Genomic DNA, 42,422 nt, shown 5'->3' with positions numbered 1-42,422 from the left:
TCGCTTCATAGCGGCTACCAGCCTCCGCCGCACGCCTGTTCGCCTCGGCGGCCCTGGCCGTCCATTCGTCGATGTCCTTCTGCCCATACTGATAGCCATCCGGCTTGGGTGGCAAGCCGCGCGGAATATCCGGGCCGACGTCAGGACCCGCACCGGATGCCGGCTCGCCGGGTGCCTTTGCCTCCTGCCCCTTTCCGTCGTTTGCAGCCGGGTTGATGCCGGTTTGTGCCTTGGGGCTGATCCCATTGGAGGGCGTTGGCATTTGCGGCGGATAGCCATCGCTGCCGGAGCGTGACCAAGCATTCAGTCGCTCCTGCATGGCGGCATCATAGTTGCGCATTGCATCTTCATATGCCTGTCTGTTTTCGGGCGACGGGTTTGCGTCCATTCGAGCCTTCGCGTCATAGGCCCGCTTCTGCGCGTCGACAGCCCTTTCATGTGCAGCTTGAGCCTCGGCTTCGGAGACGCGTCCGCTGCCCGGCGCAGGCTCTTCGGGAGGACCAGAACCTGGAGGCGGCCCACCGGGCGGTTCTTTCCCACCGTTGCCCGGCGGAGGACCACCCTGAGGGCCCGCTGGAGGTCCACCTGCACCACCAGCAGGAGGCGGCGGACCAACACCGCCGAGGCCTTGGCCGCCACCTTTGCGTGCCTCCCAATAGGGATCGGTGCCGTACCGGCTGCGCAAGCCGCCTTCGATGGCCCTATTGAGACTGGAGGCACCATTCATCAGGAAGGTCGTGGAAATGCCGGTCAACTGCGCCAGCATGGCTTGGGAGACACAGGTCTTCGCATATTTCTTGGCCCCCTCCTTCACCTCGTTCCAGTTCTTCGGTAGGTTCGGATTGCCCGTCTCGAAGGCATTCATGCCGGCATCGATGGCGGCTGTCGAAGCCATGCAGGCGATTTGCGACAAAAGCGTCTTGATCACCAGCACGAAGGCATATTCCACCAGCGATGTGCCCCATCCCTTGGGACCATAACCCAGTGTTTCGCCGGTGCGCGGATCGATCTTCCACCACACCTCCCTGCCCTTTTCGGCCTTGGGCGGCACGAGCACCAAGGCACCGGAAGAGAGATCGGCCTCAAGGCGTGCTGCAAAATCCGGATCAAGGCTCGCAAGCTGCGGATCGGCCTTGTCGCGGATCAGCGTCCACCCGTATTGGTCCTGTTCGAAGGCAATCGCCGCATTGATCACATCCGGACCGCCACCGCCCAAAGCCAGCGCCTCGGTCAGCGTGTCGTGGACACCCTGAACCAGTCGCGCCTTGAAGGGCTCGACGCCGGAGAGAGCATCGACGGCGACGCCGCTCGAGACGATATCGAGCGCAGCCTGTGTCGTGAAATCGCCTGTGTTGCGATCGCGGGCCAACTCATTGTGCAGGGCAACGATCATCGGCTTGTCGAGATAGACTGCATCACCCACCGGGCTTTGCGAAAAACGGGCACCGACGAAACCGTCGAGCACCACCGGCACCGGCTTCATCTTGCCCAGCAGTTCCACGATGTTTCCGGGGATTTCGCCGAAGGGATCCTTGGCGATTTCGTCGAGGATCGGCTTGTTTTCCACGATTTGCTCGGCCTGACGGGCGAGAATCTGCTCGGCAGGCGGCGCGGCGGGCAGGATCATCGCCTGCACCTGGCCCAGCATCGCCATCGAGCGATCGAAGCGATCCTTGTCGTCGAGCTTCAGCCCCGAATAATCTCCCCTGGCGCGAAAAGCCGGACCGGCAATGTCGAACAGGGTGCGGCGGATTTCTTCCGGCGGAAGGCCGGGTCGTTCGATGGTGAAATCCAGCCATTCGGCCGTCAGTTCGCCCGCGTCGCCAACAGTCGTTGCCTCACCGGGAACAACCTGCCCGGCCTCTCCCGGCATGGACAAGGCATCCACCACCTTGCTGATGTCGCCAGCAACAGGCACGCCGATCACGGCAAAAGGATTGATCGGTGTTGGCTCAAGGTTGATCTCGCCACTGTCCTTGATCGAGCCTTGATTGAACTCCTCCTCGCCGATGGCAAGCGTCGGCAGCCATTCCTTCTGGGTTGCCAAAGCGGCCCGCAGCTTGGTCTGCAGGTCGCTCGGCGTGGTCGACGGCCATGTGGACGGCCATTGGGTCGGATAGTGATCAAGGCGGACCACCTTGCCGATCATGTCTGCGGCCCGCACCTTCTGCTCAAGCACGGTGCCGGTCAGAGCCTTGCCACCCTTGGCCTGTTCGATAACCAGCCGAATGGTAACGTGATGCCACAGATCGTCCGGCAGATCCTCCGGTGCAAGGGTTTCGTTCACCTTTGTCAACGCCTTGCCGAAGGTTGCGGTCGGTTCCAGCGGATCAGCGGCCTGCCAGCCATTGTCATTCACTTCGACCCACCAGTGATCGGCAAGGGACTGGCGCAGCAGGCTCTCATCGACGGCCTTTTCTCGCTCGGACGGCAGAGTGCCAAGGGCTGCGGCAACCGCCGAAACCTGGCCTGAGACCAATTCGTTTAATCGGGTGCCGACATTGCCTGCCTTGTCAGCACTGACCTGAAGTGCCGCCTCGATCACATCGGGTTGCAGATCGTAGGTGGTGGCAAGCTCGGTGGGGCTTTCGGCTGGAACCGGGCCTGCTGGCAAAGACGCAGCGACGGCCCCGCCGGCAGGTTCGCGCCAGGCGGCAAGCAGACCATCCAAAGTCGCATCATCCAGTATGCCATGGGCAAGTCGCACCTCGAAACCGGCCAATTCATAGAGCCGCGCCAGCAACAGCGATTGGTCGAGGCTATTGCCGCGTTGGTCCATCAGCACCCCGACCGGCCCCCTCAAGGCGCCCGGATACGGCACCCAGCGCGTCCGGCTGCGCAGAAAGCTGTAGAGGAGCGGCGCATCGATACCAATCGTATCCACCACGTCCTGCGGGTCCCACCGATCCCGCGGCACGTCTGCGAGACCATCTTCCAGCGCCTGAAGGCTGCGCTGCATGGCAATCGCATTGCGTGCCGCAATTTCCATCTTCGCCCCGGTGTCGAGGTCCTGTGCCGCCAGAGGCTGGAGGGCAAGCAGGAGGGCAAGTCCGGTGGCCAGGGTCTTGCGACCCGCCCGCACCATCGACATCAAGTCTCGCATCCCGTGTCTCCTCATGTCGCTTTGTCCATCATGGCCGTGCCAATTCCACACGCGATGTCTTGCCTTCCCGGACCGTGATCTGTTCGAAGGCACGGTCGCCAGCCCCACCGACAACAACCCGATACGTTCCGGCAGGCACCGGGACCGCAGGACCGCCAACCGTTCCGGACGCCACCTCCCTGCCATTGGCGTCCAGAACCCTGAAGGGCTCGATCACGGCTTGCTCCATGGCCGCAGCAAGGCCTTTGGCATCGGCTGCATCGAGGAACGTGCCGCCACCCTTTTCTGCCCAGTCCCGGAAGGTCTTCTTCAGGTCCTCGTTGTCGATCGCGAAGCCCACGATATTGACCCGCACATCCACGCCAGATGCCCTGAGGGCTGCAATCGCCTGTTCCGGATCGCCTCCGCAGGTCTCTTCGCCATCGGTCACCAGAACGACGAGCTTCGGCCCCGTATTGGTCGCGAGATCGCCCGCGACGGCAGAAAGGGACGCCGCGATCGGTGTCTTCGACAGATTGATGGAACGGATCATGCCGATATTGGCGGCCATGAGGGCGGGATCGAGCGGTGAGAGCGGCGATCTCAGATTGGTCTCGCAGGAATCGGGTGCCGTATCCCCGAAGACGCGAAGCGCGGTCGGCGTGCCCGGCGGAATGATCCTGGAGGTCAGTTGCGTCAGGATGGATTGCGCAATTTCGATCTTCTGCTTGCCGTCCAGCCGCTGCAACATGCTGCCGGATGCATCGAGGATCAGTTCGAGCGCGGCCTGCCGAGGTCGCTTGTCGTCGACGGAGGGTGGGGCGGGCGCAGGTGAACCGGCCGCAAGCTGCGGCGCCGCCGCCACTTCGATGGCACCGGGGAGAGGCGGCGGTGCCTCCGATTTCGCGATGGACAGCGTGTAGTAGGCAGGGCGGCGGAGATAGGCGGACACCCGCTCGTAGACCACGTCCATTTCCGGCTGCGTGCGCGCCGAAGCATAGACGCCGCCATTGGCCGCAACCAGATCCTGCAACAGCTGCTTTTCGCGCAAGGGGTGATCGAAGGCGCCAATATGGGCGGCAAAGATCCGGGTTCTCGTCTCGCCCAGCCGCTTCCACAATTGTGGCTGGAGATCGTAGCCTGAACTCGCCGCATCCGTGATGACGAGGATGGCTTTCGCCCCGGGCCTGTCTGCCATTCCATCCATCGCATTGAGCAGCGTCCTTTCGAGCCCGCTGGTGGTGCCGCCAGGTGGCGAGCGTGACAAGGCGGCCGCGACCTCGAAGCCACGCTCGCTCCATTTGTCCATCAGGAAAGGCAGCTCGAAGGGCATGATGTTGACGGCCTCGCGCCCCGGCCGGATTCCCTCCGAGAAATTGTTGAGCCCGGCGAGAATGATGGGCAGGAAACCGGCAATGCTGCCGCTAGCATCATAGGCGATCGCAACGGAGCGCGGCGGTTCAAAGACCTTGAGCCGATAGCGGCCACCGGCCGTGACCGGGGCCTCGACCTGTTGCCGGCGAGGACCGCTCGAGATCGTCCGAAGCGCTACGCTCTTTCCGTCGGGATCCGTCATCTCGACCACAGCGGCCAGCAGCGGCTCGCCCGTGAGATCAATCATCACACGCTCCACGCCTTCAGGCGCGGCAAAGACGAACCAATCCGTATCGGTATCGACCTGAACGGCATCGGAGATCGTCTCTGTGAAAGCGAGATCACGCGGCGCGACTTCGCTATCCCCGTCGGTCAGGTTTGCGACCGCAGGCCTCTCCTGCGCAGGGCGCCTGAAAAAATCGGCCTGCGAGACAGGCTGGTCCATGCCCCATTCACCATTGATCGGCAGCGCATCCGCCGCAATCGGCACCTCGGCGATCGAAAGACGCGCAGGAAGTTTCAACGTCCCACTGACACTCGCCGCCTGCCTCGCCGAAAATTTGAGAAACCGCACAGGCGTCGCAGGCGAGAACGCAAGCTTTCGCGTCGTGGCTCCGTGTTCGGCTGGAAGCACGCCAATCACGGTGAATGGGCCGAGCGCACTTTCGGTGCTTGCGCTGATTTCCATCTCTCCAAGGCGCTCGGCTTCCGCTGTCGCCGGGTCATCGGTCCATTCGATGCCGCCCAGGACAGCCTGCCGGTCATCGGCAAAGCCAATGACGAATTCTGGCGTTTCACCTGCCGAAACCGCGATGGTTTGCGATGGTGCCCCGTCTGTCAGCATGGTCGAGCCGTCGTCATAATCAGCACCGATCTGGCTGGAGGACCAGACGAGATGTCCGCCATGGCTACGCTTGCCGACATCGATCGAGACGCCCCCTGGCACGCCAGGGTTGGCCACCACCTTGAACTCGCCGAGCCCGACGCGACCCATGCCTGCGTGGCTCGACAACAGCCTCAGCCGCGCGACCTTGGCGACGATGGGCTGTGGCAAGGGAAAGGCCTGTTCGACATTGACCGGTTGCAATCGGCCCTTCAGCGCCGGCTCGAACCGGATGCCGTCCGGTGAGAGCTCCAGTTCGAAATCGGCAAGCAGTTCATCCGGCGCCTGCGCCGAGGGAAAATAGGGGTGCAGCAGGATGCCGTTCACCGGTTGCGGCTCTCGCCCACCCAGGGCAACAGTGACCTCGCGCTGGCCGGTGCCAAGGTCGCTCACATAGCCGTCTGACGACATCAGCCCGTCAAACAGCGTGGCTGCTGCGGAACTGCTGGCGGGATCGCCGGCATCCGGCACAATGCTGCCACCGAAGGCTGGCAATGCAAGATCCAGCCCGCCCAGCATGGGTGGAGGAACCTGCGATAGATCGGCGGCCGTGGCGGGGTCGACATCGTCGGAGATCGCAACCATGGCCGAGGCGGTCGCCTGCCCGCCACCATCGTCCCTGGCCCTGACGGTCAGCATGGCTGCCGCTGCTTTCCATGCATCGGCCCGTGCAAGGAGAGAAACCGGCAGTTCGACAGCCTCGCCCGGCGCGATGGGCGTGGTCTCATTGGGCAGGTCAAGCGTCAGCTGATGGACCGAGGCCTGTGCATCGAGGCGCACGGCAAGCGCCTCGCCTCCCCGGTTTTCGATCCGCAAGGTTCCGGCCACCCTCTGGCCGCGTGGCCAATAGGCGGCAAGCGTCTGCCGCGTTAGCTGAAGCTTCATGTCAACCGGCAGAATGGGGGGCTGGGCCGCACCGCCTGCAGGCGGCAGAAAGGGATCGAGCAGATCGAGCTTCACCTGATATCCCGAGGCATCGGTTGCCAGGGCGTTCAGCGAGATCTGGTACGTGCCCGGCTCCCAGACGGCATCGATGACCGAAGGGGAACCGTCGGCAAGCCCTGACGGTTGGTCCGGCTTGGCCAAGCCACGCGCCACATTCCAGGCGATCTGCCGGCCTTCAGCAGGCGTGATCGTCAGCGCGGCATGAACCGGTGTGGAGATCGAAAACCGGTAGCGATCGGTGTCGCTCAGATCGGCAATCTCGCCTGACCGGAGAATGCCGAATTCGAGCCGTTCCGCCCCGGTCTCGCTGTCATTCGGCTCGCGTTCCATTCCCGGCTCGGGCTTGCCACCGCTTTCAACCGTAAGCTTGTAGCGAGCATCCGTCCCCGAAACGACAATCTGATTGGCTTCAGGGGAAAGAAGCATCCGATCCAGCAGGATCGGCGTCCCATCTGCAGCACCTTGCCGGATTGCCCGCTGGTGGCCTTGCGCATCCTCGACAGCGATGCTGACGGGAGAACCCGCGCTGTCGCCGCTGCCAGCAGCGACAAGCACAATCTTCCACAGCTGTGGCTCGCCTTCGGGCCGGAGCAGGAAACGGTCCGTATCTGCCCCGGTCAACAGCCCCTCGATTTCGGTCTTTTGCGCATCCGGTGCCGCACCGTCAGCACCGGCGGACAGAATGTCGGTCAATCCGGGTGTTGTGGCCGTATCGTTCGGTTCCACTTCTTGGCCGGGAACCCGCCTGCCCGCCTGGCGCAACAGGAGACGGTAGACGTCACCAACCGGTGCACTACCGGACACAAGAGCAGCATAATCCCCAGGGGGCAGCACGAGATTGCCGAGCGACAGAGTGGAGCCCGACTTGCATTGCAGCGGCGCGCCATCGGACGAACTGAGGCAGAGCTGCCGAGGCTCTCCTCGGGGGGACTCCAATTGAAGCTCGAGCCGGCGTTCGGCCAATTGCGGCGTCACCGTGAACCGGTAGGAGTCGACATCTGCCATACGGCTGGTACGGCCGGAAACTGCTTTTCCAAGGGGCAGAAGAAAACCGTCCGCAGGAGTTTCATTGGGCTCGTCTTCGCTGAGTGGCCGACGCGGCCCTTCGGGGATGCGGGTCACGCGAAAATCAAAGGGGGAGGCTCCAACGGCATTGACGTCAATCGATACAGGTCCCGCCGAAAAGCCGAGATCATCGAAGGAAAGCGGCGCGGTCACTTCGCCATAGGCCGAGGTTTGCCGCTTGCCGTCCTGGGAAATGGCGACGGAGGCGATGGAACCGAGCGGAATATCCAAGTCAAACCGAAATTGCCGGCGGGCATCCGCCGCACTGAAAGGCCAGTCCAGATGCACGGGTTTTCCTGGTTCTGCGCGACCCGATTGCTGATCCATGCCCGTCGCCGGGGTCTCGGTCGCCGTCAGCGACCATGTCGTATCAGGCCCAGCATGGGAGAGGCCGATGAGATAGGTTCCGGCCGGCAGGAAGACCCGCTGTGCCTCGGCCGCGCCAGTTTGAGGCTCGGCCACAAGCGTCACCAAGGCCGGGCCGAGCGCCCCTTCGCCGGAGGGGAGATAGGCGTGAATCTCCGCGCGGACCTGAGTTCCGTACCCGCCGGCCAACTTGACCGTCCAGATCTTGCCCGCATCTGCGCCCTCGATAGACCAGTTGACGAAATCCTGATCATCCCCGTCAAACTGACCGTTGACGCAAAATGGCCCCCGGAGCTCAGCACCGGGGTCGGTCTGCCCATCCTCGGCATCGGCCTCAATGCAGGCGGCAGTCTGGCCGGCGGCAACCAACTCCTGCGCAGACGCTGCCAGCCGGTTGCCCGATGCCAAGAGGATGGCCAGCAGCAGCACCCTGAAGATCGGGCCGAGGGGCGATTTCCTCATGGAAATTGAACCGCCGCAGGATACGACGCTCCTCCTCCACCGGGTGCCGCTTCGCGTCGGTCACATGCGGCTGCGGCGTCCGCAAAGCCGAGATCATGCTCCATGAAACCAAAGAACCCCGGCAAATCCGCCACAGCCAAGATACGCGACATCCGGGCTTTGCAGCGGCGCGGGCTCACGGGACCGGTGCCGTGACATTGTCGAAGGAGAGGGTGACATCGGTCTTGGCTTGCTCCGAGGTCATGCGCAGCGGCAGTCCGTCGGCCGTGCCGATCCACACGCGTTGCGGACCGAGATCGAGCCCACCTTCCATCGGTGGCGGGGTATAGGCATAAATCACTGCATCTTTACCAGCGACCTTGTCATCACCTATGCGGGCACAACCCTTGAGACTGGCAGCATCGGGGATGACCTTTTTCTGCGTTGCTGCGCGTCCGCCTGCGCCTAGGTCGACCGCGGTCCAGCCGGATTCCCGCTTGGTGTAGAGCCGATCACCCACCACGATGAACTCGGCCAACGGCTTGCCATTAAGCACCACGGTCTGCTTGTATGCCGGCACCTTTCCCAGCGCATTATAGGCATCAGCGACCGGCTGACAGTCGTTAGCTGCTGCCGTGACAGGAACAAGAAGAGTTGAGCAAATGGCAAGGCCGAGAACGCAACGCCACATTCCAATTCCTCCGGTCCGTCGGTCCATTGGCTGAAACGCTATGGCAGGGCAGATTTCCCCACAACACCTCTTTTAGATACCGAAATCGCAAGCCACCAACTGGCCGCAGGCGCCTGACCGCGGAGCATCGCCGATCAGGCTGTGAAGACCATGTCGGCTTCCGGCAAGATCGCGAGATCATGCCAGCGCAACTGAGACGCAAGCCAGCAGCGGCTAGGTGAGGAGCTGTGAGAGATGTTCGTGAACGGCCAGCCATTGACCGTCCGGTTGACGGGCAAAGACAATGGTTTCACGCTCGTGGTTGACCACATCCTGGCCGCCAATCACGAGATCGGTTTCCACGGCATGGGTAAATATTGCGACATCCCCGACGAGCTGCAGAGCGCGGTTCGTCGAGCGGCAAGCCTTGACGCGAAACCCGTCCCGGCTTTCCCAGAGCGCCCATTCCGCTTCATAGGCGGCGCGGGTGGAAAGAATGCGGTCGAGATTGTGAAAGATGAAGGTTGCCGACGGCGCAAAGGCGTCGAAATAGGCCTTGGTATCATGGCGACCGAAGGCGGCGAGGAGCGCGTCTGCTGCGGAAAGCACCTCTATCGTATGATCTGTCATGTCTTCAGGAATTCGAAGCGGGACCAACACGCTTGACGCTGCTGATCAATTCGGCAATCGGGCGATTCTGCTCCGCGACGCGGGTCTTCAACTGTTCGAGTGGCATGCTCTCATGCTTGCAGAACTCGATGAACATCATGTTGAGATTGTTGAAGAAAACCTCCCCCAGTGCCCGCGTGTCGACGCCTGCGATGACAACGCCGCGCCGCTGGAGCGTCCCGATCAGCTGGACAACCTGGGCGCATAGGCATGTGTCAAGTTCGGTGTAGCGCTTCGACAGAGGAGTCTCGGGCTGCTGGATTGCGGACGCCATCGCCGTGCGCCACATCTCTTTGCTGAGATAGACAAGCGAGTGATCAAAATACTGGTCGATCAGCGCGCCGAGCGCCTCATTCACACTCGGCGGCGGGTTGGCGACAATGCGCTCACCGGCCTCGATCACTTCGGTCACTTCCATCGAAACCGTGGCGACGAGGATATCGCCCTTGTTCTGATAGTAGTTGTAAAGCGTGCCGACCGAGACCTCCGCCATCTCCGCGATGTCCTCGATGCGAGCACTGTCATAGCCCTGTTCGCGGAACAGGGTGGTGGCCGCTTCCAGGATGCGGCGGTTCCTGTCGGCCTTCTGGCGGGCGCGCAATCCGGTCATGTTACCTCCGTTGAATCTCCTCAAATTTGAGATTGACTTAAAAAATGAATTCACTCAATCTTTTTCTCAAGGCGCCGAAACGAGTGCCACTATTCAACACGGGGGCTCGATGGGGTCTTCGACAAGAGGGTGAACATATGGAAAAGACCGTACTTGGCGGGCTCTCCCGCCGCTTGCTTCTTGCGACAGTTGCCATGTCTGCTTTGTCAGGCGGAGCCTTCGCCCAGGAGGAACTCAACGCGCTCGTTTGGTGTGACCACACGGACCCCGCGCTGATCGAGCCCTTCGAAAAAGCCAACAACGTCAAGGTCAATCTGAAGGAATATGAAGGCACAGGCGCCGGTCTGTCGATCGTGGAACAGTCGCGTCCCGGCGATTGGGACGTCTTCGTCATCGACGGTGTCGACGTTCCGCGTGCCATAGAGATGGACCTCCTCGCCGAAATCCCGGCTGACAAGCTGCCGACTGCCGACATCTTCCCGGAGGTCCGCATGGAGGCCAACAACACCAAGGACGGCAAGATCTACGCCGTCACGGAAAAGTTCGGCTACAACACGATTTCCTACGACAAGACAAAGGTCGACCCGAAGGACATGGAAGACCTCTCGATCTTCTGGTCCGACAAGTACAAGGGCCGCATCGCCCTTTACGACTACTACCTGCCGATGATCGGCCTGACGGGTCTTGCCATCGGCAAGAAAACAGCGGACCTGACCGAGGACGACCTGCCGGCGATCCGGGAAAAGCTGTTCGAGATGAAGAAGGTTGCTCGCCAGGTGAGTGACGTCGTCGCCTCGCAGACGGCGCTGGTCAGCGGCGAAGTCGACATCATTCTCGGTGGCGGCGAGTGGGTCACTGCGGGTCTCACCGCCGAAAAACCGAACCTCGACTGGACCGTCCCGCAGCAGGGTGCCCTGCGCTGGGCCCAGTCGATTGGCGTTTTCAAGAATTCGACCAAGCAGGATCTCGCCACCAAGTTCGTCCAGTACATCCTGAGCCCTGAAGGGCAGGCAAAGCTCGCCACCTCCTCATGCTACTGGGGCATGCCGGCAAACTCGAAGGCCGGCGCGCAACTCTCAGCCGAGCAGAAGGCGGCTCTGCGATGGGACAAGCAGCCGGAATACCTGAAAAAGACACAGCTCTATCCGGTTGCGGATGCAGATCTGGACGCAGCGATGCAAGACATCTGGACGGAAATGCTGCAGCAGTAAACCGTCAGTGCGGCGCGGCGGCAAAAGGCCGGCCGCGCTGCATCTTCCTGGACGATGATGTGTAGGCGCCAGCCGCCATCTTTGCATTGTCGACGGAGGGTCTGCTCTCTCCTCCCGGCACAACGGGATTTGCTGATTGAAGTGAAGCATTGAACCGACATGACCCGCGTCGCCGCCATGATGACAGCCGGTCCCCCGTCCATCCGGACAGCCGATATCCAAGAACGGAGTGTCTCGTCCATGACCGCCACTGCCCTGGACCGTCGAGAACGCCGCAAGGCCTGGGGATTTGCGCTGCCGGCGGTCCTGTGGACCATCGCCTTTTTCCTCGTCCCATTTCTCTATATGGCGGCGATCAGCCTGTGGACCCGTGAGCGGCGCGAGATCGTCGCCAGCTGGACACTCGACAACTATGTGGCCTTCTTCGGCAAGCCGCATCTCCTGAAAGCACTGTTCAACTCCCTCGAAGTGACCGCCATCGTCACCGTCATTTCGATCCTCCTCGCCTATCCGCTGGCCTGGATCATCGCCGAGCGCGTGCCGCGCCGCTGGCAGCGCTTTGCCTTGATCATGGCGATCCTGCCGTTCTGGACCTCCTATGTGGTGCGCTCCTATTCCTGGCTTCTCGTGCTCTCCAAGGGGGGCGTCGTCAACCAGACGCTGATGTGGACAGGGCTGATCGCCGAGCCACTGGAGCTTTCGGCCAACCGGACCGGCACAGTGATCGGCTTCGTGCACTTCTTCGTCATGCTTCTGACGCTGACCATATACGCCAATCTGGTCCAGCTCTCACCAAACTACCGCCGCGCGGCAGCCGACCTCGGGGCGAGCGGCTTCCAGACCTTTTGGCACGTCATCCTGCCATTGACGCTACCCGGCATCATGGTCGGCGCCTTCCTGACCTTCGTTCTCTGCATCGGCGATTACATCACCCCGCAGATCCTCGGCGGCAACAACGAACTCGTGCTGCCGCAGGTCATCATGCTGCAGCTCGGTCGCCGCGCCGATTTCCCGATGGCAGCGGCTCTGTCGCTGGTGCTGATGGTGGTGGTGACGATCGCCTATCTCGCCTGCGCCCGATGGCTGAAGATGGAGAGGACGTAACCATGCGGCACCTCAACACGGCCCTTGCGATCCTCTATGCCAGCGGACTTTATGTCTTCATCTTTCTGCCGGTGGCCGTTCTCGTGCTCTTCTCCTTCCAGGACGGCACACTGCCCGTGCCTCCTCTGCATGGCCTGACGTTGCGCTGGTATGGCGAAATCTTTGCCGATGAAAAGCTGATGGCAGCGCTGTTCAACTCGCTGATCGTCGCAATCATCTCGTCGGCGATCTCCTGTCTGCTCGGGTTTCTCGCAGCCTATGCCTTTGCCCGTTACACCCTTCCCGCATCCGGCCTGCAGCGCGCCTTGATCGTCGCCCCGATGACGGTCAGCACGCTGATCATCGGGCTTGGACTGCTGTCGCTCCTGTCCAGGCTCAATGTTTCGCTGTCGCTGTGGACCGTCGGCATCGGTCATGTCGTGATCAACCTGCCGCTTTGCTTCGCGATCATCTACGCCTCCATGGGCGGCCATCAGGTCAATATCGAACGTGCCGCACGCGATCTCGGCGCGAAGGACTGGCAGGTCATGGCGCTCGTCACGGCTCCGATGCTGATGCCGTCCATTCTTGCCGCCTTCTTCCTGTCGGTCACCTTCAGCTGGGACGAATTCATCATCGCCTTCCTCCTGTCGCGCTTCGATGTGACGCTGCCGGTCGAGATCTGGAGCATGCTGCGTTCCGGCCTCGACCCCAAGACCAATGCCATCGGCAGCGTCGTCTTCCTCATCTCGGTGGCGTTCCTCATCATCATGGAACTCGCCGTCTTCAGAAAATCCGGGAAATCCCAATGACCGCAGACGTCTCGATCCGCAACGCCACGAAAGTCTTCGGTGCCTTCCGCGCGCTCGACGATGTCTCGCTCGAGATCGCAGCCGGCGAATTCATCGTCCTGCTCGGCCCCTCCGGCTGCGGCAAGACGACCCTGCTCTCGATCCTCGGCGGCTTCATCGAGCCGAGCGCCGGCACCATCGCGATCGGCGGCCGGGACATGACCCATGTTGAACCTGCGAAGCGCCCGACGACGACCATGTTTCAGGACTATGCGCTGTTTCCGCACATGAAGCTCATCGACAATGTCGGCTTCGGCCTGCGCATGCGCGGCATGGGAAAGACCGAGCGCAACGACAAGGCGCTCGCCATGCTCGATCTGGTCGGGCTGAAGGCTTCTGCAACGAAGAAGCCGCACGAACTCTCCGGCGGCCAGCGCCAGCGCGTGGCGCTGGCCCGGGCGCTCGCGGTCGATCCTGATGTGCTGCTGCTCGATGAGCCACTCGGCGCGCTGGATCTGAAGCTTCGCCGCCAGATGCAGGACGAGTTGAAGGCCATCCAGAAACGTGTCGGCACCACCTTCATCCATGTCACGCATGACCAGGAAGAGGCGATGGCGATCGCCGACCGGATCGTGGTGATGAACCACGGCCGCATCGAGGATGTCGGCGCGCCCTCGGACGTCTACATGCGGCCACGATCGCTGTTCGCCGCAGGCTTCATGGGCGAGGCCAATTTTCTCCCTGGCCGGGTCACCGCCATTGCGAGTGAGCATGCGCAGGTGGAAACTGCCCTCGGCAGCACCGCCATTCCGATCACCGCCTTCACCGCCGGCAGCCCTGAGGTGAACAGCAAAGTCACCCTGTGCATCCGCCCCGAACACTTCCGCTCGACCGGAGAAGAAGGCACAGCCGTTTCGCTGGGCCGCGCCCGGATCACCGACAGCGCCTTCTTCGGCGCGCATCACCGGTGCCACCTGAAACCAGAGAGCGGACCAGACATCGTCATCACCGCCCATCTGCCGCAGACCGCACATCCAAAGCCTGGCGATATGCTCGACCTCGCCGTGAAGGCAGACACCATCATAGCCCTGACCGAGGCCTAGGAGGCTGATCATGAAGCCGCGCATGCGCCCCGAGGACTGGTACAGCATCCGCCGCCTTGACGACGACGTCACTTATATCTGCGAACCGCATATCCAGGAGTTCTACCGCTGCAACATCTGGCATGTGCGCGGCCGCGATCGCGACATGCTTGTTGACAGCGGCATGGGCGTCGTCTCGCTTCGCGAATGGGTGCCCCTTGTGACGGAACGCGAGCTGATCGCGGTGGCAAGTCACACGCATTTCGATCACATCGGCTGCCACCACGAATTCGAATGCCGCGCGGTCCATTCGGCAGAGGCGGATCTTCTCGCCGATCCCACACGCGAAAACACGCTGGCCGACCCCTATGTCACCGACGACATCTTCGACGCTTTACCGCCCGAGCCCTATTGTTCGAAATGTTATGCAGTCAGGCGGGCCCCCGCGACACGCATTCTCGAAGACGGCGATGTGATCGACCTCGGCGACCGGCAGTTCGAAGTCATCCACACACCCGGCCACTCGCCGGGCGGCATTGCGCTCTACGAAAAGGCGACAGAGATCCTGTTTTCCGGCGACATCCTCTACGACGGCCCCCTGATCGAAGACACCTACCATTCGAACGCCGCCGACTATCTCGCCTCAATGGAGCGCCTGCTGACCTTTCCGGTACGTGTGGTTCACGGCGGCCATTTTCCCAGCTTCAGCGGCGAACGATACCGGGACCTGATCACCGGTTGGCTGGATGCCAAACACAGGTAAAGCTGATCCAATTGAGCTGCCCTACGGCCGTTGCCTGGCGACGATGCCGATACGGCAACTTCACCTGTATGGCAGTTTTAAAGCCACGCGTTGAGGTCCGGCAGCTCAGTAACCGATCCACCACACTGATGACGGCCGCCCACATGGCTCCGCACCGCAATCCGTCTCAACGGAATAGAATACAGCACCCCAAAACCGCTGGAGCGAACTCAAAACTGTACAAAGCTTTGGGGCAAAGTCCATGCGAGTTTGCCGGAGACCGTTTGGTTTAAGTTTTGCGGCCATGGCCGGTTCGTCCAGCATGGCGTAACGCAGGTCATTTGCTTTGGCTGGCATTATCAGATGGCTCCAGTCGCCGTCGGTGGTTGAACCTATCAAACCACTCGCAAGTAGTTCCTGCACGAGAGGTGCCTGTCTTTGCCGTCAGGCAGGCCTCGTCCATGCAAAGACTGCGATTCCTCCACAAAATCTGGACAGAAGGGGTTCACCTGATGGCCATGACGCAAGCGGGCTTCTCCGCAAGCGTCGGTGAACATCCTACGCCGCGCCAGATTTCCGGAGCCAGAATATGTACGTCTACTGCGACTTCGACGGGACGATCTCGTTGAATGATGTCACGGATCAGGTCCTTGAGCGGTTCGCCGCGAAGGAATGGATACGTCTCGAGCAGGATTGGGAGGCAGGGCTCATCACCTCCGCCGAATGCATGCGCTCCCAAATCGGGCTGCTGGATGTTTCGATATCTGACCTCAACGCGTTCTTGGACAGCCTCGAAATCGATCCCGATTTCGCCGCCTTCGCTGCCTTCTGCGCGTCCGAAGACTTGAAGCTGACCATTGTTAGCGATGGCGTGGACTGGTTCATCCGCCGCGTTTTGTCCGCCCATGGTCTTGGTCATCTGCACGTTCAGGCAAATCGCCTGACCGTCGTGGCCAATGGGGACGCGCTTCAATACCGTCTCGACACGCCGTTTGCGCGACCGGAATGCGCGGCAGGGTCAGGCGTTTGCAAATGTGCACTGATCCATCCTACCGCGCACCACTTCTACGTCGGTGACGGTCGTAGCGATTTCTGCGTGTCGCAGATCGCAGACCGGGTTTTCGCCAAGAAGAAGCTTGCGGCCTACTGCACCGAGAACGCGATCCCCTTCACCCCCTATACCACCTTCCGTGAGGTGCAGACCGCCATCGAAGTTCTTCTCCAGCCCCGGCCCGCAAGGATTCCGCGGCTCCTGGCCAAGACTGCATAATCAAAAGGAAATCACTCAACATGCATCCTCAACTGAAAATCGCCGACGCCGCAGGCGCGCTGTCGGAGGACGAACTGCGCCGTCTGGAGATCGCCTATTGCTCGCATGGCGATACGGTTCACTACACGGACGCGCCAAAATTCTTCAGCGGCTGCGAAGGCTCGTTCATGTACGACGCCAGCGAAACCCCGTTCCTCGACCTGCAGATGTGGTATTCCGCCGTCAACTTCGGTTACCGCAACGAGCGTCTGAACGCGGCGGCCCATCGCCAGCTGGATAGCCTGCCGCAGGTCGCTTCGCAGTATCTGCACCGCGAAAAAGTGGAGCTGGCGGCCCTCATTGCACAGGATGCCGAGCAGAAGTTCGGCCACAAGGGTCGGGTGCACTTCAATGTCGGCGGCTCGCAGGCCATAGAAGACTCGCTGAAGCTGGTGCGCAACTATACCAATGGCAAAAGCCTGATGTTTGCCTTCGAAGGCGGCTATCACGGCCGCACACTCGGTGCCAGCTCGATCACATCAAGCTATCGCTATCGCCGTCGCTACGGCCATTTCGGCGATCGCGCGCAGTTCATCGAGTTTCCCTACCACTTCCGTGGCCCCAAGGGCATGTCGAAGGAGGAGTATGGCGAATATTGCGTGCAGAAGTTCGCGCGCCTGTTCGAGAGCGAATACAACGGCGTCTGGGATCCGAAGGCCGGCAAGTCCGAATATGCCGCTTTCTATGTCGAACCCATTCAGGGCACTGGCGGCTATGTCATTCCGCCGATGAACTTCTTCACGGGGATCAAGAAAGTGCTTGATGATCACGGCATCTTGCTGGTGGTCGATGAAATCCAGATGGGCGTCTACCGGACCGGCAAGCTGTGGTCGATCGAACACTTCGGCGTTTCGCCGGATGTGCTGGTGTTCGGCAAGGCGATCACCAATGGCCTCAATCCGCTCTCCGGCGTCTGGGCTCGTGAGGAGATGATCAACCCGACGATCTTCCCGCCCGGCTCCACCCATTCGACATTCGCCAGCAACCCGATGGGAACGGCTGTTGCCCTGGAAACGCTGACCATGGTCGGTGAAACCGACTTCGGCGCCAGCGTGATGGCAAAGGGCGCGCTCTTCCTCGATGGTCTGAAGACATTGCAGAAGCGTCACGCGATCGTGGGCGAAGTGGATGGCCTGGGCCTCGCGCTGCGGATGGAAATCTGCAAGTCGGACGGCTTTACCCCTGACAAGGCCACGCTCGACTGGATGTCGGACGAAGGCATGAAGGGCGACCTTCTGGTCAAGGGCAAGAAATACGGCCTCGTGCTCGATGTTGGCGGCTACCACAAGAACGTCATCACGCTCGCACCCAACCTTATGATTTCGAACGAGGAAATCGCACTCGCCATCGAGCTTCTCGATCAGCTCCTGACCCGCGCGGAACGGAGATAGATCGTTGAATCTTCTCCTGCTCCATCTGGACGATGCCTTGGAACTTCAGCCCGACTTCAGGTCGGCCGCGGAGAAGTCCGGTGCTCGTGAAATGAGCGAGAAGGTTCTCGGGCAAACCATTCGCCTGTGGAGCAGGAGGGGACCTCTGGACTCCCTGAAGCGTAGACTCGCATGCCATGCCCCCACCCCCCCTTGGCATCCGCGCCTGTGCTTCATGGGGTCCGGAGACTTTCACCACGTCAGTGCGCTTCTGATCCAGGAGGCCGCAGATGCAATCGCCAAGCCCCTCACGGTCGTGCATATCGATAACCATCCGGACTGGGTTCATTTCCGAGATGGCATTCATTGCGGCTCCTGGGTTGGCAGCGCGCTGACGCATTGGAACGTCCACAAGGTCATTACGCTTGGGGTCTGCAGCGATGACCTTCGTTCGCCTGAACGCAAGGGCGCCAATCTGGGGCTGCTATCGAGCGGGCGCCTTGAGGTCTTTCCCTATGAACATGCACCAAGCGCGGTGCGTCAGCACTACGGAGAAGGTGCCAGCTACCGGCAGCGGGGCAAGCATCTGAATTGGGTGCAGATGCGGGATTTTTCCGAGGAGATGTTCATCGAACGTCTGCTGTCGCGCATCGCAACCAACGCCGTTTACATTACCATCGACAAGGATGTCCTTTGTGCCGAGGATGCCGCGACCAATTGGGATCAGGGCCGTTTGCAGCTCGCCACAGTGCTGCGCCTCATCCGCGAAGTTGGAAGACGCCATCAGGTCGCGGGCGCCGATGTTATCGGGGACTACTCGCGACCGCGTTATCGGGGATCACTTGCGACACAGGCCCTGAAGCGGGGGGAAATCCTGATCGATCAGCCCTGGGTCGGCCCCGATCCCAAGCGCGCGTCTGCAATCAATGCCAGCACCAATCTCTCTCTCATGCATGTCCTGATGGAGGTCATGGGATGAGTGGTGCATTGAACGGCCCCTTGCTGGCGCTTGTCGTGTTCTGTGTTCTTGCAGAAGCCGCACGCGAGGTTTGCTTCAAACTGGCTTCCGGCACCGGTGGCATGCGCATGTTCGTGCACCCTGCGGCATTTGCGGGCTTTGTCTTCTGGGGCACGGAACTTGTTGCCTGGACATATGTGCTGACGCACCTGCCTTTGTCCCTTGCCTTCCCGTTGATGGCATCGAGCTACATGGTGATCGCGATCGCCGGAGCTCTGATCTTCAAGGAAACACTGACTTTTCGACATCGGGTGGGGGTCGCTTTGATCACTGCCGGCGTTCTTTGCATCGGGCTTATGGGAAAATGATACAGTCTCCAGTGGTCGAAGCCATCCCGGTTGGGGTGCGATCTGAGTTCCGGCGGCGTCCTGAAGCGGTTGCCTCCTTGCGAGGGACCGCATTCGATGACCGTCTCTCCTTCTTCGAGGAGGGAACGAACGGCAAGGCCGTGCTGCTCGTTCACGGAATGAGCGGGGCGCCGGGTGAAATGCGGCTGATTGCCAGGCAGTTCCGCCGATTCGGCTATGCCGTCTTTGCGCCCCTGCTGGCCGGCCACGGTTCAAGCCCCGATGCGTTACGCCGTTCCCGCTGGACCGATTGGCTGGAGACTGTGGAGCGGTCAGCAGATTGGCTTGGCCAGCGCATGGATGGCGTCTTTGCCGCTGGCATATGTGTTGGCGGAAAACTTTCCCTGCTGGCGGCCGAAAGCGCCGGCTCTCCCATTCGCGCGGCAGCCATCTATTCGCCCTGCTTCCAGTATGACGGCTGGAATGTGCCGCAGCACTATACCTGGCTTTCTCCCCATATCCGCTGGCTGTCGCATATCCCCTTCATCGACAGACTGAATTTCAGCGAGACGCCGTCTCTCGGCATCAAGGACGACCGGATGCGAAGGCTGATTGCCGCCATGGAGACCGATGGCGTGCTCAGCCACTTTCCCGGACGCGGCGTCATCGAAATGGACCGCCTGGGCCGGCACCTGAAGAAGAGGTTGCCGCATATCACAACGCCGACTCTGGTGGTGCATTCCACACAGGACGATCTCAGCGGCCCGAACCACGCCCGCTACATCGTCGAGCACCTCGGCGGGCCCAAGATGCTGCACTGGCTGAATGACAGCTATCATATGATCCATGTGGACCGGCAACATCGCGAGGTGGCCGCGCTTTCCACACAGTTCTTCGAGACCCATCATGCTGATGCAACCTGATATCGAGATCGTCCCGGCTTTCATGCCGTTGCCCCAGAATTTTCAAGTCCGGATCGTGCCGACGATCTCTGACATCGCGCGGCAGGATTGGAATGCCTGCTTCCCAGGCGAGGTCGAAAGCTATGACTACCTGCTGGCCGTGGAGAGGGCGCAACTTGTTGGTTTCGACTGGCGCTATGTCACGGTCTGTCATCGCGGGCGCGTTCTGGCCGCGGCACCTGCCTTCCTATGTGACTACGGGCTGGAAACCACCTTGGAGCGGGGCCGCCTCACACAGTTCGTGGAACGGATCCGCGCTGTGTTTCCTCGTTTTCTCAAGTTGCGCCTTGCCTGCATCGGATCCCCATGCACCGAGACCGGCCAGATCGGTATCCGACCTGATGTACCCGAGGATTGGCGAAAGGCCCTTTTGGTGGAGCTGCTGAGAAGTTTTCAGGCGGAGGCTGAAAGAGAGGGCTACAGCCTCTTCGCGCTGAAGGACATTCCGCAGCCCATGGCGGCGCCGCTTTCCAAGGCATTGGAGATGGAACAGTTCGTTTCCATGGAGGGCATGGCGACTGCCTGGCTCGACATCGACTTCAAAACTGTCGATGCCTATCTGGAGCGCATGTCTGCCGGGACCCGCAAGGATATGCGGCGCAAGTTGCGAAGCGCCTCGACAGTGCAGATCGAACGGGTGACCGAACTCGGGGATCTCCTGCCGCGCTTCATGGAAATCTATGCAAGCACACGCGAACGCAGCGAATGGCAGTTCGAAGAACTGACGGCCGCCTATTTCGAGGGAATACTCTCCCGTCTGCCGGGCAATTCCTTCTGCACGGTCTACAGTGTGGATGGAGAGGTTCTCGCCTTCAACCTTGTCCTTCGGGACGGGCTGCGGCTGATCGACAAGTTTTTCTGCATGGATGCGGATGCTGGGCGGGCCTACAATCTCTACTATCTCAGCTGGTTCGAGAATGTTCGCTATTGCCTGGAGCATGGCTATCGTCGCTATCAAAGCGGCCAAGCCTATTATGAAAACAAGATAAGGCTGGGCAGCAGTCTCACGCAAAATTCGATGTTCTTTCGGCATCGCAATCCGGTCATCCAGGCCTGCCTCATGAAGATGGCTGCCTTTTTCGCGATACCCCAGGCCGGAAAGCAGGACCCATGAACCGTCTCAGCGCCTTCTGGCTCGCTGTGCCTGTCCTCAACACAGCGCAGCAACTCCTGTTGAAACAGAGCGCTTTGGCGATCTCCCAGACCGGTGAGACCGGCTGGCTGGCGCAGTTGTTTGTCTCACCATGGTTCGCAGGCGCAATCCTCGCCGAAATCGTCTGTTTCTTCATCTGGATGCGTGTTCTGTCGGAGCTGGACCTTGCCAAGGCGTTTCCGCTCTCGGCCATCAGCTATGTCTTTATCCTCGCATCTGCCTGGCTCTTTTTTGGAGAGCCCGTCACAATCGTGGAGATTGGCGGCAGCATGCTGATCATGCTCGGCGTTTGGTGTCTCTCATCGCCAAGTCATTCCGCCTGACGAGCGCCATCTGGGCCGTGTCCGGGCATCTCCCGGACACGGATATTCACGCAGAAGGCCAATTAGATTACTTGTAGACCCTGACGATAACCCGCTGGCCGATCCTGAATGGCGCATTCTGGTCGATGGTCACGATGGAGGTTGCGGTGCGCACATCGTTGCGTTCGCCGCTGACTTGATTGCTGGACTGCATGAGGACGGGAGATATCCGGTCAAGGGAACCAGGAACGGCCTGCGTCATCCGGTCTTCGGCAACAACCTCCACAGGCACGCCTGCTTGGACGTCGCCCAGAAACTGCTCAGGCAGTTCGGCCCGAACAATCTTCATCCCATCGGGAAGCAGAGTGAACAGTTCCGACATGGCCTGGGCCGAGACCACTTCGCCGACCCGGGCAAACTGGCGGATGATCAGGCCATCGGCCGGTGCCCGCACGGTGCGCAGTTCGACCTCGTGCTGGGCCATTTCCTTGCGGCTGCGGGCGACACCGGCTGCAGACTCAGCCATCTTGAGCTCGATCGCAAGGCTGTCGCGGCTGGCAAGAATGTCATCGAGAGCCTGATCGGAGACGGCCTCACCCGCGGCGGCGCGCTGCATTCGCTGCACCTGTTTTTCCAGGCTCTTCATCTTGACCTGCAAGAGCTTGAAATGTGCTTCGGCCTGGAGCGCTTCCTCCTCGGAAATCCTTGCTGCCAACTGCTCCTGCTGGCTATCAAGTTCCGCCAGGATGTCTCCGGTCCGAACCCGTTTCATTTCGGATACCTTTACCGAGCGTACCATCCCGTCGCGTGGGGCGGTAATTTTCAGCAATCCGCCTTCCACGTCGACCACGCCACGCGCGGCGGCCAGAATCGGCGGGCGCCCCACATCGGCCTTCGGCACATCTTCTCCGGCACTCGGAGCTTCGGAGGTTAGCCACAAGGCTAGGGGCGTGAGAATACCGGCGGCCAGGAGAGGCGCCAAATATCGATTTTTGCGCGGTAATTTCATGGTGTCATTATCCTGTAAGGGCAGTGGAGCTGCGGGGGCGCATATCCCGAAGCAGGCGACCGTCCTCCATCTGGAGAACCCGGTCTGCTGACTTCAGGAGACGCAAATCATGGGAAACACAGAGCACGGCAGTGCCGGTTTCCCGGGCGGTTTCGCGAAGAATGGCGACGATGTTCTGTCCATTTTCAGTGTCGAGCGCACTCGTCGGCTCGTCTGCGAACAGGATGGCCGGACGCTTGACGACAGCGCGCGCAATCGCAACGCGCTGCTTTTCGCCGCCGGACATCTCGGAGGGTCGCAAATGCTGACGGCGAGAGAGGCCTACGTGTTCCAGAGCGAACCTTGCCCTTTCGCGCGCTTCCTCCTCGGGCACACCCATATAGTCCAGCGGCACCTGGACCTGCTCCAGGGCGCTCAGTCCCGGAAACAGGTTGAAGCCCTGAAAGATGAAGCCGCAATGCTTCAGGCGGAACAAATCCCGCTGGTCGTCGGTCAGTTCGGCAAGGTTGATTTTTCCGGCATAAACAGCGCCGTGATCTGGCGGTGTCATGCCGCTCAGAATGGCAAGCAAGGTGCTCTTGCCGCAGCCGGACGGGCCGATCATCAAGGTGAATTCACCTCTGAGAATGTCCACCGACACGTCGATGAGGGCTCGGGTGCGGATGTTCTGTATGGTGAAGGATTTGCCGACGCCCTCGGCACGGATGGCGGGTCGTTGCATGGCATCACCTCAGGAGCGTGGCGGGGTCTGCCTGACGCAGACGGTGAACCGCGAGCAGACACGCGACAAGCGCCACAAGGAGCACCACCAGCGAGGCGCCAGCAATCACGCTCCCCCGCAATTCGAAGGGCACACGATAGAAGGCGGCGGCACCGGCCAGCAGCAGGCTGATAACAAGGCTGAGGCTCAGGCCGGATATGCCAACCCAGCCCGCCTGCTCGATCACGATTCTGCGCAGACTGTGGAAGGGAACGCCAAGGGCGCGAAGCGTTGCATATTGCGGAATGGTTCCGGCGACGGCTGCCATCAGCGTCTGGCTGGTGATCACCGCACCGATCAACATGGAAATCAGCGTGGCGAAGACGAATGCGATGCCGGCCCCAGAATCCAGCAGCATGTACATGGTGGAAATGCTGGCCAGTTCGTCGGCGGGCCACACCTCATAACGCGGTATGCCGGAGCGGTTGCCAAGGTCTTGTAGAATATCTGCGGCATCGGTGCCCGGCCGGAGGTCATAGAGAAAATAGGTGGCGGATCCAGCGGCAGGCAAGGCTGAATCCAGTGCCCGTGCTGTCTCCAGTGACGTCACGAGATTGACGCCGCCGAGACCACGCAGACCGTCGATGAAGCCGATGACGCGCACCGCTTTTCCGTTCACTTCGACCACATCGTTCAGCCGGGCGGAGAGTTTGGAACTGTCCGCCCGGTCGATCGCGGCCGTGCCCGGTTCCGTCAGTCTGTTGCGCATTTCCGGCGGCAATACCTTTGCAAGGGCGGTTCCATCCGCAGCGGTATCGACACCCACGATCGTCACGCTGACGCCGCCACCATGGCCGCCGCGCCAGTCGCCCGAACCCAGCAGGAACGGTTCGACATGCGAGATGTTGGCTTCCGCATAGAGATCCGTGACGGCATCCGCCTTGACGGTTCGGCCAAGGTCAACGCTTTGCGTGCCGGGAAAACCCACCCAGTAGGCTGCGTTGGATTGTGTGACATAGAGCGCATTCGCACTCACGATCCCGAGCAACAATGCGCCTTGTGCCGTCATCAATACACCGGAAAAGGCAATCGCGATCGAAGCCGGCAGGAAGCGGCGCCATTCGTGCAGCAGGGTTTTGCGTGCAATGGAGATGGCCACGGTTAACCCCCGGTCCTGGCGGCAGGAGGAGCAACTGGAGATGCCGTGCCTGCCATAACCTTGACCACGGCGATCTGCGCCAGCGCTTCGTCCTCGATCGCCTGGGACAGTTGGTTCTCGGCCTCCAGAACAGACAGGCTTTCGCTCACTGAGCCTGATGCATCGGCCAAGCCCTCGCGCTGCAGAAGGCCTGCCGCCTTGCTGGCACGTCGGGCGGACGAAACAATGCCCTCCTGCCGGGCGACATTCTGTCTTGCAATCTGCAAGGCGCGAATGGCGGTGGATGCTTCTTCATAGGCAACAAGCACGCTCTGGCGATAGGCAGCCGTTGCCTCCTCCAGCATCGCCTTTCGGGCCACGATGAGATCGTGCCGCTTTCCCTGGTCGAGAATAGGCAGTTGCAGCGAAGGCCCCCCCATCAATCCGAAGAGATTGCCGTTAACGGGAGTACCAATGCCGATCATGCCCGAAAGATGCAGCTTTGGATAAAGATCGGCCTGCGCCAGCCCCAGTTCCGCGCCGGCCTGCAACACCGTCATCTCGGCGCGCCGTACATCCGGGCGTCGGCGAAGAAGGTCTGCCGGCTGGCTGCTGGTCTGGAAGATGGATGCCCGCGGTTGCGGATGCGCGGATGCCAATGAGGCATCGTATGTGGCGCTGCCCTGCAAGGTGGCAATCTGCTGCAGTGTATCGGCAATGGCCGTTTCCAGCCTTGTGCCTTCCAGCTTTGCAGCATCGAGGCGCCCTGCTGCGGCATCTGCTTGAAGCCGGGTATCAAGGCCATTTTGAGCCCGATTGGTCGCCAGCCTCTGGCTGCGGGACAGAAGCGTGATTGTGCCCCTCGCTATGTCTGCCCGCTTCTGGAGGGCGCGAAGCTTCACATAGGTGGATGCTGTCTCGGTCGTCACGGCAAGCCGGGCGGCGTTCAGGTCTTCGGCCGCCATCGAGGCGCTCAGATCCGCAGCCTTTTGCTTCAGTTTGTCCTCGCTGAAGAGAGCCACTTCCCAACCCAGTTCCAGATTGAACTGGAGCGGGCGTCGGGTCAGATCTTTGTCATTGGACTTGCCCGTTGCTCCCTGGGCAAGCCCGGTCACGCCGAGGCTGGGCGAGTAACTGGCAATTTCCGAATGGGCGAGGGCTCGTGCAGCCACCAGGCGCTGTCGCGCCTGTGCGACCGTGAGATTGCGCTCTGCCGTCCGGGAGAGAAGGCCATCCAGCACCGGATCATGGAAGGGATGCCACCAGTTTTCACCCGTCGCTGCAACGCTCGGCGCAGGAGCATTGGCGAGCCTGTAGGTTGCCGGCAGTTGGGGTGCTGCAGCCGTCGGCTCAAGATCTGCCACGCTGCAGGCGGAGAGGATAAATGGGATACTCAGAACACAAAGGCGTCGGCGCAATGTGTGGACGGGACGCAGCAACATGCTCTCACTCTCTAGACAAGGCATCGACGGGATCGAGGCGGGATGCGCCCCGTGCCGGAAGAAACCCAAACAAAAGGCCAATCAGGAAAGCCGAAGCGCAGGCACCAAGAATGGCATGGACCGATATCACCATCGGCATTTCACCCTCTGCCCCGCCCAATAGTGCGGCCAGCGCAAGGGCGAGGCCCACACCGACCAGCGAGCCGGCGACGCAGATCACGATGGCCTCAATCAGGAACTGCAGCATGATATCCAGCCGGCGGGCGCCAACGGCCATGCGAAGGCCGATTTCCTTGGTGCGCTCGGTCACCGAAACCAACATGATGTTCATGACCCCGACCCCACCGACGACGAGCGAGATGACGGCCACGGACGAGATGAGGACAGCCAGCGTCTGGGACGCGCTTTCCATGGTGCGGCGCATCTGGTCGCTGTTGAAGACAAAGAAATCCTTGGTTCCGTGTCGCCGCTCCAGCAGCGAAACGATGGCCCGTTCGGCAACGGCGGTGTCGCGCCCCTCCGCAACACGAACGCTCAAGGCAGCAAGGCTGGTGGAGGCTGCAAGCAATCGTCCCGCCGCGCTGGTGTGCGGAATGTAGACCTGCAGGCTCTTGTCTGCGGCCGCACTGCGTGGCCGTGCGACAATGCCGGTGACGGTGACCGGCATGCGGTCCAGCATGACGATCTTGCCAGTGGGCGCATCTCCGCGCGGAAAGAGGGCCGATGCGGTGCGATCGTCGAGGATGGCGTATTGTCCCCGACGCTCCATGCTGTCTTGCGGAAAGTTCTGGCCGGAGAGAAACCTGATGCCGTTGATGGCGAAATACTCCGCGCCCACCCCATTGATCGTGGCGTTGAGGGAGGTCTGGTCCGAGCGCGCCCGCGCAGTAGTCGTCACCAGCGGTGTCACGCCGGCCACATAGGGCTGGGCCGACAGGACAGACGCATCGGACAGAACCAGCGAGGTAATGCTTCCAGCCTTTTCATCGGTCCAGCCACGGCCGGGGAAAATCGTCAGCGTGCTGGCGCCAAGTTCGCTGATCTGTGCAAGAACCCGGCGGCGTGATCCTTCGCCCATGCCGACAACGGAGACCACGGCCGCAATGCCGATCACAATGCCGAACATGGTCAGGAATGTGCGGGTTCGCTGGGCCGCCATGGAACGCAGCGCCATCGGAAATGCATCCGAAAACCTGGCGACAAATCCGCTGAACCAGGATGGCGTTTCGCTTGTGGCGATATCGGGAAGAGGCGTCTCGCGCACCGTTTCGCGCACGCGCCTGTCAGCCAGCACCCGCCCGTCACGGATCTCGATAATGCGGTCGGCCTTTTCGGCAACCTGCATGTCATGCGTGACGATGATGACCGTGTGACCTTCCGTGTGAAGCCCCCGCAGGACCTCCAGAACGGTTTCACCGCTGGCGCTGTCCAGCGCGCCGGTGGGCTCGTCAGCCAGAATGATGCGCCCGCCATTCATCAAGGCACGTGCAATGGATACCCGCTGCTGCTGGCCACCGGACAGCTGGCCGGGGCGGTGGCCAACCCTTTCGCTGAGACCGAGTCGCTGCAACAGTTGCCCGGCCCGGGCTGCGCGTGTCGCTGCGTCGGTGCCGGCATAGACGGCAGGCATTGCAACGTTATCCGCTGCCGTCATCGAGGGCAGCAGGTGATAACGCTGAAAGATGAATCCGAAATTCTCACGGCGCATGGAGGCAAGTTCATTGGCCGAAAGGCCGGACACGCTTCGCCCGCCGATCCGGTAATCACCGCTGCTCGGCTGATCGAGACATCCGAGAATGTTCATCAGTGTCGATTTGCCGGAGCCGCTGGTGCCAACGATGGCGACGAGTTCCCCCGCCTCAATGATCAGGTCTATGCCGGCCAGGGCCGTCACGGTCTCGTCACCGGTTCTATAGGAACGGGTGACGCCGGAGAGTTCCAGAAGCGCACTCACATCGACACCAGATCGGCCGAAGAGGATAGTTCTCCATCGGCAGGCAGGACGACATGCTCACCGGCGGAGATGCCTTCGAGCACCTGGGCATGGATGCGGTCTGTCAGACCGATCCGCACGCGACGTTCGGAGATTACGCCTTGTGACGAGCGCACCTTGACCCGGTAGCGGCCGTCCGCTTCGCGGTTGGTCAAGGCTGCCCAGGGCATCAACGGAACATTCGTGGCCTTGCCGGAAGAAATGGTCACAGCAGCCGTCATGGAGGGGCGCAGACGTCCGTCGGTATTCGGGGTCGTAAAGAGCCCGTTGTAATAAACAGCCTGTGATGCCGGCTGGCCTGTGATACCCGGCTGTGAACTGCTGTCTGTCGCCAGCGTGGATGGCGCGGGCTCGATCTGCTCAAGCTTTGCGGGGATTGGCTTGTCGGGGCTGCCCATGATGGTAAAGCGCAGATCCTGTCCCTGATGCACCCGGCCAATATCAGCTTCCGAGATCTGCACCTTGACGCGCATGACATCGAGCTGCGCCAGAACCACGATCGTGGGTACGGCTTGAACGGCATTCAGGGTCTGGCCGGGTTTTGCGACAACGGCCACGACCACGCCATCCATCGGTGCCTGAACCCTTGTATAGCCAAGATTGGACTCGGCGTTTTCCACCTCGACGGTGGCTTGGACAATTTGCGCCTCAAGCGCCTCGACCTCGGCTTCCAGCGCCTTGAAGGCGGCGTCGGCCGTCTCGAGATTGGCGGTGGACGTGACGCTTCGATTGATCAGAATGCGCTGACGTTGATAGGCCTGCCGTGCCTGCTGCAACTGCACCAATCGTCCCGCCCTCTGGGCGCGCACATTGGCGAGTGCCGCCCGTGCGCTGCGCAAGGCATTGGATTGAGCGGTGCTATCGATCTCGGCGATGATATCGCCCTGCCGAACGGATTGACCCAGTTGAACGTGCAGGATCTTCAGCTGGCCCGAAACCTGCGAACCGACATTGACCATGCGCGCCGGCTCCAGCACGCCATTGGCAAGGACTGTCTCCTCAATCGTTCCGAGAGCTACCGGCTGCGTGAACTCCGGCTCAAGGTCGGAGCCCGCCATCAGGCGGTCCAGCGACAGGGCGCCACCGCCCAGGGCGAGGAGCGAAACACTCACAATCACCGCACTTCGCTTCATGGAAAACGACATCATTTCAGGTCACCGCTGTTGTTCGCTCGGTCTGCTTCAGTTTCCGGACCATGCCTGGACCGAGATCGCCAAGCGGCTGTTGGTCGGCAACTCGACAATCGAACGGACGAAGGTCATGGCTGAGATCAGAATGAGGACGGAGAGTATCAATGAGCATCTATCGGACATGTCAGGGCCTTTCGTGAGGCCATGTTTCCTGCGGCAATTCAGGTTTCGCGCAGCTTATGTGCAGATTTGATGGAGCAGAGCCGCCAGCAGTTGACGTTTGTTGCCGGAGACTGCTTCTTGGGATCAAGAACTGCCCATCACTTGGAAGCGCCTATGGACAATGCACTTATTCTCATCATCGAGGACGAACCGGAGATTGCGGAGATCCTCGAGACCTATTTCGTGCGCGAAGGCTTCCGAACCATCAGCGCTGGCAACGGCGCGATTGGTCTTTCCCACCACATCCGCCTCAAACCGGATCTGATCGTTCTCGATGTGAAACTACCGGGGCAGGACGGCTATGAGGTCCTGGCAGCCGTTCGACGTCGGGGAGAGACGCCGGTGATCATGGTGACCGCCTTGGCGGAAGACCTCGACAAGCTGCAGGCTCTGCGGCTCGGTGCGGATGACTACGTCGTCAAGCCTTTCAACCCCTTGGAGGTGGTTGCCCGGGCCAAAGCTGTTCTGCGCCGCGCAAACGGCAAGAGCAATCGGCAGATATTGCGTGTCGGGCCGCTCGCGGTGGATGCGGAGGCTTACACTGCTCTGGTGGACGGGCCGTCCGGTCTTGTCGCCCTGGAGCTCACTCGAACCGAATTTCGCCTTCTTGCCCATATGGCAGCGTTTCCCAACAGGGTGTTCGAACGCTCGGAGCTCGTCGATGCCTGCCTGCCGGAAGGAGAGGCTCTGGACCGAACGGTTGACAGCCATGTCAGCAATCTGCGCCGCAAGCTGACCGCCGCTGGTGCGGATCGTCTTTTGAGCGGGGTCCGCGGCGTCGGCTACAAGTTGAGCGATCTGAATGGCTAGCAATCTCAACACCCATATCATCCGTGCCATGACCGGCATCACGCTCGTCGCGTTCGCGGTGATGTACTTCGGGCTGATGGCCTATTATTTCGTCATCTACGACTGGCTGTTCCCCGAAGCCGCCTACGACGAAAAATGGCAGTTGAGCGACACGATGGTGCTCGCCACGATCCTGTCGACGGGGCTTCTATCTGCCGTCTTGGTTGCGTGGAGACTGGCCCAAAAAATCGTGGAACCGTTGAAGTCCGTGGCGACTGCAGCGCGAGCGATTACGGAAGGCGATTTTTCCGCGCGGGCCGAGATTGCCGCGACGCCTTTCGGGGAAGCGAAGAGCTTGATGGAGGACTTCAACTCCATGGCCGAGCGCTTGCAGAAGGCGGAAGCCGAGATCAAATACTCGAACTCTTCGATCGCTCACGAATTGCGCACACCGCTCACCATCCTGCGCGGGCGCCTGCAAGGGTTGCTGGATGGAGCCTTTCAGCCGAGTCCCGAGCTTTACGGGCGGCTTATCGCCCATGTGGATGATCTCTCGGCCATCGTGGAGGAGCTTCGCACTTTGGCCTTGGCCAATGTCGGGAAGCTGGAGCTTGCGCTTTCACGTGTCGATTTGTCGATTGAAGCCATGTCGGTGCTCGTTTCGATCGGAAGCGATCTCGAACAAGCTGGAATATTTGTCGAGCACAGATTGGATCCTTCTCCGGCCCTGGTCGATCCCACCCGGATCCGCCAGGCCATTCTGGCCCTGCTCGACAATTGCCGTCGCTATGCTCCCAACAGCGATGTGCTGGTTGAAACGGGTGTCAAGGATGGATTTGCCTATGTGCGATGCCGCGACAACGGTCCGGGCATTGATGCGGCGCATAGGGAGCGCGCCTTTGAGCGCTTTTGGCGGGCAGATGAGTCCCGCGCGCGCGCAAGCGGCGGATCCGGTCTGGGGCTGCCGATCGTGCGAGGGATTGCCAGAGCCCATGGGGGCGAGGCGCTGATTGTGGATCAGGACAAGCCTGGCCTGACCATCGAACTGCAATTACCGCTTGATGAATAGATGGCGGCTTGCTTAAGCTACCAAAGCGCGTCGACAAGGGCTTGCTGGATATTCCCGTCCTTTCGCTAAGCCGATACATCATCGGCAATAAACAGGCCTGCCGCCGGTGGAAAAGGGGTGCAGATGCCGAAGCAGTCGGTCGCGCGAGAGGCGACAGACCGACAAAAATCCATGCTGTTGTCGATGGTTTCGACCGTCCAGTCGCGTTTCGAATAACGCCTGGGCAACGCGGTGATGCACCCGTTGTCATCCCGCTCCTTGAGAGCGACCCGCTCGCCTACCGAAGACGGAATATCATCGAGCGGACGTTCCTGCGTCTCAAGGACTGGAGGTGTGTCGCGACGCGATACGACAAGCTCAGGATAAATTTCGCGGCAACGTGCTACATCGCAGCTATCGTAATATGATGGATTAATTGAGTCTGGAGCTTAACCCTTCGAGTCCCAAAGAAATGCGCGATCGGTTTCGGTGACAAGGAGCCTCTGCTCTTTGTCGGCGGTCGCTGACCCGATCACAACCAGCGAACGCTCTCGCGGTTTCAGAGATGCCCATGAAGCATTCGGGGTGTCGGTCGATGAACGTCATTTGCTCGCCTGCGGCTATGCGCCTGACAAGGCAGCCGGAGCTTTGCGAAACCTGGAGGCGTGGGGCAAAGATCTGCCACACGGGCTCTTCGTCGACTCGACCATTTATCTGGAAGGTGTGATGCGCTGGATGACCGAGACGGGGCACTACGGCGAGAGACGGCAGGTGACGGCTGCTTCAACTGTGAACCTTTCGTCGCCCTTCTCGGCCACGACATTGAGATGGTACGGCAGGATGAGCCAGCCATGCTGAAGGATCGACAACGGATTGGCCAAGCACGCTCATCGAAATTCCGCCAATCTTCATCGGCTGGGACTGCTTGCCACTGTCGGTAATCAAGGCTGCGTGCCAGTGCGCAACTCTTTAACAGATGCGACCCTATGACCGGTCCAAAAATGGGGGTGAAGACAACATTTCCTGCTGTCTCGCAACCGCCAATATCCACTTGTGGAAACGTTGCCCGTTGGGCTTTTCCAAGGCGGTCCGGTCCCAGGCGAGAAAGTAGCTTTCAGACAGTTTGAGCCGAATATCGAAAGGAACGACGAGTGTACCAGCCGCGATTTCTTCTTGGACCATCGAAAGCTGTGCCAACACAAAGCCTCTCCCGTTGACGGCAGCATCAATGGCGCTGCTCGAAAGCGTGAAGGAGAGACCGGAAAATGGCTGACTGTGATTGGCATTGACCAGCTTTGCCCAGTCACGCCATTGCGGCGAGGCCTTGTAGTCAGATTCCCACTCCACGTTGAGAAGCGGAAAGGTCAAAACGTCCTCGGGAGATTGCGGTGTGCGGGCGGCGAGCAGCGCCGGTGAACAGGTAGGAACAACCCAATCCGTAAACAGGTGAGCCACGTGCTCGTGCACGTATGACCGGCGACCGTATGTGATGCGAAAATCGACCTCTTCTGCCCCTAGACGCGGCTCCTGATCCTGCCCGAAAATGCGCAATTGCGCGGTGGGACAGAGCTCCTGCCAGTCGAAAATCTTGCGACTTATCCACCGGCTGGCGACGGATGACAGCGCGCTTACCACGATACCGCCTTCGTTGCTTGCGCGCTTCAGGACGTTTGTCGCGAGCGCAAGCTGCTGAAAACCCTTGGAAACTTCGCGATAATAGAGCCGCCCCCAGGAGGACAGCTCGACGCGGCGGCCTCGGCGCTCCAGGAGAGTCAATCCCAGGGCGTGTTCCAGATTGCGCACAAGCTGGCTGATAGCACCTGGCGAAACGCCCAGATCTTCAGCGGCAGCGGTGATCGAACCGCAGCGACCGATCGCGTCGAAAGCCTGCAACGCACGAAGTGACAGGTTCTTCAAAGCGGCTCCTTTAGAATTCTCCCCAATTTAGATTTTCTAAAATAGAAAGCAGTCGCTTGCAACTTGTTGGCACCAGCAAAACGGCAAACACTCGGCCTGACAAAACGCAAGGAGAGCGAAATGTTTCTCAAGAACACTTGGTATGTTGCCGCCTGGGATCATGAGGTCGGGAGGGAGCTGAAGCCCGTGACTATCCTGGGTGAGAACATCGTTCTTTACCGCAAACAGGACGGCCAGGCCGCCGCACTCGAAGATGCCTGTCCCCATAGAAAGCTGCCGCTTTCCATGGGCCGCATCAAGGGCGACGATGTGGAATGCGGCTATCATGGCTTGACATTTGACTGTTCGGGCGCCTGCACCCGCGTGCCCGGTGCTGAGCGTATTCCGCATGTCGCCAAGGTTCGTTCCTATCCGGTCCACGAGCGCTACGGTCTTTTGTGGATCTGGATGGGCGGTGCGGAAAAAGCCAATCCGGACGAGATTTTCGAAGTCGAGCATTTCGGCGATCCAGCCTGGGGCATCAATCGTGGCGAGTCCATGATGCTGAACTGCAACTATCTTTACATGACGGACAATCTGCTCGACCCGTCGCACGTCGCATGGGTTCATCAGTCATCCTTCGCCAGCGCGGCTTGCGAGGAAACGCCGCTTGAAACGACCGTCAAGGAGGATGGTGTGACCGTCTGGCGCTGGATGATCGATTCCGAGCCCGCACCATTCTATGCGCCCTTCCTGCAATTCGAAGGCAATACCGACCGTAAGCAGCATTACGAAGTGCGCTATCCAAGCAATGCGATCATCAAGGCGATCTTTGCCCCGGCCTTTACCGGCGGCGAAGGCAAGCCCCTGCCCGACAACACCTTCCTGATGGACAGCTACAACTTCATGACGCCGGTCGATGAGAACAGGACGAAGTATTATTGGTTCCAGATGCGCAACTTCGCGCCTGACGACCCGGCGGTGTCCGCAAGCTTCGCCAAATCCGTGCGCGGCGCTTTCGAGGAAGACAGGATTGTTCTCGAAGCTGTTCAACACGGCATGGCCAACAAGCAGACGCCCAATCTGGATCTCAAGATCGATGTCGGCCCCTTGCGTTTCCGCCGCAAGCTGGCGCAGCTCATCGCCGAAGAAGCGGCAAGCCAGACGGTCAATCAGGCTGCGGAATAGGATTGCGCGGAATGCAACAGCCCGCATCCTCACGCTTCCAACCGTTCGAAGTGATCGCCAAGACCCGCGAAAGCGAAACGATTACCTCCTTCACGCTGGCGCCCCGCAACAAGGACCATTGGCGACCCTTTGAAGCAGGGCAGTTCCTCACCATCCGCATTCCGGATGGCGCGGATGGCCATGTGCTCCGAAACTATACGGTCTCGTCATCGCCCAGAGAAAGCGGGATTTATCGCATCAGCGTGAAACGTGAGGCCGCGCCGTCCGCTCAGCTGCCGCAGGGCTTTGGTTCCTGCTGGCTGCATGATGAAGTCGAACCCGGCACGGTGCTGGACATCGACACGCCGCGCGGCGCTTTCAAACTCGATACGGAAAGCACACGGCCAGTCGTGCTCCTGTCCGGCGGCGTTGGCCTGACACCCACCGTCTCCATGCTTCATGTGCTTGCGCATGAAACCGATCGGCCCGTCTGGTTCATTCATGCCTGTGACAGCATGGCAGTCCATGCCCTGCGCAATGAGGTTGAAGAACTCGCAGCGGCCCGCAGCGGCATCACGGTGCATTTCTGCCATCGTTTTGCCGGGGACGACGACATGCAGGCGGGTCGCTGCCATTCGACCGGCTTTCTCGGCCGCGAGGTGCTGCAAAAGTTGCTGCCGCTCGATGACTACGAGTTTTACATGTGTGGTCCGCCACCCTTCATGAAGGCGCTCTTCGGCATTCTGACCGGCCTTGGCGTGCGCAAGGAGCGGATTGCCTATGAATTCTTCGGTCCGGCCAGCCTGCTGTCCGAGCCGGAGCTGCAAACTGCCAAGCCGACTGCGCCGAATGCAGGCGATGGGACCGGCGCAACCGCGACTGTCAGCAATGATGGCATGCGGATCGTGTTGCAAAAGTCCGGACGGGAACTGGCCTGGACAGAATCTTGCAGCTCGCTTCTCGACTGTCTCGAAGCCAATGGCATCGAGCCCGAATTTTCCTGCCGCGCCGGGATTTGCGGCTCCTGTGAACAGGGCTTTGTCTCCGGAGAGGTCGACTACTTCGAAGAGCCGCTCGATGAGGTGCCGCCAGGACGGGTGCTGCTGTGCTGCAGCAAGCCGAAATCCTCAGTCGTTCTCGACCTTTGACCCGAGCCACCGGCATAGCCGAGCACACACTTTAGGGATACCGAAATGGATATGCCGCGAAAAGATATCACGCTCAATCCGCATGTAGCGGCTCTGCCGCCCTACAATGCCGGAATGAACATTGCTGCCGCACGCAAGCTTAGCGGTCGTGACGATATCGCAGCGCTTGCCAGCAATGAAAACCCGGATGGCTGTTCTCCCAAGGTGATGGCAGCGCTGGCAGACCTGAATCCGTCGCGTTACTCCGATCCAGCCTGCACGACCTTGCGCGGCGCTCTGAGCGCGAAGGTTGGCGTTGCAAGTGATCGGATCGTCATCGGCAACGGCTCGGAGGACATGATCGCAGCCATATGTCGCGCGGTACTCTGTCGTGGCGCACCGGTCGCCACGGTCTCACCCGGCTTCGGTCTGCACGAGATCGAAGCGTTGGCAAATGGCGCGACAGTCGACAAGGTGCCGATGCGCGCGGATCTCGACTTCGATGTGCCGGCAATTGTCGCTGCTCTTTCAAAGGCGCCGGCAATCTTTTTCCTCTCCTCACCGTCGAATCCGGTTGGCCCTGCCCTCAGCACAGCCAGCCTCGAACAAATCCTCGCGGCAGTTTCTCACCAAACACTTCTCGTTCTGGACGAAGCCTATTTCGAATATGCCGACGACGAGACCCCAGACGGTCTGGAGCTCCTTTCCGGTTCGGGATTGAATTATGTGGTGCTGCGCACCTTTTCGAAGGCCTACGGACTTGCAGGACTTCGGGTTGGCTATGCGGTTTTCTCCGATGACCGTCTTGCCCGCGCCGTCAGCTCTTCGAAGACGCCCTTCAACGTCAACAGCGCGGCACAGATCGCTGCCGTTGCCGCACTCGATGACGATGCGTGGATGAAGTCATCCGTCGCATCGATGACGGGCGAACGCGCCCGGGTAGCAGAAGCACTGGTATCGATGGGATTGCGGGCTGCAAAATCGCAAACGAATTTTCTCTTCATCGATGTCGGCCTCGATAGCCAAAAGGCATTCGATCACCTGCTATCGCGCGGCATCATCGTCAAGCCATGGAAGGAGAAGGGTTATGAGACCTTCATCCGCATGACGATCGGAACACCGGCGGAAAACGACCGCTTCATTGCCGCGCTGCACATGCTTATCGCCAGATAAGAACGCCAGCGCGGCAACAAAAAAACAAAAAGCGGGCAACGACCCGCAGGAACGAACTGCGCGCGAAAGCGCATCACGATCAGAAGAACCGGGAGCTTTGTCGCATGGCATCTTCACCGCAGTCTGGCCTTTTCGCCGGGGACTTTTCGGCCTTGCGCGCGCGTTTTATCGCGGCCGCCCGCACCTCTGGCGCCAGTCTGTCAGAATATCCGCATCCTCTGCGCGGTCCGTCCGGTGAGCCGCTCGCAACCGATGTTGCCTATCTTGGACGGAGAGATGCAGCAAAGCTGATGGTGCTGATTTCCGGCACCCATGGGGTCGAGGGCCCCTTCGGTTCCGCTTGCCAGACCGCGTGGTTCTCACAGAACTCCCCCTGGCACCTGCCGGACGACACGGCGGTTCTCGCCATCCATCTGATCAATCCCTGGGGCACTGCCTGGTCGCGCCGGGTAAACGAAGACAATGTCGATCTCAACCGCAATTTCATCGACTGGAACAATATGCCGCCGAAGAATGAGCGCTATTGTGACCTGCACCCGCTTCTGCTCTGTCCCTCTTGGGATGGCCCCGAGCGCGATCAGATGGACGCAGCCTACGAAGCGGCCAAAGCGAAAGCCGGCGGCTATCAGGGCCTTGCACCCATCATAGAGGCCGGCCAATACGAGTATCCTGATGGCCTGTTCTATGGCGGCGACAGCCCAGTCTGGTCGAACCGGACTCTCCTCGAAATCCTGTCGACATTTGCCCGTCACCTCAAGGACGTTATCGTATTCGATCTCCACACGGGTGCCGGCCCCTACGCCTATCCCGCGCTTCTTTCCGTTGCCGAAAGCGAGCATTCCGGTCTGGACTGGGGGCGGGAGATGTTCGGCCCCGCCCTTTCGGTGGTGATGACGGGAAGACATGCCGCAACAGGCAGCGGCATTGCTGCGACGGCGACCGGCTATGTCTCGGCCGCTATTCGTCAGGCCATGCCAGCGGCGCGTGTTCTGCCACTCGTCATCGAATGCGGAACGCTGGAAGGCGAAACCGTATCGAACGCGGTCAAGGCGGATAACTGGCTGCATCTCTATGGAAATTTGGATACGCCGCTTGGCGAGAGCATCAAAAATCAGATCCGCACGGCCTTCATTCCCGACGATGCCGACTGGCGCAAAACCTGCCTTTCCACATCGCTGCGCCACTTCGACCGTGCCTTCACACAATTGAAGACGCTCGGTGGGGCTGGTGTCGAGAAAGTCGTTCCAGCTGCCGCATCGGTCACGGTGCTCGCCAAACCGCATCACGACAAGCCGAAAACGGCCGAAAAGCCCGCTGTCGAAGTTCATGGCATTCACAAGCGCTTCGGGCCCTTGAGCGTGCTGAACGGCGTCGATGTCTTGGCAAAACGGGGTGAAGTGGTGTCAATGATCGGCTCGTCGGGTTCAGGCAAAAGCACCTTTCTGCGCTGCATCAATCTGCTGGAGCAGCCGGATCAGGGCCAGATCGTCATCGATGGCGAAGAAATCCAGATGAAGCGCGCCGCCAATGGGCGCGCAACCCCTGCCGATCGCCGACAAGTCGAGCGGATGCGCTCCCGCGTCGGAATGGTGTTCCAGAACTTCAATCTCTGGCCGCACATGACCGTGCTGGAGAACATCATCGAAGCGCCGGTACAGGTGCTGAAGGAGCACAAGGCCGAGGCCATCGACCATGCGCATGCGCTACTGAGGAAAGTCGGCCTTTCGGACAAGCATGCGCATTATCCGGGTCAACTCTCCGGCGGGCAGCAGCAGCGCGCCGCCATCGCCCGCACGCTTGCCATGCGCCCGAAGCTCATTCTTCTCGATGAGCCGACATCGGCGCTCGACCCGGAACTCGTCGGCGAGGTTCTGCGGGTCATCCGGCAACTGGCCGAAGAAGGCAACACGATGATCCTCGTGACTCACGAAATGCAGTTCGCGCGTGAGGTCTCACACAAGATTCTCTTCCTCCATCAAGGAAAAGTGGAGGAAGAGGGTGCTCCGGTAGACATGTTCAATGCACCGAGATCCGAACGGCTTCGCCAGTTCCTGTCTCGCACCCGATGACGCGTCCGCTGAAGAAACACGATCGATGACAATATCCACAAAAGGGGAATATCGACATGAATTTCAAAGCTCTGTCACTCGCTCTGCTCCTTGCTGGCGCAAGCACGGTTCAGGCCGCAGAGGGCCAGCTCTCCATCGGCACCGAAGGTGCCTATCCGCCATGGAGCATGGCCGATGCAGCCGGCAACGTCACGGGCTTCGATGCCGATGTCGGCAATCTGCTCTGTGAAAAGCTTGCGATGAAATGCAAATTCGTCGTTCAAGCCTTTGACGGCCTAATTCCGGCGCTAAAAGCCAATCGTTTCGACGTCATCATCTCCGGCATGTCGATCACGCAGGATCGCAAGAAGGAAATCGCTTTCTCGGTCGGTTATGCCGAACTCGCCAACATGTTCGTGGTGCCGAAAAGCTCAGATCTGGCCGGCATCAAGGATATCGATGCGCTGCTGAAGGGCCTCGAAGGCAAGTCCATCGGCGTGCAGACCGGTACGACGCATGCCCACTTCGTCGAGAAGCGCATTCCGTCCGCCAATCTGAAGACCTATGACACGCTGGAAAACATGCAGATCGACCTCACGAGCGGTCGTATCGACGCGGCCTTCGCCGATGCATCTGCCTTGCAGGACTTCCTTTCCAAGCCGGACGGCAAGGATTTCCAGTTCGTGGATGTGAAGGTTCAGAGCAAGTTCGACTCCACCCTCGGTGAGGGTATCGGCGTCGGCATTTCCAAGGACAATCCCGAACTGAAAGCCAAGATCGACGAGGCGCTCTGCACACTCGTCGCCGATGGCTCGATCGGTAAAGCCAGCCAGAAATGGTTCAAGATGGACATTTCGCGTCCCTGCAACTGATAACGCCGCCCCGCACGTGCAGACGTGCGGGGCGTCCCTACCCGATGAACTGCCGCGACGGATCCGGATGGTAGAGACACCAGTGGATCCAAGTCATGAATGAAGCAATTGCCGAGGCGCAGCACATGGAAAACAGTCTGATACTTGTCTGGGAGGGTGGATGGATCGGCGCGATCCTGCGCGGCACCGCGATCACCATCGCCGTCGGTCTCACCAGTATCGTCCTTGGCGCGATCATCGGCATGCTTTTCGGCCTCGTCAAATGGGCCAGGATCTTTCCGCTGACCATCGCAGTAACCGCCTACACGTCCCTGATCCGCGGCGTACCCGAACTGCTGATCATCTATCTTCTGTTCTTTTCCTCGGTGGAATTCGTCACCAAGGTCGCCACAGCCTTCGGCTACGCCGCTCTCGCCGATAATGGCTACGCTTTCATCATTGCCGTCATTGCCGTCGGTGCAATCTCCGGGGCCTATTCCACCGAAGTCATCCGCGGCGCGTTGGCCTCCATCCCGACCGGCCATATCGAAGCCGCACGCGCGCTGGGTCTTTCTCGCTATAGGATTTTTCGCCGGATCATCTTCCCGCAAATGCTGCGCATTGCGCTCCCCGGCATGAACAATGTCTGGCAAGCGACGATCAAGGACACGGCGCTCGTCTCCGTCGTCGGCTTGCAGGAACTGATGCGCACGGCAAGCGTGGGGGCCGGAAGCACCCGCAATCCGCTGATCTTCTTCCTGATCGCCGCCATCGTCTACTTCATCATCACGATCATAAGTCAGGCCGGCTTCGATCGCGTCGAGCGTCTTGTCAGGCTAAGATCAAGGAGCTGATGCCATGGATATGGATTTTCTGTCGACGTCGATCCCCGTTCTTCTGCAAGGGCTGTCCAAAACTTTGATCCTGACCATTTTGTCCGTCGCAATCGGCTTTCATCTTGGGCTCGCGCTCGCCGTGATGCGGATGTCCGAGCAGCGTTTTCTTGCAAACATCGCCAAATATTACAGCATGGTCTTCAGAGGTACGCCGCTCCTCGTGCAACTCTTCCTGTTCTACTACGGGCTGGCGCAAATCCCGTTCATCAAGGGGAACGCCGTGACATGGTGGCTCGTCAGCGACGGAACACGCTGTGCCGTCATGGCGATTGCGTTGAACACCGCCGCCTATACGTCAGAAATCCTGCGCGGCGGCCTGCTGTCGATCCCATCTGGACTCAAGGAAGCGGCGAAAGCATCCGGCATGTCACGCTTCACCTGTTTTCGCCGGATCGAGTTTCCGTTGGCCATCCGCCAGGCGCTGCCTGCCTATGGCAATGAGTTGATCCTCGTCGTCAAGGGCACGAGCCTTGCGTCCACGATCACGGTTCTGGAGATCACCGGCTATGCCAAACGCCTGATGAGCCAGACTTTCGCAATCTTCGAGGTCTTCACGCTGGCAGGTATCATCTACCTCATAATCAATCTGGTACTGGTGATGATGATCCGGCTGCTTGAAGGCCACCTGATGCGCCACGAGCCACGTTGACCCGCCCGTCTCGAACGAGCACACCGCTTCTCACCCAAGGAAAATACATGTCCTGCCTGACCTCCGGCTTCAAGGCCGAGATCGCGACGATTGTCGGACGCGATTATGTGAAAGAAAATGATGCCGTATCGGCAATCGACTACGGCATTTTGCCTGAAAACCTCGGCGCCGGCATCGTCGTCCTGCCGGGCAGCACAGAGGAACTGGCCGCCGTCGTCCGGTGTTGCCATGCAAACAGTGTCCCCATCGTGACGCATGGCGGGCGAACCGGTCTTGTTGGCGGCGGCATTTCGCGACCCGGCGAAATCATCATTTCCACCGCCCGTCTCAACCGCATCACGTTTCTATCGCCCGTCGAAAATGTCGCCATTGTCGAGGCCGGGGTCACGCTTCAGGCGCTTCAGGAGGCAGCGGGCGAGTATGGGCTCGAACCAGGTATCGATCTGCCATCCCGGGGCTCGGCAACGATCGGCGGCATGACATCCACCAATGCCGGCGGAATTGCCGCATTCCGATACGGCGTCATGCGCCATCGTATCCTCGGACTTGAAGCGGTTCTCGCGGATGGGTCAATCTATTCCGATCTGACGCGCGTGGTGAAAAACACTGCGGGCTATGACCTCTCACACCTGTTCATCGGCAGTGAAGGGACACTCGGCATCATCACCAGGATTGCCATCAAGCTCGAACCCCGGCCCTCTTTCACCGCCACCGCGCTGTTCGGCCTGCCCTCGACCCAAGCAGCCCTGAGCGCCATGCAGCGCGGCCTGAAGGCGCGGCATGGGCATCTGCGCGCGGCTGAAGCGATCTGGCCGCATTATTTCTACCTGACATCGGCTCATCACAACTGGTCAGCCGCCGACTATCGGGCAGACCACCCCATCAATCTTTTGCTCTGCATTGGCGGAAACGACGACGCAGACGTTCAGAGCGAGATTGAAAACATTTACGAGGACGTCGCCACGGACTACCCCGATATCTCCGCCGTCATCGCCTCATCAAAGGCGCAGGAGAAGGCCATTTGGGCTCTGCGAGAAGACACGGACCTGATCTACCGCAAATATCCTGGCGCACCGTCATATGACGTGTCGGTACCGCTTTCCGAATTGGAAAACTATCTCGACCAGTGCATGGCTAAGCTGAAGACGCTCGACCCGGACCTGAGCCCTTACGTCTTCGGGCATCTTGGGGACGGCAATCTGCATATGGTGTTAAATGCTGCTCATGATGCAATGGACGGCGACAAAGTCAGGGCGATTGAAGAGATATTCTATACCGGCCTGCATGCCCTAGGCGGCACCTTTTCCGCCGAACATGGCATTGGCAGCAAGAGGGCGCAAACTTTGATTGCACAAATTCATCATGGCAAGTGGATGTTGATGAGGCAGTTGAAATGGAGCCTTGATCCGACGAAAACGCTGAACCCAGGCAAAGTATTGACTGATTAGCTGACCACAAAAGCCGCTACTGGCTGCCCGGATCATTCGCCAGATGGATTGAGATCATGACCTGTGCCCCGTTCTCCCTCCAATTTTCATGGATCAGAGCAGGTCACTCAGCCAGACTTTGGTTTCTGGCGGCCCAGAAACGCCAAAAGCCCCTTGATGGGGCTTTGATGGCATCGCAGGGGTCGTTGGTTGCGGGGGCAGGATTTGAACCTGCGGCCTTCAGGTTATGAGCCTGACGAGCTACCGGGCTGCTCCACCCCGCGTTACCAGGTATTTGCATT

35 protein-coding genes, 1 tRNA gene and 1 pseudogene are annotated in these 42,422 nt (G+C 60.3%); 24 read left to right on the top strand and 13 right to left on the bottom strand.

Annotated elements, in window-relative coordinates; genetic code table 11:
* From DFO46_RS22955 to DFO46_RS22935, 5 genes are all read right to left on the bottom strand, one after another.
* Positions 1-3,103: hypothetical protein (locus DFO46_RS22955; RefSeq protein ID WP_210210664.1), on the bottom strand; the 3,103-nt coding region annotated here is incomplete at its 3' end.
* A 28-nt stretch (positions 3,104-3,131) separates the two neighbouring features.
* On the bottom strand, positions 3,132-8,177 hold the full coding sequence (locus tag DFO46_RS22950; protein ID WP_120279245.1) for a VWA domain-containing protein: 5,046 nt from the start codon (positions 8,175-8,177) through the stop codon (positions 3,132-3,134).
* 175 nt (positions 8,178-8,352) lie between these two features.
* Positions 8,353-8,847 (bottom strand): hypothetical protein, encoded by a 495-nt coding sequence (locus tag DFO46_RS22945; RefSeq protein WP_120279244.1) that lies wholly within the window; start codon positions 8,845-8,847, stop codon positions 8,353-8,355.
* A 213-nt stretch (positions 8,848-9,060) separates the two neighbouring features.
* Positions 9,061-9,456, bottom strand: coding sequence for a nuclear transport factor 2 family protein (locus tag DFO46_RS22940; protein WP_120279243.1), 396 nt, complete (start codon positions 9,454-9,456; stop codon positions 9,061-9,063).
* 4 nt (positions 9,457-9,460) lie between these two features.
* Entirely contained in the window at positions 9,461-10,105 is a 645-nt protein-coding gene (locus DFO46_RS22935; protein WP_120279242.1) for a TetR/AcrR family transcriptional regulator, read from the bottom strand.
* A gap of 194 nt (positions 10,106-10,299) precedes the next feature.
* On the opposite strand from DFO46_RS22935, the gene DFO46_RS22930 reads away from it, so the two are divergent.
* From DFO46_RS22930 to DFO46_RS22875, 12 genes are all read left to right on the top strand, one after another.
* Positions 10,300-11,316, top strand: a complete 1,017-nt coding sequence (locus DFO46_RS22930; protein WP_245409024.1) for a spermidine/putrescine ABC transporter substrate-binding protein — start codon at positions 10,300-10,302, stop codon at positions 11,314-11,316.
* A gap of 240 nt (positions 11,317-11,556) precedes the next feature.
* A complete protein-coding gene (locus tag DFO46_RS22925; RefSeq protein ID WP_120279274.1) occupies positions 11,557-12,420 on the top strand; it encodes an ABC transporter permease in 864 nt (287 codons plus the stop codon).
* 2 nt (positions 12,421-12,422) lie between these two features.
* The gene (locus DFO46_RS22920) at positions 12,423-13,211 is read left to right on the top strand and encodes an ABC transporter permease (RefSeq protein WP_210210663.1); all 789 of its coding nucleotides are present in this window, start codon (positions 12,423-12,425) and stop codon (positions 13,209-13,211) included.
* Positions 13,208-14,293: an ABC transporter ATP-binding protein gene (locus DFO46_RS24340; protein ID WP_120279240.1), complete on the top strand. Its 1,086-nt coding sequence runs from the start codon at positions 13,208-13,210 to the stop codon at positions 14,291-14,293. The genes DFO46_RS22920 and DFO46_RS24340 overlap by 4 nt, the downstream gene beginning before the upstream one ends.
* A 10-nt stretch (positions 14,294-14,303) precedes the next feature.
* Positions 14,304-15,035, top strand: a complete 732-nt coding sequence (locus DFO46_RS22910; RefSeq protein ID WP_120279239.1) for an MBL fold metallo-hydrolase — start codon at positions 14,304-14,306, stop codon at positions 15,033-15,035.
* Positions 15,036-15,603: 568 nt separating this feature from the next.
* Positions 15,604-16,284, top strand: coding sequence for an MtnX-like HAD-IB family phosphatase (locus tag DFO46_RS22905; RefSeq protein WP_120279238.1), 681 nt, complete (start codon positions 15,604-15,606; stop codon positions 16,282-16,284).
* Positions 16,285-16,304: 20 nt separating this feature from the next.
* On the top strand, positions 16,305-17,714 hold the full coding sequence (locus DFO46_RS22900; RefSeq protein ID WP_120279237.1) for an aminotransferase class III-fold pyridoxal phosphate-dependent enzyme: 1,410 nt from the start codon (positions 16,305-16,307) through the stop codon (positions 17,712-17,714).
* Between the two features lie 214 nt (positions 17,715-17,928).
* Positions 17,929-18,672 (top strand): arginase, encoded by a 744-nt coding sequence (locus DFO46_RS22895; protein ID WP_348627770.1) that lies wholly within the window; start codon positions 17,929-17,931, stop codon positions 18,670-18,672.
* Positions 18,673-18,692: 20 nt separating this feature from the next.
* A complete protein-coding gene (locus tag DFO46_RS22890) occupies positions 18,693-19,019 on the top strand; it encodes an EamA family transporter (RefSeq protein WP_348627769.1) in 327 nt (108 codons plus the stop codon).
* 77 nt (positions 19,020-19,096) lie between these two features.
* Positions 19,097-19,921 (top strand): alpha/beta fold hydrolase, encoded by an 825-nt coding sequence (locus tag DFO46_RS22885; protein WP_245422702.1) that lies wholly within the window; start codon positions 19,097-19,099, stop codon positions 19,919-19,921.
* On the top strand, positions 19,905-21,074 hold the full coding sequence (locus DFO46_RS22880) for a GNAT family N-acetyltransferase (RefSeq protein ID WP_245422701.1): 1,170 nt from the start codon (positions 19,905-19,907) through the stop codon (positions 21,072-21,074). Before DFO46_RS22885 ends, DFO46_RS22880 begins: the two co-directional genes overlap by 17 nt.
* Complete coding sequence (locus DFO46_RS22875; RefSeq protein WP_120279233.1) at positions 21,071-21,436, top strand: EamA family transporter; 366 nt, start codon at positions 21,071-21,073, stop codon at positions 21,434-21,436. Before DFO46_RS22880 ends, DFO46_RS22875 begins: the two co-directional genes overlap by 4 nt.
* Positions 21,437-21,503: 67 nt before the next feature.
* Here DFO46_RS22875 and DFO46_RS22870 read toward each other — a convergent pair whose 3' ends face one another.
* From DFO46_RS22870 to DFO46_RS22845, 6 genes are read right to left on the bottom strand one after another with little or no spacing between them, the layout of a single operon-like run.
* Positions 21,504-22,424, bottom strand: a complete 921-nt coding sequence (locus DFO46_RS22870) for an HlyD family efflux transporter periplasmic adaptor subunit (protein ID WP_120279232.1) — start codon at positions 22,422-22,424, stop codon at positions 21,504-21,506.
* Between the two features lie 7 nt (positions 22,425-22,431).
* Positions 22,432-23,145 (bottom strand): ABC transporter ATP-binding protein, encoded by a 714-nt coding sequence (locus tag DFO46_RS22865; RefSeq protein WP_120279231.1) that lies wholly within the window; start codon positions 23,143-23,145, stop codon positions 22,432-22,434.
* Positions 23,146-23,149: 4 nt separating this feature from the next.
* Positions 23,150-24,283: an FtsX-like permease family protein gene (locus tag DFO46_RS22860; RefSeq protein ID WP_120279230.1), complete on the bottom strand. Its 1,134-nt coding sequence runs from the start codon at positions 24,281-24,283 to the stop codon at positions 23,150-23,152.
* A gap of 2 nt (positions 24,284-24,285) precedes the next feature.
* Entirely contained in the window at positions 24,286-25,704 is a 1,419-nt protein-coding gene (locus tag DFO46_RS22855) for a TolC family protein (protein WP_183042011.1), read from the bottom strand.
* A gap of 4 nt (positions 25,705-25,708) precedes the next feature.
* A complete protein-coding gene (locus DFO46_RS22850; protein WP_120279228.1) occupies positions 25,709-27,658 on the bottom strand; it encodes a MacB family efflux pump subunit in 1,950 nt (649 codons plus the stop codon).
* The gene (locus tag DFO46_RS22845; protein ID WP_120279227.1) at positions 27,655-28,845 is read right to left on the bottom strand and encodes an efflux RND transporter periplasmic adaptor subunit; all 1,191 of its coding nucleotides are present in this window, start codon (positions 28,843-28,845) and stop codon (positions 27,655-27,657) included. Before DFO46_RS22845 ends, DFO46_RS22850 begins: the two co-directional genes overlap by 4 nt.
* Positions 28,846-29,163: 318 nt before the next feature.
* On the opposite strand from DFO46_RS22845, the gene DFO46_RS22835 reads away from it, so the two are divergent.
* From DFO46_RS22835 to DFO46_RS23800, 3 genes are all read left to right on the top strand, one after another.
* On the top strand, positions 29,164-29,859 hold the full coding sequence (locus DFO46_RS22835) for a response regulator (protein ID WP_110791336.1): 696 nt from the start codon (positions 29,164-29,166) through the stop codon (positions 29,857-29,859).
* A gap of 28 nt (positions 29,860-29,887) precedes the next feature.
* Entirely contained in the window at positions 29,888-30,907 is a 1,020-nt protein-coding gene (locus DFO46_RS22830) for an ATP-binding protein (protein WP_210210662.1), read from the top strand.
* A 489-nt stretch (positions 30,908-31,396) separates the two neighbouring features.
* On the top strand, positions 31,397-31,744 hold the full coding sequence (locus DFO46_RS23800; RefSeq protein WP_147412791.1) for a hypothetical protein: 348 nt from the start codon (positions 31,397-31,399) through the stop codon (positions 31,742-31,744).
* Between the two features lie 126 nt (positions 31,745-31,870).
* On the opposite strand, the gene DFO46_RS22820 is transcribed toward DFO46_RS23800, so the two are convergent.
* Entirely contained in the window at positions 31,871-32,803 is a 933-nt protein-coding gene (locus DFO46_RS22820; protein ID WP_120279224.1) for a LysR substrate-binding domain-containing protein, read from the bottom strand.
* A gap of 120 nt (positions 32,804-32,923) precedes the next feature.
* Between DFO46_RS22820 and DFO46_RS22815 the strand changes: the two genes are divergently transcribed.
* The 9 genes and pseudogenes from DFO46_RS22815 (at position 32,924) to DFO46_RS22780 (ending at position 42,141) form a co-directional block, all read left to right on the top strand.
* Positions 32,924-33,970 (top strand): aromatic ring-hydroxylating dioxygenase subunit alpha, encoded by a 1,047-nt coding sequence (locus DFO46_RS22815; RefSeq protein ID WP_120279223.1) that lies wholly within the window; start codon positions 32,924-32,926, stop codon positions 33,968-33,970.
* 11 nt (positions 33,971-33,981) lie between these two features.
* Positions 33,982-35,097 carry an FAD-binding oxidoreductase gene (locus tag DFO46_RS22810; protein ID WP_120279222.1) on the top strand — a complete coding sequence of 372 codons (1,116 nt, stop codon included), beginning with the start codon at positions 33,982-33,984 and terminating at the stop codon, positions 35,095-35,097.
* 45 nt (positions 35,098-35,142) lie between these two features.
* Positions 35,143-36,249 (top strand): histidinol-phosphate transaminase, encoded by a 1,107-nt coding sequence (gene hisC / locus DFO46_RS22805; RefSeq protein WP_245422700.1) that lies wholly within the window; start codon positions 35,143-35,145, stop codon positions 36,247-36,249.
* A 104-nt stretch (positions 36,250-36,353) separates the two neighbouring features.
* A pseudogene (locus DFO46_RS24335) lies at positions 36,354-37,403 on the top strand (DUF2817 domain-containing protein); the annotation flags it as partial.
* A 111-nt stretch (positions 37,404-37,514) separates the two neighbouring features.
* Positions 37,515-38,318: an ATP-binding cassette domain-containing protein gene (locus DFO46_RS24330; protein ID WP_348627771.1), complete on the top strand. Its 804-nt coding sequence runs from the start codon at positions 37,515-37,517 to the stop codon at positions 38,316-38,318.
* Positions 38,319-38,374: 56 nt separating this feature from the next.
* Complete coding sequence (locus DFO46_RS22795) at positions 38,375-39,169, top strand: transporter substrate-binding domain-containing protein (protein WP_120279220.1); 795 nt, start codon at positions 38,375-38,377, stop codon at positions 39,167-39,169.
* 125 nt (positions 39,170-39,294) lie between these two features.
* Complete coding sequence (locus DFO46_RS22790) at positions 39,295-40,002, top strand: ABC transporter permease subunit (protein WP_110794135.1); 708 nt, start codon at positions 39,295-39,297, stop codon at positions 40,000-40,002.
* Between the two features lie 4 nt (positions 40,003-40,006).
* Entirely contained in the window at positions 40,007-40,693 is a 687-nt protein-coding gene (locus tag DFO46_RS22785; protein ID WP_120279218.1) for an ABC transporter permease, read from the top strand.
* Positions 40,694-40,740: 47 nt separating this feature from the next.
* On the top strand, positions 40,741-42,141 hold the full coding sequence (locus DFO46_RS22780; RefSeq protein WP_120279217.1) for an FAD-binding oxidoreductase: 1,401 nt from the start codon (positions 40,741-40,743) through the stop codon (positions 42,139-42,141).
* A 186-nt stretch (positions 42,142-42,327) separates the two neighbouring features.
* On the opposite strand, the gene DFO46_RS22775 is transcribed toward DFO46_RS22780, so the two are convergent.
* A tRNA-Met gene (locus tag DFO46_RS22775) sits at positions 42,328-42,404 on the bottom strand.
* Positions 42,405-42,422 lie beyond the last annotated feature (18 nt).

Origin of the sequence: Rhizobium sp. AG855, from assembly GCF_003610655.1 — a bacterium.
Classification (GTDB): domain Bacteria; phylum Pseudomonadota; class Alphaproteobacteria; order Rhizobiales; family Rhizobiaceae; genus Allorhizobium; species Allorhizobium wuzhouense.
Note: the sequence above shows the minus strand (reverse complement) of the source record. Positions and strands in the feature narration are given on the sequence as shown.

Bases quoted from the DNA above. Each gene is read 5' to 3' on its own strand.
- DFO46_RS22875 (WP_120279233.1), top strand. From the start codon at position 21,071: ATGAACCGTCTCAGCGCCTTCTGGCTCGCTGTGCCTGTCCTCAACACA.
- DFO46_RS22940 (WP_120279243.1), bottom strand. From the start codon at position 9,456: ATGACAGATCATACGATAGAGGTGCTTTCCGCAGCAGACGCGCTCCTC.
- DFO46_RS22950 (WP_120279245.1), bottom strand. From the start codon at position 8,177: ATGAGGAAATCGCCCCTCGGCCCGATCTTCAGGGTGCTGCTGCTGGCC.
- DFO46_RS24340 (WP_120279240.1), top strand. From the start codon at position 13,208: ATGACCGCAGACGTCTCGATCCGCAACGCCACGAAAGTCTTCGGTGCC.
- DFO46_RS22835 (WP_110791336.1), top strand. From the start codon at position 29,164: ATGGACAATGCACTTATTCTCATCATCGAGGACGAACCGGAGATTGCG.
- DFO46_RS22855 (WP_183042011.1), bottom strand. From the start codon at position 25,704: ATGTTGCTGCGTCCCGTCCACACATTGCGCCGACGCCTTTGTGTTCTG.
- DFO46_RS22790 (WP_110794135.1), top strand. From the start codon at position 39,295: ATGGAAAACAGTCTGATACTTGTCTGGGAGGGTGGATGGATCGGCGCG.
- DFO46_RS22900 (WP_120279237.1), top strand. From the start codon at position 16,305: ATGCATCCTCAACTGAAAATCGCCGACGCCGCAGGCGCGCTGTCGGAG.
- DFO46_RS22865 (WP_120279231.1), bottom strand. From the start codon at position 23,145: ATGCAACGACCCGCCATCCGTGCCGAGGGCGTCGGCAAATCCTTCACC.
- DFO46_RS22895 (WP_348627770.1), top strand. From the start codon at position 17,929: ATGGGGTCCGGAGACTTTCACCACGTCAGTGCGCTTCTGATCCAGGAG.
- DFO46_RS22815 (WP_120279223.1), top strand. From the start codon at position 32,924: ATGTTTCTCAAGAACACTTGGTATGTTGCCGCCTGGGATCATGAGGTC.
- DFO46_RS22845 (WP_120279227.1), bottom strand. From the start codon at position 28,845: ATGATGTCGTTTTCCATGAAGCGAAGTGCGGTGATTGTGAGTGTTTCG.
- DFO46_RS22945 (WP_120279244.1), bottom strand. From the start codon at position 8,847: ATGTGGCGTTGCGTTCTCGGCCTTGCCATTTGCTCAACTCTTCTTGTT.
- DFO46_RS22935 (WP_120279242.1), bottom strand. From the start codon at position 10,105: ATGACCGGATTGCGCGCCCGCCAGAAGGCCGACAGGAACCGCCGCATC.
- DFO46_RS22795 (WP_120279220.1), top strand. From the start codon at position 38,375: ATGAATTTCAAAGCTCTGTCACTCGCTCTGCTCCTTGCTGGCGCAAGC.
- DFO46_RS22925 (WP_120279274.1), top strand. From the start codon at position 11,557: ATGACCGCCACTGCCCTGGACCGTCGAGAACGCCGCAAGGCCTGGGGA.
- DFO46_RS22870 (WP_120279232.1), bottom strand. From the start codon at position 22,424: ATGAAATTACCGCGCAAAAATCGATATTTGGCGCCTCTCCTGGCCGCC.
- DFO46_RS22920 (WP_210210663.1), top strand. From the start codon at position 12,423: ATGCGGCACCTCAACACGGCCCTTGCGATCCTCTATGCCAGCGGACTT.
- DFO46_RS22780 (WP_120279217.1), top strand. From the start codon at position 40,741: ATGTCCTGCCTGACCTCCGGCTTCAAGGCCGAGATCGCGACGATTGTC.
- DFO46_RS22910 (WP_120279239.1), top strand. From the start codon at position 14,304: ATGAAGCCGCGCATGCGCCCCGAGGACTGGTACAGCATCCGCCGCCTT.
- DFO46_RS22785 (WP_120279218.1), top strand. From the start codon at position 40,007: ATGGATATGGATTTTCTGTCGACGTCGATCCCCGTTCTTCTGCAAGGG.
- DFO46_RS22905 (WP_120279238.1), top strand. From the start codon at position 15,604: ATGTACGTCTACTGCGACTTCGACGGGACGATCTCGTTGAATGATGTC.
- DFO46_RS22810 (WP_120279222.1), top strand. From the start codon at position 33,982: ATGCAACAGCCCGCATCCTCACGCTTCCAACCGTTCGAAGTGATCGCC.
- DFO46_RS22830 (WP_210210662.1), top strand. From the start codon at position 29,888: ATGACCGGCATCACGCTCGTCGCGTTCGCGGTGATGTACTTCGGGCTG.
- DFO46_RS22930 (WP_245409024.1), top strand. From the start codon at position 10,300: ATGTCTGCTTTGTCAGGCGGAGCCTTCGCCCAGGAGGAACTCAACGCG.
- hisC (WP_245422700.1), top strand. From the start codon at position 35,143: ATGGATATGCCGCGAAAAGATATCACGCTCAATCCGCATGTAGCGGCT.
- DFO46_RS22880 (WP_245422701.1), top strand. From the start codon at position 19,905: ATGCTGATGCAACCTGATATCGAGATCGTCCCGGCTTTCATGCCGTTG.